Annotated in this window: 50 protein-coding genes and 2 pseudogenes (2 of these 52 cut by a window edge); 29 read left to right on the forward strand and 23 right to left on the reverse strand. The window is 54.1% G+C overall.

From position 1 onward, the window contains the following. On the reverse strand, window positions 1-404 hold the 5' portion of the coding sequence (locus tag Hhyl2_RS20335; RefSeq protein WP_483552625.1) for a carbohydrate ABC transporter permease. Its footprint begins 523 nt before the window's first position; 404 of the gene's 927 nt are visible here — the first part of the coding sequence; its start codon is at window positions 402-404; its stop codon lies beyond the left edge, outside the window. A 208-nt stretch (window positions 405-612) separates the two neighbouring features. Then, window positions 613-2,076 (reverse strand): type 2 periplasmic-binding domain-containing protein, encoded by a 1,464-nt coding sequence (locus Hhyl2_RS20340; RefSeq protein ID WP_483552626.1) that lies wholly within the window; start codon window positions 2,074-2,076, stop codon window positions 613-615. A 303-nt stretch (window positions 2,077-2,379) separates the two neighbouring features. On the opposite strand from Hhyl2_RS20340, the gene Hhyl2_RS20345 reads away from it, so the two are divergent. From Hhyl2_RS20345 to Hhyl2_RS20355, 3 genes are all read left to right on the forward strand, one after another. Further along, the gene (locus Hhyl2_RS20345; protein ID WP_483552627.1) at window positions 2,380-3,537 is read left to right on the forward strand and encodes a hypothetical protein; all 1,158 of its coding nucleotides are present in this window, start codon (window positions 2,380-2,382) and stop codon (window positions 3,535-3,537) included. 789 nt (window positions 3,538-4,326) lie between these two features. Then, window positions 4,327-5,094 (forward strand): IclR family transcriptional regulator, encoded by a 768-nt coding sequence (locus tag Hhyl2_RS20350; protein WP_483552628.1) that lies wholly within the window; start codon window positions 4,327-4,329, stop codon window positions 5,092-5,094. 145 nt (window positions 5,095-5,239) lie between these two features. Then, complete coding sequence (locus Hhyl2_RS20355; protein WP_483552629.1) at window positions 5,240-6,400, forward strand: mandelate racemase/muconate lactonizing enzyme family protein; 1,161 nt, start codon at window positions 5,240-5,242, stop codon at window positions 6,398-6,400. A gap of 94 nt (window positions 6,401-6,494) precedes the next feature. Here the strand turns inward: Hhyl2_RS20355 and Hhyl2_RS20360 are convergent, their stop codons facing one another. Next, window positions 6,495-7,280 (reverse strand): SDR family NAD(P)-dependent oxidoreductase, encoded by a 786-nt coding sequence (locus tag Hhyl2_RS20360; protein ID WP_483552630.1) that lies wholly within the window; start codon window positions 7,278-7,280, stop codon window positions 6,495-6,497. 364 nt (window positions 7,281-7,644) lie between these two features. On the opposite strand from Hhyl2_RS20360, the gene Hhyl2_RS20365 reads away from it, so the two are divergent. The 3 genes and pseudogenes from Hhyl2_RS20365 (at window position 7,645) to Hhyl2_RS20375 (ending at window position 10,051) form a co-directional block, all read left to right on the forward strand. Then, window positions 7,645-8,439, forward strand: coding sequence for a creatininase family protein (locus tag Hhyl2_RS20365; RefSeq protein WP_483552631.1), 795 nt, complete (start codon window positions 7,645-7,647; stop codon window positions 8,437-8,439). Window positions 8,440-9,632: 1,193 nt separating this feature from the next. After that, window positions 9,633-9,746: pseudogene (locus Hhyl2_RS20370) on the forward strand (DUF955 domain-containing protein); the annotation flags it as partial. A gap of 26 nt (window positions 9,747-9,772) precedes the next feature. Then, window positions 9,773-10,051, forward strand: a complete 279-nt coding sequence (locus Hhyl2_RS20375; protein ID WP_483552632.1) for a hypothetical protein — start codon at window positions 9,773-9,775, stop codon at window positions 10,049-10,051. Between the two features lie 518 nt (window positions 10,052-10,569). Here the strand turns inward: Hhyl2_RS20375 and Hhyl2_RS20380 are convergent. Then, window positions 10,570-10,882 (reverse strand): annotated as a pseudogene (locus Hhyl2_RS20380) (hypothetical protein); the annotation flags it as partial. A gap of 1,329 nt (window positions 10,883-12,211) precedes the next feature. On the opposite strand from Hhyl2_RS20380, the gene Hhyl2_RS20385 reads away from it, so the two are divergent. After that, window positions 12,212-13,588: a Cdc6/Cdc18 family protein gene (locus tag Hhyl2_RS20385; RefSeq protein WP_483552633.1), complete on the forward strand. Its 1,377-nt coding sequence runs from the start codon at window positions 12,212-12,214 to the stop codon at window positions 13,586-13,588. 331 nt (window positions 13,589-13,919) lie between these two features. Here Hhyl2_RS20385 and Hhyl2_RS20390 read toward each other — a convergent pair whose 3' ends face one another. After that, window positions 13,920-14,558: a DUF7718 family protein gene (locus tag Hhyl2_RS20390; protein ID WP_483552634.1), complete on the reverse strand. Its 639-nt coding sequence runs from the start codon at window positions 14,556-14,558 to the stop codon at window positions 13,920-13,922. Between the two features lie 302 nt (window positions 14,559-14,860). On the opposite strand from Hhyl2_RS20390, the gene Hhyl2_RS20395 reads away from it, so the two are divergent. From Hhyl2_RS20395 to Hhyl2_RS20410, 4 genes are all read left to right on the forward strand, one after another. Continuing rightward, window positions 14,861-15,787 (forward strand): helix-turn-helix transcriptional regulator, encoded by a 927-nt coding sequence (locus Hhyl2_RS20395; protein WP_483552635.1) that lies wholly within the window; start codon window positions 14,861-14,863, stop codon window positions 15,785-15,787. Next, window positions 15,784-16,587, forward strand: a complete 804-nt coding sequence (locus Hhyl2_RS20400) for a DUF6036 family nucleotidyltransferase (protein WP_483552636.1) — start codon at window positions 15,784-15,786, stop codon at window positions 16,585-16,587. Before Hhyl2_RS20395 ends, Hhyl2_RS20400 begins: the two co-directional genes overlap by 4 nt. A 622-nt stretch (window positions 16,588-17,209) precedes the next feature. Further along, window positions 17,210-18,457 carry an AAA family ATPase gene (locus Hhyl2_RS20405; protein WP_483552637.1) on the forward strand — a complete coding sequence of 416 codons (1,248 nt, stop codon included), beginning with the start codon at window positions 17,210-17,212 and terminating at the stop codon, window positions 18,455-18,457. After that, complete coding sequence (locus Hhyl2_RS20410) at window positions 18,454-20,229, forward strand: McrC family protein (RefSeq protein ID WP_483552638.1); 1,776 nt, start codon at window positions 18,454-18,456, stop codon at window positions 20,227-20,229. Before Hhyl2_RS20405 ends, Hhyl2_RS20410 begins: the two co-directional genes overlap by 4 nt. Window positions 20,230-20,234: 5 nt before the next feature. On the opposite strand, the gene Hhyl2_RS20415 is transcribed toward Hhyl2_RS20410, so the two are convergent. Both Hhyl2_RS20415 and Hhyl2_RS20420 read right to left on the reverse strand, forming a co-directional pair. Then, window positions 20,235-20,621, reverse strand: coding sequence for a DUF8076 family protein (locus tag Hhyl2_RS20415; RefSeq protein ID WP_483552639.1), 387 nt, complete (start codon window positions 20,619-20,621; stop codon window positions 20,235-20,237). 2 nt (window positions 20,622-20,623) lie between these two features. Beyond that, window positions 20,624-23,887: a DUF499 domain-containing protein gene (locus Hhyl2_RS20420; RefSeq protein ID WP_483552640.1), complete on the reverse strand. Its 3,264-nt coding sequence runs from the start codon at window positions 23,885-23,887 to the stop codon at window positions 20,624-20,626. A 222-nt stretch (window positions 23,888-24,109) separates the two neighbouring features. Between Hhyl2_RS20420 and Hhyl2_RS20425 the strand changes: the two genes are divergently transcribed. Together Hhyl2_RS20425 and Hhyl2_RS20430 are read left to right on the forward strand one after the other, a co-directional pair. Continuing rightward, window positions 24,110-25,039, forward strand: coding sequence for a hypothetical protein (locus tag Hhyl2_RS20425; protein WP_483552641.1), 930 nt, complete (start codon window positions 24,110-24,112; stop codon window positions 25,037-25,039). After that, complete coding sequence (locus tag Hhyl2_RS20430; RefSeq protein WP_483552642.1) at window positions 25,040-25,702, forward strand: hypothetical protein; 663 nt, start codon at window positions 25,040-25,042, stop codon at window positions 25,700-25,702. Window positions 25,703-25,772: 70 nt separating this feature from the next. On the opposite strand, the gene Hhyl2_RS20435 is transcribed toward Hhyl2_RS20430, so the two are convergent. Next, a complete protein-coding gene (locus Hhyl2_RS20435; protein WP_483552643.1) occupies window positions 25,773-27,086 on the reverse strand; it encodes a hypothetical protein in 1,314 nt (437 codons plus the stop codon). Window positions 27,087-27,170: 84 nt separating this feature from the next. Here Hhyl2_RS20435 and Hhyl2_RS20440 point away from each other — a divergent pair, with 84 nt between their 5' ends. The 3 genes from Hhyl2_RS20440 to Hhyl2_RS20450 all read left to right on the forward strand — a co-directional run bounded on the left by Hhyl2_RS20440 (window position 27,171) and on the right by Hhyl2_RS20450 (window position 33,717). Continuing rightward, on the forward strand, window positions 27,171-29,825 hold the full coding sequence (locus tag Hhyl2_RS20440) for a DUF1156 domain-containing protein (RefSeq protein WP_483552644.1): 2,655 nt from the start codon (window positions 27,171-27,173) through the stop codon (window positions 29,823-29,825). Between the two features lie 104 nt (window positions 29,826-29,929). After that, a complete protein-coding gene (locus Hhyl2_RS20445) occupies window positions 29,930-31,006 on the forward strand; it encodes an AlbA family DNA-binding domain-containing protein (RefSeq protein ID WP_483552645.1) in 1,077 nt (358 codons plus the stop codon). A 140-nt stretch (window positions 31,007-31,146) separates the two neighbouring features. After that, window positions 31,147-33,717, forward strand: a complete 2,571-nt coding sequence (locus Hhyl2_RS20450) for a TrlF family AAA-like ATPase (RefSeq protein WP_483552646.1) — start codon at window positions 31,147-31,149, stop codon at window positions 33,715-33,717. Between the two features lie 70 nt (window positions 33,718-33,787). On the opposite strand, the gene Hhyl2_RS20455 is transcribed toward Hhyl2_RS20450, so the two are convergent. The 3 genes from Hhyl2_RS20455 to Hhyl2_RS20465 form a co-directional block, all read right to left on the reverse strand. After that, complete coding sequence (locus Hhyl2_RS20455; RefSeq protein ID WP_483552647.1) at window positions 33,788-34,696, reverse strand: hypothetical protein; 909 nt, start codon at window positions 34,694-34,696, stop codon at window positions 33,788-33,790. Between the two features lie 61 nt (window positions 34,697-34,757). Next, window positions 34,758-35,420: a hypothetical protein gene (locus Hhyl2_RS20460; protein WP_483552648.1), complete on the reverse strand. Its 663-nt coding sequence runs from the start codon at window positions 35,418-35,420 to the stop codon at window positions 34,758-34,760. A 4-nt stretch (window positions 35,421-35,424) separates the two neighbouring features. Next, entirely contained in the window at window positions 35,425-35,796 is a 372-nt protein-coding gene (locus Hhyl2_RS20465) for a hypothetical protein (protein ID WP_483552649.1), read from the reverse strand. A 340-nt stretch (window positions 35,797-36,136) separates the two neighbouring features. On the opposite strand from Hhyl2_RS20465, the gene Hhyl2_RS20470 reads away from it, so the two are divergent. Both Hhyl2_RS20470 and Hhyl2_RS20475 read left to right on the forward strand, forming a co-directional pair. Beyond that, window positions 36,137-37,897, forward strand: coding sequence for a DEAD/DEAH box helicase (locus Hhyl2_RS20470; RefSeq protein ID WP_483552650.1), 1,761 nt, complete (start codon window positions 36,137-36,139; stop codon window positions 37,895-37,897). Beyond that, window positions 37,890-39,050: a hypothetical protein gene (locus Hhyl2_RS20475; protein ID WP_483552651.1), complete on the forward strand. Its 1,161-nt coding sequence runs from the start codon at window positions 37,890-37,892 to the stop codon at window positions 39,048-39,050. Before Hhyl2_RS20470 ends, Hhyl2_RS20475 begins: the two co-directional genes overlap by 8 nt. A 4-nt stretch (window positions 39,051-39,054) precedes the next feature. On the opposite strand, the gene Hhyl2_RS20480 is transcribed toward Hhyl2_RS20475, so the two are convergent. Then, window positions 39,055-39,486, reverse strand: coding sequence for a hypothetical protein (locus Hhyl2_RS20480; protein ID WP_483552652.1), 432 nt, complete (start codon window positions 39,484-39,486; stop codon window positions 39,055-39,057). An 884-nt stretch (window positions 39,487-40,370) separates the two neighbouring features. On the opposite strand from Hhyl2_RS20480, the gene Hhyl2_RS20485 reads away from it, so the two are divergent. Both Hhyl2_RS20485 and Hhyl2_RS20490 read left to right on the forward strand, forming a co-directional pair. Continuing rightward, window positions 40,371-40,562: a hypothetical protein gene (locus tag Hhyl2_RS20485; RefSeq protein WP_483552653.1), complete on the forward strand. Its 192-nt coding sequence runs from the start codon at window positions 40,371-40,373 to the stop codon at window positions 40,560-40,562. 237 nt (window positions 40,563-40,799) lie between these two features. Beyond that, entirely contained in the window at window positions 40,800-41,888 is a 1,089-nt protein-coding gene (locus Hhyl2_RS20490; RefSeq protein ID WP_483552654.1) for a DUF4268 domain-containing protein, read from the forward strand. A 171-nt stretch (window positions 41,889-42,059) separates the two neighbouring features. Here Hhyl2_RS20490 and Hhyl2_RS20495 read toward each other — a convergent pair whose 3' ends face one another. From Hhyl2_RS20495 to Hhyl2_RS20520, 6 genes are all read right to left on the reverse strand, one after another. Continuing rightward, window positions 42,060-42,779, reverse strand: coding sequence for a hypothetical protein (locus tag Hhyl2_RS20495; RefSeq protein WP_483552655.1), 720 nt, complete (start codon window positions 42,777-42,779; stop codon window positions 42,060-42,062). Further along, a complete protein-coding gene (locus tag Hhyl2_RS20500; protein WP_483552656.1) occupies window positions 42,776-43,063 on the reverse strand; it encodes a hypothetical protein in 288 nt (95 codons plus the stop codon). Before Hhyl2_RS20500 ends, Hhyl2_RS20495 begins: the two co-directional genes overlap by 4 nt. Before the next feature lie 88 nt (window positions 43,064-43,151). Then, window positions 43,152-44,561 (reverse strand): ThiF family adenylyltransferase, encoded by a 1,410-nt coding sequence (locus Hhyl2_RS20505; RefSeq protein ID WP_483552657.1) that lies wholly within the window; start codon window positions 44,559-44,561, stop codon window positions 43,152-43,154. Beyond that, entirely contained in the window at window positions 44,558-45,148 is a 591-nt protein-coding gene (locus Hhyl2_RS20510; protein ID WP_483552658.1) for a Mov34/MPN/PAD-1 family protein, read from the reverse strand. Before Hhyl2_RS20510 ends, Hhyl2_RS20505 begins: the two co-directional genes overlap by 4 nt. Then, a complete protein-coding gene (locus tag Hhyl2_RS20515) occupies window positions 45,145-45,636 on the reverse strand; it encodes a hypothetical protein (RefSeq protein ID WP_483552659.1) in 492 nt (163 codons plus the stop codon). Before Hhyl2_RS20515 ends, Hhyl2_RS20510 begins: the two co-directional genes overlap by 4 nt. A gap of 2 nt (window positions 45,637-45,638) precedes the next feature. Then, window positions 45,639-45,911, reverse strand: a complete 273-nt coding sequence (locus tag Hhyl2_RS20520; RefSeq protein WP_483552660.1) for a hypothetical protein — start codon at window positions 45,909-45,911, stop codon at window positions 45,639-45,641. Between the two features lie 112 nt (window positions 45,912-46,023). Here Hhyl2_RS20520 and Hhyl2_RS20525 point away from each other — a divergent pair, with 112 nt between their 5' ends. Both Hhyl2_RS20525 and Hhyl2_RS20530 read left to right on the forward strand, forming a co-directional pair. Beyond that, window positions 46,024-46,764 (forward strand): TrmB family transcriptional regulator, encoded by a 741-nt coding sequence (locus tag Hhyl2_RS20525; RefSeq protein WP_483552661.1) that lies wholly within the window; start codon window positions 46,024-46,026, stop codon window positions 46,762-46,764. Further along, entirely contained in the window at window positions 46,754-47,203 is a 450-nt protein-coding gene (locus Hhyl2_RS20530; protein ID WP_483552662.1) for a type II toxin-antitoxin system antitoxin SocA domain-containing protein, read from the forward strand. The genes Hhyl2_RS20525 and Hhyl2_RS20530 overlap by 11 nt, the downstream gene beginning before the upstream one ends. Window positions 47,204-47,476: 273 nt before the next feature. On the opposite strand, the gene Hhyl2_RS20535 is transcribed toward Hhyl2_RS20530, so the two are convergent. From Hhyl2_RS20535 to Hhyl2_RS20545, 3 genes are all read right to left on the reverse strand, one after another. After that, window positions 47,477-48,577, reverse strand: coding sequence for a DsbA family protein (locus tag Hhyl2_RS20535; protein WP_483552663.1), 1,101 nt, complete (start codon window positions 48,575-48,577; stop codon window positions 47,477-47,479). Between the two features lie 3 nt (window positions 48,578-48,580). Further along, window positions 48,581-49,465 (reverse strand): hypothetical protein, encoded by an 885-nt coding sequence (locus Hhyl2_RS20540; protein WP_483552664.1) that lies wholly within the window; start codon window positions 49,463-49,465, stop codon window positions 48,581-48,583. A gap of 284 nt (window positions 49,466-49,749) precedes the next feature. After that, window positions 49,750-50,184, reverse strand: coding sequence for a TRAM domain-containing protein (locus tag Hhyl2_RS20545; RefSeq protein ID WP_483552665.1), 435 nt, complete (start codon window positions 50,182-50,184; stop codon window positions 49,750-49,752). Window positions 50,185-50,974: 790 nt separating this feature from the next. Between Hhyl2_RS20545 and Hhyl2_RS20550 the strand changes: the two genes are divergently transcribed. Next, window positions 50,975-51,190, forward strand: coding sequence for a helix-turn-helix transcriptional regulator (locus tag Hhyl2_RS20550; RefSeq protein WP_483552713.1), 216 nt, complete (start codon window positions 50,975-50,977; stop codon window positions 51,188-51,190). 887 nt (window positions 51,191-52,077) lie between these two features. Here Hhyl2_RS20550 and Hhyl2_RS20555 read toward each other — a convergent pair. Both Hhyl2_RS20555 and Hhyl2_RS20560 read right to left on the reverse strand, forming a co-directional pair. Beyond that, the gene (locus tag Hhyl2_RS20555) at window positions 52,078-52,485 is read right to left on the reverse strand and encodes an HVO_A0114 family putative DNA-binding protein (RefSeq protein ID WP_483552666.1); all 408 of its coding nucleotides are present in this window, start codon (window positions 52,483-52,485) and stop codon (window positions 52,078-52,080) included. A 20-nt stretch (window positions 52,486-52,505) separates the two neighbouring features. Continuing rightward, window positions 52,506-52,802, reverse strand: coding sequence for a toxin-antitoxin system TumE family protein (locus tag Hhyl2_RS20560; protein WP_483552667.1), 297 nt, complete (start codon window positions 52,800-52,802; stop codon window positions 52,506-52,508). Between the two features lie 231 nt (window positions 52,803-53,033). On the opposite strand from Hhyl2_RS20560, the gene Hhyl2_RS20565 reads away from it, so the two are divergent. From Hhyl2_RS20565 to Hhyl2_RS20590, 6 genes are all read left to right on the forward strand, one after another. Further along, a complete protein-coding gene (locus Hhyl2_RS20565) occupies window positions 53,034-54,026 on the forward strand; it encodes a DUF7983 family protein (RefSeq protein ID WP_483552668.1) in 993 nt (330 codons plus the stop codon). A gap of 493 nt (window positions 54,027-54,519) precedes the next feature. Beyond that, window positions 54,520-54,672 carry a DUF7837 family putative zinc-binding protein gene (locus Hhyl2_RS20570; protein ID WP_483552669.1) on the forward strand — a complete coding sequence of 51 codons (153 nt, stop codon included), beginning with the start codon at window positions 54,520-54,522 and terminating at the stop codon, window positions 54,670-54,672. A 453-nt stretch (window positions 54,673-55,125) separates the two neighbouring features. After that, window positions 55,126-55,293, forward strand: coding sequence for a DUF7692 domain-containing protein (locus tag Hhyl2_RS20575; protein ID WP_483552670.1), 168 nt, complete (start codon window positions 55,126-55,128; stop codon window positions 55,291-55,293). 646 nt (window positions 55,294-55,939) lie between these two features. Continuing rightward, complete coding sequence (locus tag Hhyl2_RS20580) at window positions 55,940-56,308, forward strand: hypothetical protein (protein WP_483552671.1); 369 nt, start codon at window positions 55,940-55,942, stop codon at window positions 56,306-56,308. Beyond that, a complete protein-coding gene (locus tag Hhyl2_RS20585) occupies window positions 56,305-57,366 on the forward strand; it encodes a tyrosine-type recombinase/integrase (RefSeq protein WP_483552672.1) in 1,062 nt (353 codons plus the stop codon). Before Hhyl2_RS20580 ends, Hhyl2_RS20585 begins: the two co-directional genes overlap by 4 nt. 80 nt (window positions 57,367-57,446) lie before the next feature. Then, window positions 57,447-57,671, forward strand: partial view of a hypothetical protein gene (locus Hhyl2_RS20590; protein WP_483552673.1) — the 5' portion only. Its footprint extends 78 nt past the window's final position; 225 of the gene's 303 nt are visible here — the first part of the coding sequence; it begins with the start codon at window positions 57,447-57,449; the stop codon falls past the right edge of the window.

A 57,671-nucleotide genomic window follows, 5' to 3' on the forward strand; every position in this document is an offset into this window, starting at 1 on the left:
TAATACAGGATTGTTCCCGAAGCGACTGGTGGAATAACGAACGGGAGCAAGAACGTAGTGCTGATGACGTTCTTAAACCTGGTCGTGTGGTACACAGCCAGGGCAGCCCCAACGCCGATAATTAGCTGGGGAATTACCATGAGCGCCATCAAGATCGTCATCCGCATCGACGCGACGAACCCATCGGACGTGATGAAATTGACGTAGTTTTCGAGGCCAACCCAGTCTCCCTGTCCAGCTTGCAAGGGCCACTCGAAGAAGCTGATGTATATCCCCCGGAAAATCGGGAGCCAGAGCATTACACCAATGACCAAGAGTGCGGGCAGGATGAACAGGTACACAGAGTATTTTTCCGGGACAAACCCACGGACTCTTGTCAACACTGTTTGCTGTTTTGTGCTCATATCGTTAATGGACGATAGGGTCTATTAAGCCTAACGGCTTTGCTGTTTCGTCTCGTGACCAACACCATACAGGTGTCGCCAGTACGAGAATCGTGTGATCAACCGAAAAAACGGGCAGTTGGTAATCAGGAAAACGCGACTCGGTGAGATTTTCGACAGGGGATCGGTGCACCCGTTTCCACAACTCTGCAGATTCTATATTGGGGCTCTAATTGAGACCCATGTCCGATCGAGCGGTTTCTTCCCATCCCTGCATTGCTTCCTCAAGGGTCAGGTCGCCGGTAAGGTACTGGGGGAGGTACTGGCCGGCACCGGACAGTGTGGGAACAATGTCTCCGACTTCGGGGCTCCCGTAACCGAGAGACCAAGCTCCACCATTGTCCATCTGTGTACGACACGTCTCGAACCAGTGATGCTGGTCTTCCCACTTGACATTCTCTTGAGCAGCGTCCCACGCGTCACGCTTGCTCGGAATGAAGCCAGACTCCTGTGCCATAATCTCGTGGAAACCATCACTCAGGACATAGTTAGCGAGGAAGTAGATTGCTGCTTCCTGACGCCGCTTTTCTTGGCTGTTGCCCTCCTCAACCGGGAGAACGTTGTAGAACCACGGCGTCTGGTTGCTCTTCTTTTCGCCCCACATCGGGTACCACCGCATTGTCCCGTCCTGTAGCACAGCGGGGTTGGACTGGGCGACACTCTTGTGATGTTTGGGCTCCGGATTCACCTGACCGTAGCGATCCGTTGTTGCGATTTGCCCAGAGACAGCCGACCCGCCGAGTGAGGCAGTGTCCGGTGCAATCACGCCTTCATCAAGCAGTCGCTTGAACCGCTGCATAGTCTCGGCGTACGCATCGTTGCCGACGTTCAGTTCACTGTAGTCTTCGTTCATCAGCGAAGTCTCAGTCTTATCGCCAGTCTGCGGGAGCTGACTCCAGACAAAGCCTAGCACGTCACCCCCCGAACCAGGCACTTGGAATCCGTACTCTGCGTCGGAATTGTTCTGGAGTTTCCGCGAGAATTCGATTGCTTCTTCGAACGACTGCGGTGGGAAATCGTCTTCCAGACCGGCTTGCTTGACGAAATCGTATCGCGCCAGCACCGGACTTCTCGGACTGTTGAAAACCGGGAAGTGGGGCACATCGATGTCGGGAAGACCCCGGCCCAGATACCGCATGCCGTCGAACTGCCACTCTAAGTCGCCGATAGTGTCGTCATCGAAGAGATCTGAATGATCCTTCATCATGTCGTCGGCGGTGTAGTAGTACTGGTGGTCCAAGATGAGGCCGAATGCAGGAGTCCACGAGTGAATGTGTGGGCCCTCACCGTTTCTGATCTGCTGTGGCCATCCGTCGGTGACGCCACCGTCGAACGTGAGGTTGACAGTTGCTCCAGTATCGCTTTCGAATTCGGCAACGAGATCCTCGATAAACGCTTTCTGCCCTGTATTAACCCCGAACCAGTCCCACATCTCGAACGTCACACCGTCGAATCGAGCACCATCACCATTCTCACCAGTTATCGTGGAATCATCACCCGAATCGGTTGACCCGCCACTTCCGGACGAACTGCTGTTATTCGAACAGCCAGCAAGTAGTGTTCCCGCCCCGATACCGGCCATGGTCATGAATCGACGCCTCGACTGTTGAGAGGCGGTCTTCTGGTCAGACATGAATACAAATGTACGATTGTAGCTATAGTATAAATAATTAACTATATATTTAGGTTTGCTACGTATTGGAAATTATATTAGTTCAGCACGGAACCCAATTCTATCTACTGCTGGAGGGGAACCCCTCTGTTTACTGGGCCTGTCGGATACGAGCATCTGCACCTTTGATACACGCACCTGATCTTGAGAGCAATGTTTGCAAAAAGGGAGAGAAACGAAGTCTACAGTGGGGCCAAGAAAAAGATACTCAGACAGACCCAGCGCACGGATACATTTATACGACTACACAAACGACGAATAGCTATGGACTTCGCAATGTGGGCGTATCCGTGGGACATCCTGGATGAAGGCATTCCGAACGCAGTCGAACGACTCACCAATGCAGGAATCGATGAGATCAATCTTGCAACCAATTATCATGCGGTCCACTCGTTCTCACCCACTAATTCAGAACGACGCTCGTACTTTGCACAGGCCAGTTCGTACTTTCAGCCGTCACCGGAGGCATACGAGGACCTGATGCCAGTGACAGCGAAACAAATGGACAACAACGACTGGGTGGATGAAATCGTGCACGCGTTAGCAGATACCCCCATCACTACGAATGCATGGGTTGTCGGCTGTCACAACTCCCGCCTCGGCCTTAGACATCCGGAGCTATCACTCACGTCTCCATATGATGATGACCTTCCGTTCGGGCTCTGTCCCTCCCAACCGGCCGTACAGGCATATTTGAAAGGACTGTTGCGAGACCTTTCATCCCGACCGGGCTTCGATCGAATCGAGCTTGAGACATTCGATTACTTTTTCGGCAGTGGACTGAGCTGGCACCACGACAAGGTCTTTGTCGATCTCGGGAAACTTGGAACATTCCTGCTTGGTCTTTGCTTCTGCGACGAATGTCGATCTACTGCATCCGACAAGGGTGTCGACGTTGACCGTGTCCAACAAATCTGCACTAAGACGATAGATGGGATCTGTAACGGTAGCCTGCCGTCATCAGTTGATCCATTAAAATGGGTACAATCGCATCCGGACGTCGCTGCCTACGTCGCTATCCGTGAGCAAACACTCGTGGATCTTTACGCTGACTTCCAGGAGATTGTCGATGTGGACTTAGGGTATACAATCGGTATACTCGATATCGGAGACGAATGGCTATTCGGGGCCGACCTCACGGAACTTGGTGATCACGTCGATTATTTCACGGCTCTAGCCTACCAATCGACGGGACCGGCAGCTGCGGAAACGATTCAGACCGCAGACTCGTTGACGCAAACGACCCCAGTCCATGCAGGAATACAGCCCGGGCCACCGATTGTGAAAGAAGCCCAGACGGTTTCATCGCTTGTTGACGAAGTGGTGCAGACGGGAACAGACCGGATATCTTTCTACAATTACGGTCCGTTGCCGGACCGATGCTTCGATTGGATTGCCGAGGCGACCGCATCGTATCGTTGACGGCCGAAATATCGACGAGCATCAGAGTCACTTTTGAGCATTACAGACGCTAGATTTTAGTAACTATTGTGCTCATTGATACATTCAGTCTACAACGATCGATTGTTCCAATATAATTGAAGAAATTTCGTCGTGGGCCGCTTCTAAGAAGGAATGCCGGGAAACTCTCCAATAATAGTGGAAGTGCAGTGTTAACTTGTACCAATAGCATGATGAATTGTGTGGTATTCGGATTGTAATTTATTTATATTATTATCCACAGCAAACGGTGTGCCGACATACGAATAATAAGTGTACTACTGTTATTCCATATAACTACATGCAGTTGACATTATCTCGTGTGTCTGATTCCGCCTGGGTGCGTCAGTGCTGTCTAAAATATCAACAATTCTTTGCCAGTGTCACCACCCTCCGGAATCTGTCGTCAATACCTATTCAAGAGATTCAACGCTAGATATCAAATCATATGTACACTTGTTATTTTGAGGGAGAGGTGTTCTTCATAATACGGCTGGCTTCATCTGGTCACCTACAGCGAGGGAGTCTTTTCGTGTTACTGGGGGAAAAATGAAAACCAATGACTTCCCCACTGGATCTGGCAGGTCGACAGTAGATGGGGTCAACAGGTTGGTTCTCGAAATTGTGGAGTTTGTACGTCAGTCATCCAAAAATATTGTACTATCTATTGAACTTCCATTATTACTGAATTTTCAAACTCAATTTTATCATGGGTGGACTCTTTCCCTGCTTATGGGAAGAATTATGTTATTCAAAATATGATATTCTGGCATGACACAGGAATCCGGTTCTGTATCGGGAATCAAATCGATCGTTCGAGCGAGTCGGATCATCCAGATGTTACAGGAACACGATAGCCTGACGCTAACCGAACTAGCTGACGAAATGGAAATCCCAACGAGTACAGCCCACGTTTATTTGCAAACCCTTCAGCAAGAAGGCTTCGTAGTCTGTGAGGACCACGAGTACCGGAACGGTTTGCAGTTTCTCGAATACGGCAGCTATGTCCGTCGAAAGTACGAGATTTACACCGCTGCCAAACAGGTGTTGAGAGAACTTGCTATGGAGACCGGCGAGCGGGCCGGACTCGGTGTCGAGGAAAACGGCAAGCGTGTTCTCCTTTGCATTGAGGACGGCACGTCAGCAGTGAGTGACAATACCCCAATCGGGCAATTCACCGATATGCACTGGACAGCGCTTGGCAAATGTATTCTGGCACATCTGCCACCCGCAAGAAGAGATGAAATAATCGCTGCGAGTGACCTTCCCCGTGCAACGGATCAGACAATCACCGATCCTGAGGAACTTCGACAGGAGCTCGCGAACGTCCGTGAACAAGGCTATGCGATTGAAGATGAAGAACATCGCGATGGAATCAGGAGCGTCTGCGTGCCAATCCTAACACCTGATGATGAAGTCCTTGGTTCAATCGGTCTGACTGGCCCAATTAATCGGTTTGATGAAATAACTGTCGGAGAGTACGTCCAACTTCTCACTGACCGAGCGAACGTTGTGAAGCTTAAAACGGTCTACTACTGATCGATTAATGAGCTTTCATCCACGACGGTTAGACTACTTTATTTTATTTTCTATGTTTGGGGCTGGTCAGAGGTGAATTAGAGCTGTGTGGGTAGAGGCGATTATCACAATAACAGTTTAATAGGATGCTTCTCAAACTGGATGTGTGCAAATCACTGAGATAGAAGCGATACCGGTAACAATACCGCTAAAACCACTCGAAGAAGGTGGAATCGCACCATATCGGACGAACCATGGAGAGTTGTATGAGATGGATCGGATCCTTGTTCGGGTCGATACTGACGAAGGATATGTTGGCTGGGGAGAGGTGCGCGCGTTCCTCTCACCCGAAGCGACCGTTTCGGTCATCGAAGACGGGGTCGCACCGCTCGTTATCGGCCAATCTCCGTTCGAACTCGAGAAACTTCGCCGTCAGGTTTTTATTGAGTACACTAACTCGAACATGTTCTTTGCCCCAGTCGAGGTCGCCTGTTGGGACATCGTCGGGAAAGTACTCGAACGGCCGATCTACGAGATTCTCGGGGGGTGGACGGCAGAACACCAGACAACGATGAAACATCGCGAACACGTCGAGCAGGAATCCGGCCCGGGTGAGGTCGAGTTTGCATATGCGCTCGGAATCCTCTCGCCGGAGAAGTCCCGGAAGTATGCGCGACGTGCTCTTGACCAAGGTTACTCAGTCCTCAAAACAAAGGGTGGCCGTGATTGGCGATCCGACGTAGAGCGTATTAAAGCGATGCACGACGAGGTTGACGGCGAATTGCAGTTCAGACTCGATCCAAATCAAGGTTGGACTGTGGAAGACACCGTCCGTGTCGCTGGGTTGCTCGAAGATAGCGGTATCTATCTACAATATTTGGAACAGCCAATCCGGGTTGATAATCACGGGTCCCTAGCCTCATTACGCTCTCGCACAAAACAGCCTATAGCAGCCAACGAGGATACCTACATCCCACGGAACATGCAGCGGATGATTGAAGCGAACGCGATCGATGTCGGTGTCATTGATATCACCCCCGCTGGGGGACTTTCTGGTGTCCGCGAAGTCGCTAGCATTGCGGAAGACGGCGGTCTGTCTCTCGCACATCACTGTGCGTTTGACCTCGGCATCCGAACAGCGGCCATCCTACACGCTGTGTATGGGACACCGGCAATCAACCTCCCCAGTGACACCGCGTACTATGGCTGGGCAGATGATGTCATCGAAACCCCCTTTGAAATCAAGGATGGGAGAATGACAGTACCAAATGAACCGGGTCTTGGCATCACTGTAGATCACGACGCCGTCGATCGATATCGACAGTGAGCTGGCGAATTGCACCTAGCGGTATCAATAGAGAAGACAACAAATCGTTCCGGAAGAAAAATCCATTACCCGTTGTTCGACTCTTAGCGCGTGTCTACACTCGATGGGCTGCCCAACCCCCGTCGACGTAGATATCGGCACCGTGGATGTAACTCGCGTCGTCGCTAGCCAGGAACGTGACGACATCGGCTACTTCTTCTGGCTCACCGAGCTCGGGAAGCAGTGTCTGCTCACGACTGATCTGAATACTCTCCTCGTCTTGGTAATCCTGAATTGGGGTCTTAATATAACCAGGAGAAATACAATTGACATTCACGTCGTCTGAGCCCAGTTCGACCGCGAGATCTCTCGTGAGATTTACTTGTCCTGCTTTCGCCGCAGAATACGCTGGGCCTGATCCACCTTCCGTTGCGTTAACCGATGCAATATTTATGATGTGGCCAGACGATGTCTTGAGATGCGGGATAGCAAACTTGCAACAGTAAAATGTCCCATCAAGGTCGACACCGATCATGGTTTGCCAGTCTTCGATGCTCGTTGACTGAGAGTCGCCAACGACTGAGATACCAGCATTGTTTACGAGGACATCAATGGTACCGAACGCGTCAACAGCTTCGTCAACCATGTCCGCAACCTGTTCTGGATCCGAGACATCTGTGGAGACGAATATTGCATCTCCAATCGTCTCTTCGCTGATTAATTGCTCTGTCGGGACTGAGAGATTCGTATCGTAGTAGTCACCAGTATTCGGTTCGTTACTCCGAGAAGCGCAGACGACGTTCGCACCTTCTGCACCGAACTGCTGAGCGATTCGACGACCAATACCACTCGAAGCACCTGTGACGACAACTGTACGATCTTGATGGCGGGTTTGACTCATTGTCCTCGTTCCGTAAACACCGTGGCAACAATTTAAATATTCGTCTTGTGCAGTAGGAGTGATTTCAGCCTTGGCGTGAGGGAATTAGTCGAGTAGGGGTAAGTTGGTGTCTCAACAATGCTCGGCCGGCTAATAGAGAAAGCAAGCGAGATTGGGGAACCAATCACTCAACAAAGCCTTGTTCAGTCTACTCAAGTACCAAACCCGACGCTTCTGGTACCGTGTCCATATCGTGGCCCCACTAGCTTGACTAGGTTTTGGGTAAGAGCCTTCGTCATCATGAATGATGCTACTTTCTAATCATAGCACAGTTCTTCACAACCACTTACAAAATCTTTATAATGCTGTATGTTCGATCAGCTATATGTTCACATCAATCGGTTCGGAAAGGCATTCGTTTGCCCGACTCCCTGCGCCTAAAATAAAGGAAATCGCAGATAACGACGGTTCTGTTCTTCTCATTCCGGTCGGCAGTATCGAACAACATGGGAATCACCTTCCCGTCGCTACAGATACCATATTAGTCTCGCATATTGTTGATGGTGGTATTAGGGAACTCGATGATTTGCCGGTTCTCTCAACCCCGCCTGTATGGTGCGGATATTCTCCTCACCACCTCTCGCTAGGCGGGACTGTCTCGGGGGAATTCAAAACACTCAGGTTATACTTAACGGAAATTGCAACGACAGGCCTCGAAAATGGATTTGATGCAGTCATCTTCGTGAATGGTCACGGTGGAAACAAAGCGCTGATCGAGACTGTGGTCAGCGAAGTTGGTGCAGATCATCCTGAGACAGAGGTTCTCGGAGTTACATATTTCGAACTCGATGTTGATTTGATCGACGACATTCGCGACAGTGAGACTGGTGGAATGGCTCACGGCGGCGAATTCGAAACATCGCTCCTCCTATATCTTGACGACGAGCTTGTAGATGAAGACCGCCCGGCGGCGTATTTTGACGAGTACTACGATCTAGGTGGCGGAGACCTCATCCAAGGCGGACCCCTTGCAGTGTACCGGTCCTTCGAGGAGTACTCCGGAAGTGGAGCGATCGGTGATCCGTCACTAGCCTCTTCTGAGAAAGGTGAGCGACTATACGAAGGACTGACCAACGCGCTCTCGGCCTGTATCCGCGAAATATGCGAATTCCAGACATAGAGCCCGAAATATAAATAGATCTAAATATCCATCTGCTCCTCTCTATTAATTTAAATTAATTTAATATTAGTTTCTTTCTCGCTGTTGATAAAGGAGTTGCCAGATTGCTTTCTCAGCGTCACTTTCTCCTGTGACTTCTCTGGCTCTATCGAGCAGTTCCGGTGGCAGCGTATTATCTGACATCATACTTCGTATCTAATACCGTTCTAATAAACGATATGGATTTCAGATCCGAATTCAAAATTGCCTGAACAGAACCCATCGTGAGTACTCCACGAAGTCAGAGAATAAATCAATCTGGGGGAATCGACTACCATAGTCTATCTGAACAACTTATATTCTGAGATATATGGCACTACCTGAACTATTTCATTTGTAGAATTCGTAGAATTTGGTTCTATATACGCGTATCGGCGATCTGGAATTGTGAATAACGTACGATCGAGGAATGAGCTGACGACTTTCAGTCCCTTCTGTATGTTTCAGCCACTAATAACAGTATATTTCAAAAATTCTTTCTATTCTGTTTGATATGGCTGCTCGAGCCGAAGCTGTTGGGTCCAATAATTTTTCATATAGCTCATGTATCTGCCCAACCAATACGTTTCATCCTCATTGTCGGTTAAGATGTGATTCTCGATTCCAGTCTCACCACTGTGCGGTTCGATCAAGTGCTGTTACTAACATCAAATTCATTTCGCAAAAAGGGATTTCGATCAACCACGTCGAAGCGAATATTACCGTTCTTTGTCTGATGACGGTTCCAAACCAGTGGCTTCACCGACATCTTCTGGTCCCTGGAGACAGTCGTCAACTGATTCTCCTCGCCGTATTCGCCGGCTGAGATAGGAAATCGAGTACATCTCGAAAAGTCGCCATCGGTTCGTTCTGGGTCCGCCGTTTCTCAGGTGCGAAAGTGGACTGTCAGAGCTCACCGGTCTGGAATTCGAACCGATCTCCGTCGTCTTCACTGTCGGTGATCGAGACGGATCAGCCGTGTGCCTAGGTTATTTGTTCGACGATCGCCAGTCCAACCGATCCCATCCTCCGCTGTCGTGAATCCCCGATCCAGTATCCGGTCACGCTGATCTGGAGGGGATGATGGGTCCGTCATCTGCGACTTAGAAACCGTTGGTGAAGTCTAGGTGACTGAATCCGACGTGGGCGTCCGCTCCCACGTGTTCGACCGCTAGGAAGGTGAGTTGGCGATCTGGATCCGGACACCAATTATCACCAACAAGTTTCCTGAGTGTAGAAACTCGCCGTCCTACCAAGAGAACACGGATTGCGAGTACGACGAGACCGACTCCTTGCTCGTGGGAGATCCAGCATGATGACCTACCTCGAACTTACGGGCTTCCAGCAGGATCTCCTGACGGCCATCATCGCCGTCGAGGACGAACCCTACAACCCCGGAATTAAAGACTCCCTCGATGAACACTATCTGAAGCCAATCAACTACAGCCGGCTCTACCAGAGCCTCGACGAGTTCGTCGAGACCGACCTCATCATCCGGGAGTCCCTTGAACGAGCGCACGGACGCCTATCGACTCGCCGACGCTGGAACACAACTCCTCCAGTCCCACGCCGAAATGCTCGTGAGGGTCTGTGACACCGGCCAAGTCGTCACTGACGGTGGTGATCGACAATAAGCCAGCGTAGTTGGTACTCGACAGAACAGAATCCGGATCCAGCGTCTGAATGTTGTCAGAGGCAAACTGCCACCGAACTGATGGCTGCCTGGGTCCCTACGTGTACCCACGTCCAGATCTAGCATAACTGTAGCTGTGAGAAGCGGTGTCGTATATTTCTCTGCGCCAATCTTGCCGGACAAAGCGAACCAAGTTACTCTGGCAGCTGTCCATACGCTGTCGGGCATAAATGTAATTGTTACATCACGACACCAACACGGCACACGGTACCATTGGGTTCCGCTACACTTGCAAGCCAAACTGGGGCCCTGCTCGAGTGTGGCGAGCACTCGCGGGGAACAGAGCGAGGATTTCCAAGGCCACGGAGGAGTCTTCATACCAGTTGTTGGTAATATGATCTACTTTATTCAGTCAGACCGACCGGGACACTGCGGAATCCTTGCCGGTCATCGTTCCTTTGTCAGTGCTCCGACTTCGACTATTCTATCTGTTTCTTGATATTCTTTTCATCTGGAGTGACGGGCTTCACTCGAAGCTCTCCAAAGCCGTACTTCGAGTGGTTCCCAACCCGGGTGAGCCCGGAGATCGCGGTCTCCACTGGACGGGGCATCGTAGCCAACGACCACCCCGTAATCGACGGTCTCCAGTTCGTATACGTCGCCGCCCTCGATGACCTTCTCCAGGCGGTGACGTAGTTGCGCTTCGTTGTCTACGCTCCACCACCACGGTACGTCCACCTTGTTCGCCTTCGGGTACTCCGACCGGAGGACGAACGGCGTCACGAGTTCGAGGAATATGACGATGTTCCTAGTGTGGCTTACGTCACGGTGAAAGAAATGAACCCGGGCATTCGTCTTTAGCTAAGACAGATGGTAATCTTCGCGGGAGAAATAATTACTGAAAGTATTTAGAAGAAAAATCCATCTGGTGAGACGCTGTTATTCGTGAAATCAGGCGATATACAATGCTGAAATGTGTTGATTTCGGCGCACGGGTGGAGTGTGCGGACGAAATTCAACTCGAAATTACTGCTGCCAGCTATTACTATGAGTATTAATTAAAGACGAATGATGAAATCAGGTTATCACTACTACTATTTTCAATGGAGAGGGAAATTCCTGGGAGAATGAATACGACGCCCCAGTTAATCCGAATTAGCGTTGTCTCGGCCACAATAAAAGACAATCGACCCCCTGTCATCGATGTGGAAACCGAAACATGGCACTGGAATAGTTCTGTAGTGCTTCTGAGTTAGTATAGATGGGGTATGAGTTTATCTGGATAGTCTGGTAATTGAGGGGGCACACCACCATGTCCGCAATTTATCTAACATCATAGCAACCAATCCTTGCCCCACACCACCATGTCCGCAATTTATCTAACACCATAGCAACCAATCCTTGCCCCACACCACCATGTCCGCAATTTATCTAACACCATAGCAACCAATCCTTACCCCACATACCACCATGTCTGCAATTGTGGGAAGCTATCAGGAGTGGAGAAAGTAGGATGAACCTCACACCACTATGTCTGCAACTCCTGTTAACAGATAGAGACTCTCTGAAGCATCCACACACTACCACGTCCGCAATTTCTAGAGATGTATGATCTACGAAGGACTGCATAGGACATAGAAAACCTTGTTTTAGAAGGTCTTGAAGCGATTACGAACAAGAAAATGGGTATAAAAAAGGGCCCTGTGACCCCCACACCACCATGTCCGCAATTACTTCTTGGATAGAAGGCTCAGAGCAAACCTATGAGCAAACAAAGTATATAAACAACAAATTATACTACTCATAAGATAGCAAGAACTAGCAGAACAGGTGGTTTACTCTTTTACTTACCTTACCTAGTAGAAAGATATATAAATATAATATAACACCGTAGCAAGATCCGTAATAAGAGATGTTTGCTGCTATATCTTGTGTGAAATTCGGCGGTTTAGAGCTTTTCATCTTAATCTTTAGCTAACCACCCTCCCAGGTTGTTCGTCAATAATTGCAGACATGGTGGTGTGGGTGGGGCTATCTTTAACTATACTGACACCTCTTTTCGGACAATCCCGACATTACAGACAAGGGGGTTTATAACCTCTCGGTTATATTCCTAACATAATGCCATCACGCTACGCTTCTGCCTCGGAAATCTTTGAGCGTGAAGAGGTTCTGCGTGAGGACTTCCGTCCGAAAGAGCTTCCCGAACGAGAATCTGAACTCGACAGCCTCCATATGGCTCTGTCTCCCGCTGCTCGAGGCCTAGGTGCAAATAACGCCTTCTTGTATGGTAAAGCAGGTCAAGGGAAGACTGCAGCAGCCAAAAAAGAGCTTTCTGAACTCGAATATCACGCTAAAAAAGAGTCTGACCGTCTTGACCTGACTACGCTTTATATATCTTGTGAAAGTCATGATCTCTCGACTAGTTTTCGAGCTGCTTCTCGGATATACATGGAACTCACAGGCAACGATCGTCCCACTGGCTACTCTACAGACGCTGTCATGGACATGATGTTCGAGGCGATGAACGAAGTTGGTGGGACCATTATCATTGTCCTTGACGAAATTGACACACTCGGTGATGATGACCGTCTTCTCTATAGTCTCCCCAGAGCTCGTGCCCAGAATTATGTCAGTGACCACGTCTATCCGAGCATTCTTGGGATCAGCAACGATTTACAATGGCGCGACAATCTCAGTTCGAAGGTCAAAAGCTCACTTTACGACGATCAAATCCTTTTCTCACCGTATGACGCCAATCAGTTGCAACAAATCCTTCGACGTCGTGCTGCCAAAGCATTCCAAAAGACTGAATTGATTCCTGTTGGTGAGGCTGAGTCGAATCCCGATGCTACGGAAATCCTTGAGAATGGGAGTTCCGGGGTGGTTCAGGGGGACGTCGTGGAAATCGACAGTTCAGGTCAGGAGTATATTTTCAAGAGCGAAGTCCTCACGAGTGATGTTATTCCTCTAGTTTCTGCGTTCTCTGCTCAAGACAAAGGTGACGCTCGGCAGGCAATCAAATACCTCCGAAAGGCGGGGGAAATCGCTGATGCGAACGGCGCCGTGAGAGTGGACGAAGAGACCGTTCGTAAGGCCCAGTCCCAGGTTGAGAAGGAAACAGTTTCAGAAGCAATGAGAGAGATGACGACACAGGCTCATCTTGCTCTTTCTGCGATCACTGTGCTAGAGAAAGCTGGTGAAACGCCTGTTCGAACGAAGCCCGTGTACGGAGTCTACCAGACTATCGCAGACAAAGTCGCTGCCGACAAACTCGTACAGCGGCGTATGCGTGACCACCTGATGGAACTCGATATGCAAGGTATCATAGACGCGCACAAGAAAGCAGCTGGGTCTGTCGGTGGGCCTGCCTGGCATTTTGAACTGCAAGTAGCGACCGAGGTCGTCATCGAGGTTCTTGAAGAAATATCGCGACTGAATGACATCAACTTCGATTCTATCCGGACCAGTCCTGACTCCCGTCTCGGTGACTATTGACTGTGCTCTGATTTAATTGATAAACTACTGAAACTGGTGAGTACAGACATCACCGACGATTCTGGTGGGAGTGAAGCGGCTGTACAGCCACTGTTTGGCTCTTGTGCTCACTTGAACACAGCGTAAGTAACCTTAAATAATCCAATTGGTTTTCCTATACATAATTCCTAAGAGATTGATCTGGTTCTGAGAATCGCAGTCACAGGATCGAAGACTGTCTCTCCTTTTGTTGTGAATTCTTTCTGATAAGAAATCGTATGCTGAACTACGAGGGCACAGCAATGCTTCTTCTCGTGCGGGACAAGAGTGGTGTCAGCAGCGGCAGAAAGGATTACTCGGATACGACTTCCGCGTCTTCAAGCGGCTCGATCTCGATAGCCTCGGCTCCGCGTTCGATTTCTTCCGGCGTGGTCCCCGTCGCCTCGGCGAGCACTTCGCTCAGATCGTCGTGAGACAGGGGTTCGAGATCATTCGTCTCGGAGTCGGTCGCCATGGTAGCTCTACTAGAGCGTCTAGTCTCGAGACCGATAACGTTAGGTACTGGGGTCGAGCCCCCATCTAGCCACGGTCGAGGCGCTGCTGGCGAGGTGTCTCCGTTGTAGACCTCGATGAAGTACTGTGCCTCGTCGGCAAGGTACTCCACATACCGGCGGATGACGGCTCCACGGTTTAGGAGGAGTCGTCCGTGGCGAGGGTGGATTTTCGTCATGCTTCCGCCTGGCTGTTGGACGTCGATGTGGAGCCCCTCCCGATAGATATCTTGCCCGTCCGCCGACGTTTCGTTGTGATCGAATCGAGCGATGACTGTCCAGTGGGGCGTATCCGGGAGGTTGATGTAGTGGAGCTGAACCAGAAACCGCGGGATGTGGTTCCCCTGCTGATCGAACCCGACTGTGATGCGACAGTCGCTTCGCCCGGCGCTGACCGTCTTCGATGTAACATAGTTTGACGGCTCCGGTAACCGGCTCATCTACGGATTCGACCACTCCTGCGAGCGGTTTTAGCCTGTTGTCTCCCGGCCCGCCTGTCGTCCACCGACAGCCGAGCGTTGTGGTCAGCCACCTCGTCCTCCTCGATAATAAAATTAGGATGCCGCCTGTTGCCTGTCGCTAGTCCCTCATCGTTCGAACGCAGGGATGAGGTTACAGATTAACCAACACGCATTTGTCTACTGTGCTGTTGTTGGTTAAGTCGATAGAGACAGTTTCGCGATTGCTGGCTGTAACACTACTCGAAATATTTTTATATATTAGTTTCGTTTTATGTTACATCATGCTCCGGCGCATCGAACTCGAGGTCCTCGCCACGATCGACCGCGGCGACACGATTTCCGAGCTCGCGACGAAGCTCGACCACAGCGAGAGCTACCTCTCTCGTGCCGTCGGCGACCTCGTCGAGAAGGGGCTCGTTTACACGGAACGCGACGGGCGGCGAAAAAGAGTCGTCCCGTCAGATGCTCGCGCCGTCGAACTCTATCAGGACCTCGTCCGCCAGCACTCCCATATCGACTTCCCCGAACTACTGACCGGCAAGACACTCGAGGTGCTGTACTACCTCGACCAGCCGCGAACTGTCTCCGAGATCGCCGACCGGAGCGACAACTACCGTAACACGGTCAACCGGGTTCTCAAGCAGTTTCGCGACCGTGGTCTCGTCGGGACGGACGACGGTCACTACGAGTTCAACGCCGACTTCGACCGCCTCCACGAGTTCGCCCGTGAACTCGCACACCATCTGCATCGCCAGCGCCTCGAAGCCGTTGCCCCGAAAGGCACGATTCTTTGGGAGGACTACGACGAGTTCCTCGCCAAGGCCGGGACGGAGATCGACGGGGAGGCATTCCACGAAACCGGCCTCGCTCGGTTCGCGGCCTTCGACCTCCAGTTTCTGCTCACCGGCCACCGCTACTACGTCTACTCCGAGGAGCTCGACGCAGTCTCGTCGGCGGAGCTCTGCTGTCACACGCTGCTGATCGACGACGGCACTCGCCACCGCTCGTACTGTCTTCTCCTGCTCAGCCACGTCGATGTCGACGAAGAGGACGTCCGAGAGCAGGCAGTGAAGTATGGCCTCGAAGACGAAATCGATGCCTTGCTCCGCTACCTCAAGACGCACGGCGAGGTCGACGACGACCGGCTCCCGGACTGGGACGAGTTCCAGGAGCTAGCGGCTGACTATGAGGTGGAACTACCACAATGAGACCAACATTCGGCCGCGAGTACATCGAGAACGAATTCCAGCGAATCGGGGACGGGCTATCTGACCCGCTCACGGTCTACCTGATCGGTGGTGGCTCGATGTCGCTGCGCGACCTCAAGGGGGCGACGAAAGACATCGACCTGATCGTCCCGGATGGCGACGCGTACGGTCAGCTGTGGGCCGTCCTGATGGACCTCGGATATAGGGAAGTCCAGTCACTAAATCCAGATTACCGAGCGCTGGGGGCGACGAGTTGTGTCGAGAACGACGATGGCTGTCGCCTCGATATCTTCAACCAGCAAGTCGCGAACAAGCTCGTGCTCACCGACGGGATGCAAGAGCGCAGCGAGTCGTTCCTCGACATATCTCGACCGACGGTCCAGCTAATCAGCAACGAGGATATCTTCCTGTTCAAACTGATCGCCGGCCGTGACGACGACATCGAGGACATGAATATGCTCGTGCAGGCCGGCCTCGATTACGATGTCGTCCGAGATGAACTCGAAGCCCAGGTCGAACGCCTGGGTGACGATCAGTTCGCCACGTTCGCAAACGAGGCCCTGATCGAACTTGAGGAGCGATACGGAGTGACCACGCCAATCGAGGGCCGCGTTCAGGAGCTAACGAATAGGTACTACCGTGGGCTCGAAGTCCTCCAGGCACTCGACGAGCCGATGACCGTCGACGAACTGGCTGCCGAACTGGAGCTGGATACCGATGAAGTTCACGACCGGATCGCAGATCTCTCAACATTTGACCGGGTCCGTCGGGATGGCGACACAGTCCGTCCTGTGGAGTAGCTCAATTGCCCTCTACCGGGAGAGAAGGCGACCGTCTGGTCGGGGAACCGGGGCCCTGTTTTACTCGGGATCGACGCGGAGATAGCTGTCTTCCATCACAAATCCAGCGGGTGGGCGCCCTGTCCATCGGCCAGCCCGTCTCGCAGCATCAATTCCGGGCTGGATCCGCCCGAGCTCCTTTAGCTGTCGAGACACGGGCGGAGATGCCGATTTCGGCCATACTTCCTGCGGTGCCGGTCCAGTGTGTAAGTTATCCACCTTTTGAGAGGACCGTAGGAAGGACTAGCTTCTTGTTCTCAATCAGATGCGATGCATCTTGGAGAACACTGGCATCGCAAGTCACTACCCATAATATAATGTTTGCTGACACTAAGGAATGTAGCAACCGGGTTCAAGACAAAAGGAGGTCCCTATGAAGATTAGTTGTAGTATTCATTCTGGCCTGTCATACGCACCTCACCAAATTCCCTAACATATTCTGTCGTGGAACTGCCGTCGAATTCGCGTTCATACTACTCGCGACGTGGTCGAACCGGAAATGCGCACCAGATAGGTCGTCGGTTTCTATTTCGATGACCGAGGGCACGTTTTTAACACGCGAGTAAGAACAGTAGGCCAACAAATGAGTAGTTCATCGGAGGACAGCTATTCGCTCGAAGACGTTCAGGGTGATCTTGACGTACTTCGAGCCGTCGACGACAAGGTAGTCGAGGCGATTGAAGGGGCCGAAACTGCGGAAGTTTTGGAGTATCTCGTTCGTGAACAGCAGTTGGATCTCCACCACGAGGGCGATCAGGGTGTCGGTCGAATTCGGCGAGCAGTTCTCGAGTCGCCGAAGGCGTCGCAGGATCTGAAGCGAACCGTCATCACCCGGGGCGACGACACACCCGAAACTATACTCGTTCCCGATGACGTCGAACGAAACGCGAGGACGGCTCTGCGTACCGGAAAGCCAGTGGTTCTCTACGGCCCGACCGGCACCGGAAAGACGACGTTCGCAAAACAGCTTGCACTCCGACACTGTGTGGGCTACTCGCTACACACCGCGACGCCCTCGTGGACGGCCAAAGACATCATCGGCGGAATCGGCCCGAACCTCACCGGTTCCTCGGGGTATCGCTCGCTGAATTACGAGACCGAACTTGGCGCCGTCTCCGAGGGTGTCAGGCGAGCCCGTGATTTCAACATCCCGTATGCGGTCATCCTCGACGAGATTACGCGTGCCGACATCTCCCAGATCTTCGGCCCGCTCTACACGGCCATCGAGAACCGCAATCAGACGCTCATCGAGACCGACGACGGCGAGACCATCGAGTTGGACGAGGATGTGAGCATCATCTGTACGATGAATATGTCCGACCGGACGGTCAACGAGCTGGACAACGCCATTACGCGTCGGTTCGCAATGGTCGAACTCGACGAGTATGAAGACGAAGACCGCCGGTCGCTGTTCGAGGGGTGGCTTGACGACAACCTCGGGGACATCCCACTCGTCGAAAACGACGAGCTTCTCGAGCTTTTCGAGGCGGACTACGACGGGATCAACCACGGCTCGGAGAAAGCGTCCCGTGGGCCGATCATGCGGTTCGGCCCCATGCACTACCGTGACGTGACAATCTTCCTGCGCGAGGCCCTCCGAGACGAGGAGTTGTACATGGAGGCCCCGGAGAAGGCGGTTGGACAGGCGTTCCGGACGTTCATCGTCCCCCGTCTGTTGAACTCGGCGGCCTTCCCGCAAATCGAGCAGATCGAGGAGCACTACCGGGCGCTCGACAACGACTTCGAAATGTACGACCTCACGCCTGCGGCCGACCTCGCTAGCCGCGAGCTGGAGGCCGAACGTCGCCAGATGGGCTCCTACGAGCAATGAGCGTCTCCGACCCCGACGCATCGTACACCTACAAGCCGGGCACGTTCAGTGTACCCGAGCGGGGTGAAATACGCATCGAGGGCTGCCCTCCATCTATCGACGACCAACTTCGTCGAGCGTCATTTGAACAGGAGGCGACCAATGTCTTCGTCAAGACGCAGGAGTCGCTCGATGACCGGAACAAGGAGTACCGTGTCGTCCGCGTCCGACTCGACGGGCCGGTAATGCACGTGACTGCGCGGGACAATGTGGGCATAGTGAGCCTCACTCCTCGGTCGAAGCTTCGGATCGAGCCGAAGATCGACTGGGACTACATCTTCGATATGTTGCTGGCCGTCCACGGACGGAAGCGTTCGGTGGAGTATCACGGTATCCCCCTCGACCAGTTCCGAACCGAGGACGTCGATCTGGAGGACGTCTTTCTCATTCTGGCAATCAACTACCTCAACGGAGTCGAAGACATTCACCGGCGCGGGTTCGTGCGGCAGCTCGAAACGCGTCGCGCTGACCTCGAACAACCGAGGGGTGTCATCGACATCGAGCAGTCGCTGGTAAATCAGGCGGAGGGACGCGCCCAGCAGCACTGTCTGCTGAACGAGGTGAACTACGACAATCCCGCCAACTCACTGCTCCACTATGCCGGCACGCACCTCTTGCGAATGTTCCGGCAGTACGAGGACAAGTACGACCATCAGGCGTACTATCACATCTTCTCGCAGGTTCATCAGGAGGTGCGCCATCTAGAGCAACTCGACGTGACCAGCAGCCGTCGGCGAATCCCCGAGTACCGGCGGTTCTCGCTGTACGACCTCCCGAAGCAGCGCCATTACTACCGACAGGCAATCGAAGTCGCAAAGGCTGTCGTTGCCTCCTCCCTCGGGACGCCGGCGATGGAAGGCGATCGCGAGCTGGTCGTGGACTACGTGCTGAACATGGAGTCTCTGTTCGAGCAGTACTCGCAGGTCGCCGTCGAGGACGAGCTAGAGGCGATCAAGGGATACGATCATCTCGACCAGACCGCGAACGTCTCCGCCGTTCGCTCACCGACGCTCCAGCCTTTCGAGAACGAGTCGCAGGTGTTTCACCAGCCGGATCACGCCGTCGAAGAGGGTGACGAGACCATAGCTGTCCTCGACTCGAAATACTACGCCGAAGGCAAGAACCCCGTGAAGAGCGGCGGATCGCGTTCGCGACTGTTCAGCTACGCGTACCTGCTGGAGACGCCGCGGATGGGCTTTCTGACTCCTCTCGGTGAGCCGCGGACGCGTACCGTCGCGCAGACCGGAGCTGAGTTGCAAGTCGTATCTCCCGAGAGCGAGGGGTTCTCGTTGGAGGAATACCACGACGGCGTCCGCCAGTACCTTCACGGGAGTCTGGCTGACGTGTACCCCGCTCTCGACGTGTTCCGGGCCGTCAACGAGCACGCACTCTGTCTCGATCAGCACGACGCATCCGCGCTGAGCCGGCTCACCGAACGCGGTGGGCCGTTCGACTTCAGCAACGTCCACGAGTTTTCGCTACGCGTAGTGAATGCTGCCGCAGATACGCTGTCGATCCAATACCCTTCGCGCTCGGATCTCGAACAGGATGGCAAGTGGACTCGCCGCCAGATCGAGACTCACTGTCAGGAGCGTCCGGCCGAATCGACGACGTGTGTTCCAGTCTTTCGGCGTGAGAACCGCGAGGAGCGCATCGACCTGTACTTCGTAACGAGTGACGAAGATGGAACCCCGACAGACGTCTCCTTGGTCGATGATTTCCGCTTGCTGTGACCGGTCTAGAACGGTGCGGTGAGCCAGCCGCTACTTCTCCGGTCGATCTGTGGCCCGAAGACGCGGCTCAGTCGGTAGAGGTCACCACCGGTCTGTAGCTCGTAGTCCCGCTGGCGACGCTGGAACGATCCCTCGATGGCGAACTGGATGGTCGGCAGTGGACTGCGGTTCTCCAGAGAGTTCGCGTGGCGATCCATCAGTCCCGACAGATCACTCACCGCATCACCATCCTCGAAGAGTTCGTCGAGCCCCACGACGCACACTTCATCGGGCACGTCGTTCTCGCGGAGCATCTCCTCGAACTCGTCGACGGGCACCCGGTGATCGAAGAGGTCGTACTCGCCCTTGACGACGATGTTGTACTCGCCGGGGAGTTTGCCGTGTTCCACCATTGTTACTCGAAGTTGATCTCGACGGAGATGCTCGATGCCTCGTCCGGCATTCGCTCGAACAGGTCTCGTACCTTCGTGAAGTCCTCACCGGACTCGAGCGTCAGTTTCGTCATCGTCTCCTTGATTTTTGCAGAGCCCTGTAACGGCCCGGGGATGCCCATTCGGTTATTCAATTTGAACCTGACCTCCCCATACGTGACCTCACCGGAGTCTTCATCTCGGCGCCACTTCCGGCGCAGCTCCGCGACGTCGTCGCCGTTGAACACGAATCGCCAGCCGCCACTCGGGATGCGGAACTGGTAGCCCGGTGACCAGCGGGTCGGGTCGCCGGAACCGTCGCTGGCGATGACGTACTCTGGCTCTGCCTCTCGCCCGAGGTGTTGGAGAAGGAACGTCTGGACAGCGTCCTCCGAGACTGTTCCGTCGAACCGTTCGGCCACGCTTCCCACCGTGAACTCGTCTCCTCCGTCGAGGCCCTCGATATAGTCCAAAATCCCCTCGCCGACATCGTCCGGCACGACGGGGACGAGGGTGACGTCCGTCGGGTCGCGGTCGCCGAGCGACTCGTCGTACTCGCGGTTGACGTCGACGAGGTAGTCGTCCACGAGGAAGTCCGTCACCGCCTCGCGGAACGCTCGTTCGGTCTCGCCTCCGGGAAGATAGACCGTCTCGTTCCGTCGAATCTCTTCGAGGATACGGTGGGTGTTCGCCCGGCCACTGCCCTCCAAGGCCTCGCTGATACGCTCGCGCACCTCGGGGGTACCGATACGCTCGGCCTCCGAGATGTCGCGGATCGTCGCGTCGGACTGGGCCTTCGTGACTATCTCGGTGCCACTGTAGAGGACGTACTGGCCGTCCTGTGCGAGGCGACCCGCGGCCGTCATCACCGTATCATGGCCGTCGCCCTCAAGCCAGATCTCCGTGTCTTCGAGGAGTTCGAGTTCGAAGTTCCCGATGTCGACCGCCTTGGTGCCGCTACCGAACCGCTGGCGGAGTTCCTGCTCGACGTCTTCCGATGTCCACCGTTGGACATCGTCCTCGTGTAGGAGCATCGTGTCCTGTGATGGCTCTTCGGGGAGCGATTCCGAGAACCCGTTTGACCCGTGCGTGATGACCGGCTTGTCCGCGAGGGCCTTTCCGGCCGCTTTTGCAACGTCTCGCGGGCTTCCGGGGATCGGGTACGTTGGCTGGCGGAGGAACTGTTCGTAGACGTCCTCGATGCTGGCTTCGCCCCGACGGTCGAGCAGATCCTCGACGATGCCCCAGACGTGTTGCTGGAGGTCGAGGCCCTCGGCGGCGACGCTATTGGCGATGTCGCCGGCGTTCAACGGTTCGCCATCGGAGACGAACACGTCGAGATCCATCTCGGCGGCGAAGTCGAACTCGGTGAGGAGGTTGTCACCGTCGAGTATCTCGCCATAGGCGAGTTCCACACGATCACGGAGTTCCCGCTGTTCGTCTTCGCGTTGGCGCCGTACCGAGGCACGAATCTCGTCGTCGAGCGATTCGTCGTCGAGGACGCGTTCGGCTCCTTCGATGTACCGGGCCTTCTCGATGAAGCCCGTGCCGGACTCGATCGTCTTGTCACCGCTCGGCTGGACGAAGACGAGCGTGTTCCGCCACTCGCGGCCGGGGCTCCCGTCGGCGTTCTTGATGACGGTCTCGACGTCTTCCTGTGTCCACTCGTCAGCCTTGACGACGACTTTGACATCACGGCTGTCGGGTACCTGCTTGAGGTCACCGTCGGTGAACCCGACCGGGTAGGCCTCCTTCCCGAACACTTGCTCCACGGTGTCGGCGATCTGCCCGAGTGCCACCTTCTCGTCGACGTCGTCCGCCTTGTTCTGGATGAGCGCGTTGGGGTTCTGCCGGTCGCGGATCGCGTACTTCCCGTTGAGCTTGTGGAGGTACCACGCGACGCCGTAGAGCTGTTCGAGGTTCAGAACGATGTCCGAGACGAGGTCGCCCGTCTGGAACGTGCCCATCACGATCTCGGCCTTCCCAGCACCCTCTCCCTCGTCCGGCTTGAGGCTGTAGAGGAGAATCGTGTTCAGGATTCTGCGGCCGTACGGAATCTTGTCGGGGTCGACACGGTTGCGAATGTCATCGACACAGACTCCCGGTCGGTCGATGTTGATCCGGGTCAGCTCGTCGTCGAACAGGACGGCGTCGATGTCGCCGTGTGTGACGAGATCGGTCTCTTCGATGAGTTGCGTCGCTTCCTCGTCGTCGGGATCTGCTTCAGGGTCGGCCGCGGTCGTCAGAATCTTCGAGAAGAGGTAGATCATCCCCCGGGTGTTCTGGTTGCCCTCGTCGGCGTAGTACCGCGTCTCGAGGGCGTTCAGGAGGACGGGATGGAACGGATACGTGTCCCGCATCTTCTGTGCGAGATCGCTCGGGATGTCTGAGTCCGGGACGTGGTCGTTGTCGGCGTACGCGTCGACGTATCCTGTGACGATCTCGCTGACCGCCTCCTCGTCGATGTCGTCGATGAGCCTGTGGCGGATGACCTCCTGCTTGGAGACCTTGCTGCTCATGTTGACCTCGGAGGCGTTCTCGCGGTCGAGGATGTTGTGAACCTCCGAGCCCTTCCGGAGGACGGTGACGATGGCGAAGACGTCGCTGTCGTCGAGGTCGGCGGTTTCGAGGAGGGCCTGCAGGAAGCCGCGATTGCGCTTCTTGCGGTCGCCGCTGAGCGGCTCGAACCAGTCTTCGAGTTCGTCCATCAGGTAGGCGACCGTGCGCCCGTCGACCGCCTCCTGAATCGTCTCCATGTCGGGGTAAGGGTTGAGGTCGCTGTCAGAGGGTTCGTAGCCGAGGACGTCGAAGAAGGGCTCCCAGAGGTAGTCCGGCTGGCGCTGCTGGAGCGAGACGGTGACAGCCTCGGAGTTTTCCTCGGTTGGCAGGGCGCCGGCGAACCCGTCGACGTGATGGTCGCCGAAGTCGCCGGCGGCCTCGGGGTCGGCGAAACAGTGGTACATCGCCACCATCTGGTGGGACTTCCCGCTCCCGTACGGCCCGTAGAGGATGTGGGTGCCGTAGTTGGCGTCACCGCGGAGGGTGTCCCGGAGGTCGACGAACCCCTCGCGCAGCCCTTGGGTCATCAGCGTCCGGTCGAAGAAGGTCGACGCGTCGGCCTCGAACTCGTCGTCCTCGTCGACGTTGTAGAGTTTGACTTGGCCGTCGATCTCGCCTTCCTCGCGGAGTTCCCGGCTTATCGTAACCGTGTCCGCGATCGTTCTTGAAAGAGATTCGGTGCTGGCCATCTGATGTCATAGACACCGTATGTTATTTGCATAAGTACTGTGGTCAGCAATCTTCGAACGTTCGGCTGTTTCGTGCGACAGCAGGAGGAATCTTACCGAAACTGGTCTCGCTGCTCGGATAGGAATAAAACGAGGGCATCGACCACGTCCGCTGGCAGTTCTCCAGCGGAGGTAGTAAGAGGCAAAAGTTAACAACGTATCAGTCTGACATTCAGAGAAGCAATGCCCCAAGAGGACTCGGAGTTCGGCGAGCCAGAGTTCTTGGGGTGGCTCCTGCTGAAGCGATTGAAGGAGCAGAGCGACGATCAGATTTCCCGGTCCAAGTTCCTGAAACTCTGTTGCATCACCGACCGCCATCTCGCCAAATCTCAAGAGTACGAAGTTGGGCTCTCCCGGTACTGGTACATGTATGGAGAGTTGGCGAACGAACACGAGTTCTCGGGGCGATTCTACAACGCGCCGCTGGCCATCGGATGGGACGGGCAGCAGTACATTCCCAAGGAATTGCCAATCGAGGCGTTCGAGGTGTCGGAGGCTGGTCTCGAAGTGATCCCCGATGCGGTCGACTGGACGGTACGCGAGTTCGGTCGAAAGAATGTCGAGGAGATCAAGCAGCATCAGTACGAGGAATACGCCGAGAACGAGTTCATCCGCCAGTACAGCGAACTCCGGTGGCTCCTGAGTACGATCGATCTTGGCAGGCAAGAGCGGCTGCAGAACTATGGAAGCGGTGGGGAGTCGAACGAGGAGTACCTCAAGCGGCAGCTCGACGAGATGATGGCGGCGTATCCTGGTGACGAAGAGCGCTACGACGAGATGAAATCGCTCTACTTCCGGTGGGACGATACCGTACGGCTCATGGTCGACCAGTCCACAGAGTACAGCCGAATCGCGGAGTTCCTCGACGATTTTATCCAGTTACTCAGCAAGGAAGTACTTCGGTTCGTCTATAACCAGAACATTTCCGACGAACGGCTGATGCACTGGGAAGAAGACGCCGCCGAAGAGCGGGAGGAGTTCACGGCGACTCTCAGAGACGTGCGCTCCGAACTCCTCCAAAGGCGCTCCCGAAGCACAGAAATTGACCGCGTCTCCGATGCATACTCCCAAACCGTCAACGAGCAAATTGAACGACTCCTCAGTCAGGAATAGATGTCGGACGCGTCGTTCCTCGACACGGGCGTCGTGCTCGGGTACTGTTTTCGTGACGACTCCCACCACCACCGTTGTCGACAGTATCTCGACGACCACGACTTCGAGCTGTTCGTCTCCGAGACCGTCGTTTCGGAGTACCTGAATCGAGAACCGAGTCTCGCGGAAGAGATCGCAGACGGAATCTTCGACCACATCGGCCGGCTTCAGGATTCGGAGTTCGAGGGACAGCTGGACTCGATGGACACGTCCCGAATACGCCAAGACCTGATTTCGGGCTATAACGAAGCCGGGACGACGCTGCACGCGTTCTACACCGATGAGGTGCCGAACTTCATCCAGTTCGACGAGTTGACCGAGCGACTCCGCGATCTTGCGCGGGACATCGAACAGATAGCGATCGAGAATCGCCAATCGTTCATGGAGCAGGTAGACGTCTGGGAGCGAGAGAGCGAGTATGCCGACATCGCCGACGGGCTTTCAGACATCCCGTGGGACGACCGCCGCATCTGTCTCGACGCGCACGACGTCGCAGAAGTAACCGAATACGTGACCGAACTGGCGACGACGAACCCGACCGATCTGGTTGACAACGGGTATCGGACGCTGATTCTGGAACAGACGTCGCTCGAAGACGTGGTGTCGCTCGCAAATCGGTCGTGAGGTCTAACCAGGTCGTCTGTTCCCTCGGAAGAGATATTCACTGCCCGAAGGAGGTGGTTGCGTTGTTCTGCTAATTCTCTTCAGCCATCTCTTCGAACCAGTCAATTAGTCGTAACTCACGATTTCGGTCTTTCCGTAAGTTCTCAATCTGATCCTCGTCAACTACGAACTGTTCCAATGCGAATTTCATTTCCTCATAGCCCCAATCGTCTCGTTTGTCTATGTAGAGGCTGATGAGTGATTCGTGGAGGCTCTTGACGAGGTTTCGATCAGCGACAGTCAGTCTCAAGCCCGCACCCTCATGGACGTATGAATTCCGCTTGTTCTGGGCCCTATTTCGCCTAATTCGGCCAAGTTCCGAGTCCGTCCATCCCAACATCGCTGCTGCCCGGTTAACTACCTCAGACATCGTTTCCCCTTCCTCAACGAGTGTGAGGATCTCGATCCCCCTCCAAAACTCAAAGAAAGACTCACGTTCCGAAGGTTCTGTCATTGCTGCTTGAAACGCACGTAGAGAGTTCAGTAGTCGACCATCTAGCGACTGTTCCTCCTCAAAAGTAGGCATCTCTTCGAAGAGAGATTCGAACATATCTTCATACAAGCTATGTGGGCTATCCGCCTCCCGAAGAGTGGCATCTACACTCCAATAGTGCCTTACGAATTCGTCCTCTTTATGCAACAGATAGATGAATGGTTCTCGAAGTTCTCCCCACCGGTCGGGCCACGGCCCCGGATTCTGTGAGTAGGTCTGTATTCGATTGAATGTTGCAGAGTAGTTCATCATTCCCAGAAGGATTTCTAACTGCTCGACTATGTGGTCAACGGCGTACTGTTCATCTCTTGCCCTGTACGACGCAAACCAATATGTGAACAACGGATTATCCAGCTCGTTGGGGCTTCTGTCCACGAAGTTCATCAGCTTTCTCTGCCGGCGGTAGTTGTCATGATCTTCATCGTAGTCGGGGACAAATCGGTCTTCCCAATCGCTGCGTGGGAGACGTTCAAAAACGACATCACCGGCCTGTGGTGCTTCAGGCAGCAATTCAGACGAGCGACGATGGAAATTGAGTGGGAATGCAATGACGTATTCGGTCAAATCCCGTCCATACAGTCGCTCTTTAAACTCTGTCAGCCTTTCTTCTACCTGCTGGGAAGGGTTATCCGTCCCCTTGACTTCCAACAAGAGCTTGTTCAGCTCACTTTCCAGAACTCCATACGAAATCCGCAGCGAGTCAGGGTCAAGGCTGAGGTTCTCGACGACAATCGGTGAGAGACGGTCATGCTTTCTTGTCGATTCTGATCCAGAGTACGTCCAGTCACCATCATCGTTTTCCTCTATTGCATCTACGAGTACCTCGATACAGTATGCAGTATCGGCATCCATAGTAGCTTCTTGTAACCCACACAAATAGCCTTCATCCGAGCGGAAAGCTATACAACCCTCCCGAGAACACGTAGGAGACAATCAATGTCTCAGGAAATCGGTGAATCCAAAGAGGGGGAGCGGAAGACGCTGCCTATTGAGAAGGGATTTCCCATAGAGCGCGTGAACGAGATTGCGGCGAAGGAAGGGCGAGCGAAGCAGTGGTACCGGCCGATCTACACGATGCACAAATGGTGGGCTAGGCGCCTGGGGTGTGTTTTTCGTGCCATCTCTCTATACACGCTGCTTGACGACTCAGAGCAAATTGAAGTTCATGAACCCGGTGAGAACGGCTCGCTTGCAGACTACACAACAGACGACATCGGCATCCAAAAGTTGATAGATGAGGTTGATTTGACCGACCCGGGTTCCCTCTGGAATCTATATTCTAAGGATGTCCGTGTGAAGGACAAAAAGGTGCTAGACCCCTTCATGGGGGGAGGAACATCTATCGGAGAAGCCTCGCGATTTGGAGCAAAAACCGTCGGTAATGACCTGAATCCCGTAGCTTGGTTCGTTACGAAGAAACAGATGGAGGCCAGCGAGGTCGATGTCGAAGATCTAGAGGATGCGTACGAGACACTACGAGAGAACGTCGCCGAGGATGTCCTGCAATACTATCGGACGAAGTGTCCAAACGGGGATCACGATGCCGACATAATGTACGTCCTCTGGGTGAAGGAAGTCGATTGTGTTTCCTGTGGCCATTCTGTCCCCCTCTTCCGAGATTATCGGGTTGGGAAAGGTCGGTACGATCACGACGATAAATACACGGTTCTCGATCCCACCGATGGGTCGGTTATTCGTGTGGACGACTGGCAGTCGGAGCAGGTTTCACCGACCACGGGCGAGACCTTCGATCCTTCAGAAGGGAACGTGGGGAGCGGCGATTATTCTTGTCCGGAGTGTGGCCAGCAATACGGAATCGCGGATGCTGTCCAAGAGCAGGATGGGTTCGATCTTCGGCCCTACGCCATCGAGTACTACTGTGAACACTGCGATGAGAGCGGATACTCCAAGGATGAAGTAAAGGACTACAAGGCGCCGTCGGATGATGATCTGGAGCTATTTGAGGAGGCATCTGAAGAATGGCAGAACTCTCCAGAGTTACACGAGTACGTCCCTAACGTAGACATTCCGTTAGGGATTATGACCGACAGCTCTGCATTCGAGGGGGGAATCGGTGGGGGCCACAATCTTCTCGACCACGGGTTCGATCAGTGGTCAGATCTATTCAACGACCGCCAGCTGCTCACACTAAGTAAAATCCTTCAGGGGATCGAGAATATTGAGAATCAGAGAGAACGAGAGTATCTCCTCCTGAACCTCACGAATACCCTCTGTACAAACACTCTCATGACTGGTTATGACTATTCTTATAATAAAATCCAACATGTCTTCAAATCCAACTCATTTGATGTTCCCCATGAACCAGCAGAGGGGAATCCATGGGGTGCAGAATACGGAAGAGGCACATTCCAGTCGATGTGGGAGATGACAAAGCGCGGCGTTGAGTATGCAAAAGCTCCGACGGAGCGATATATCGAGGATGGGAAAAAAGTAGAGTCTCCGGAGTTCACTCAATCGATCGGGGGGGACTTCGAGCTTCACTGTTCGGACGCCCGGACGCTTGAAATGGAAGACGAGTTCGATGTTGTCCTTACTGATCCACCCTACTATGACAACATCATCTACTCTGAGATCTCCGATTTCTTCTACGTCTGGCAGCGGATTCTCTTGGCCGACGAATACGATCAGTTCCAGCCAACTGAGACACCACGTGCCGAAAGTATCGTAGCGAACCCAGCCCAGAATAAGGGTGCTGAGGAATTCGAATCGGAGCTGGGGGAGGCTTTCAGTAACATCCACCGGATGCTAAAACAAGATGGTGCCGTCGTATTCACGTATCATCATGCAGGGGTCGAATCATGGGGTGAGCTTCTACAGGCACTTTGCCAGCAGGACTTCGAAGTAACGGCTACCTACCCAATCAACGCTGACGAGAACAAATTCATCGGAGGAGAAGCAGTTACATTTGACATTGTAATAGTCGCGCGTCCCGCAACGAACAGAGAAGCAATCTCGTGGAACAGCCTCCGCCGCAACATCTACCGAACCGCTCAAAAGACCCGACAGCGCCTCGAAGAGAACCGTGACCTCTCTCGCGGCGACATCGGCGTGGTCGAGATGGGTCGATGTTTCCACGAGTATTCGAAGCATCACGGCAAGGTCGAACGCGCTGGCGATACGATGACTGCGAAGGAAGTCGTCGACGAAATCTACGGTGTCATCCAACACGGTAGCGACATCGGCGAAATTGATGTTTTCCTTGATCTTTTGGAGACGCCGGGCGCGTCCTATGACGACCTCAACAAGCTCAGTCGTGGTACGAACGCCACACCCGAGCGCATGGAAGACATGCGCTTGTACCGAATGGATGACGGCTTCAAACTCGGTACGTGGGACGACGAGAAACGCATCGCCTACATCCAGTCACGCGTCGACAACGACGAGGAACTCACCAACCTCGACAAAGCCCAGTTCCTCCGCTACCGCTGGGAACACGGCAAGTCAGTTTCCGAATATCTCAGCGAGTGGGAGATCACCGACGACCTCCGCGAGCTGTGCGAAGGGCTGGCTGACGCAACTGGCGACGACACCTACCGGAACATCCTCGAATCCCGCCTGAGCGACTACTGAGCGTCTAATTCTCTTCGGACTGAAATTGGTCAATGTCAGCCACCGCAAGAAGTGGGAACGATTACGTAGCAAGCGACGGTGTCTCGGGATAACCAGTAGATATGATGAAACTAGAACGATATTTCAGGTTCAAGATTTATAGAGGCGGAGAGAAAGATGAGGAAATCACAACCAGAGTTGAAGTTGGCCATACCGACACAGAGTTGTTCCTTCTTGCGGAAGCGAAGAATCGGAAGGATACCCTATACGAAGGGTTCCAGACACAGTCCGACAAGGTACTCAATTTCGGAACAGAGAACGCAGAGGCATTCATCCCACTCATAAACAACCTCTCACAAGCAATGTCAACCCCATCAGGTACGAGAGTTACAGGTGTGATTCCGGATGTGTCTGGAGACTTCAAAGACCGGGTGGACGATGAGCCAGAACGCCAGTTTGACACCCTCCAGCATGAGATCGATGATCGGGCACTTCACCTTCATCCCTACGATGATGGTGATTTCGTTGGGCATCTTTATGTCCCGATTCGTCCAGAAATGCGAGATGGGGAATTGACTGATGAAAACCAGTTGGAAGAATTGAAAGGCCTGATTGAGTCCGTACAGTCATCGTTCAACTCTTCAGATAGCGATGAAGCGGCGGTTGAGGAAAAAGAGACAGCCGAAGAGACGGCCAATGTTGGTGAACTTCGAGAGAGAGAGCTGATGGAGCTTCTGGAGTTGGGCGAGTCGGAACGAGTGGAATTCAAGGAAACATTCCTGTACCACGTTCATAAACAGGAAGCAGACAAAGAACTCAAAGAAGAAGTAGCAAAGGAGGTCTGTTCATTTGCCAATTCGAAGGGTGGGGTGGTGATTATCGGTATCGAAGATAGCGAAAAGGAGGTGACGGGTCTGAGCCGAGATTATGACCTTATGAAGAAAGGGAAAGACGACTTCGAAGTGCAGTTGCATACTGAGATTGCAGGTAAACTCGGAAACACGGTCGATGCCTCATGTGTCGAGTTGGAATTCAGAACTCAAGACGAGAAGGAAGTCTGTCTCGTTTGGGTGACTGCTAGTCCTGATCCCGTGTATTTTGAGGACGATAACGACAAAACGTTCTATGTCCGAAGCGGATCATCCAAGCGGCCCCTATCTGTCGATGAGGCTGTCGACTATATCAGCAAACACTGGGAGTGAGGTCGACAATCCGTTGTAAATTGGAATCCACTACCCAGACTCTGTTCTCGTTGCTTCGACTTTAAGTCGTCGAGGGGAGTTCGAGCTACCACATTATAGAGAGGTTAAATTGATTACTCAGGTAGGTATTGTCTGGCGATATGGAAGAAATTGAGAGAGGAACGCAGGGAGCCAGATATTATAAAGCTGATTTGCACGTACACACACCGGGGTCACACGATTACGAAGCGGATTTGTCGCCCGGCGAGCTGATTGATGAATTCATCGAAGAAGGGCTTGAGTTGGTAGCCGTCACCGATCACGACTGCGATGGGATATACGAAGAGCTTCGCGAGGCAGCAGAAGAGAGGCCCATCGAAATATTGCCAGGGGTTGAGATTACGACCCCACAGGGGGGAGAGAACCAGATTCATATGACGGCGATATTCCCCCCAGAAGAGCATGATGCCGTCAACCACGTACTGAGCCGCGTAGGAATCAATCCCGAACGCGCTGGAGAGGAACAGGCCGACTCAAGAATCAACGAAATCTGTAGAATCGTTCTGGAAAATAAAGGTCTACCAATCTTGGCGCATATCGACGAGGCAGCAGGAGCGCATGAGGAGACCGGGCCAGGTCGAATACGCGAGGAAATCTTCGACATTGAGCAAGTGGCTGCGATCGAAGTAGTTGATCCCGATATTCGAGCTGAGTATCCCGAATTCCCCGCTGTCAAGTGTTCAGATGCGCACCACCCGGATCAGCTCGGGCGTGGCTATACCTACCTGAAAATGACTGAACCCTCCTTTTCTGGATTGCGTACCGCCCTCTCCGATCCTGATTTGCGAATCGAGTTTGATGCCCCCGAACACGACCACCCATGCGTGGATGGAATCCGTGTCAACGGTGAGTTCCTCAATGGTCGGGAAGTGCAATTCAACCGGAAACTCAATTGTCTGATAGGCGGGAAGGGGACGGGTAAATCAACGGTAATCGAGCATCTTCGGTACGCGTTCGACATAGAACCCCGGACGGAACGAATCAAAAACGACTACACCGAATTGATCCGGGAGACTCTCGGGCCAGATGGCGAGATCGAAGTTCACGTCACGACCGTCGATGGCCAGCGATATTCGATTACTCGCCAGTACGACGAACCACCCCGAATACTGAGAGAGAACGGTGATGGAGACGACGAAGAGGTCGAGATGGACATTGAAACGTTCCGAGACGAGTTTTTCGACCTCGAGATCCACAGCCAGCGAGAACTCTTGGAGCTAGCGCGTGACGACCGAGATCAACTGGAACTCATAGACTCGTATCTCGACTTTGAAGACAAAAAGCGTGAACGGGAGCGAATCAAGGGAGACCTCCGCGACAACGCACAGAATCTCAGAAGCGCACGAGAAGAACGAGAGCGGCTAAGTAGCGAACTAACCGACTACGAAGCTGTCCAAGAGAATATCGCCCTGATGGAAGACCAGGGTGTAGACGAACACCTCGAAGGTGAAGAGCAGTGGGAGCAGGAAGAGAGACGATTCGACCGATATGTCTCGCAGGTTCAAAACGCGATTAGTTCGGCAGAAGACACCACCATCTTCGACGAGACGCCGACCGAAGAAGAAATCGAAGAATCGCCGAACGCTGAACTGGTGGAATCAGCTCGCTCAGAGGTCTTAGAAGCTGTTAGTGATGTCGAGGAGCTACAAGAGGAGATAGTTGAACGAATTCAAGATGCAGAGGAACTGGTCGCCGATAAGCAGGACGAGTGGCAAGAACGCTACGACGAACGAAGGGAGGCATATGAAGAGTTAGCATCCGAGATCGAGGAAGAGACAGGAGTTGACGTTCAGGAGTACTTCGATCTGAAAGAGGAGGAATCACGCCTCGAAGGCGTTCAATCTGATTTGGAAGAAAAGCGCGAAGAGATTGAAGACTTGGAAGTGGAACGCCAGGAGCTTCTGAGTGAACTGCGAGACATCCGCAGAGGTATTACCGATATACGTCGCCGAGGAATCAATTCGATCGACTCAGAATTAACAGATGACGTGCGGGTTCAGCTTGAGCCAAACTCAAACAGGCAGGAGTACATTGATTGGTTCAACAGGGCACTGCGGGGCTCCCGCGTTCGTACCCAAGACAAAGAGGCGATTGCTGAAGAGTACGAACCGGAGAGATTGGCACAGATCATCGAGGAGAAAGACACGGAACAGCTCATCGATGATGTGAATATCACTGACACAGCCGCTGAGAATCTGGTTAATCACGAAGAGTTGCGAGCCAGAGTCCACGAGCTACAGACACTGGAGATTCACGATCGTCCGATTATCGAGATTCGGGACGAGGGCGAGTGGAAGCCGCTTTCCAGAATGTCGGACGGACAGCAATGTACGGCACTCTTGTCGATAGCGATGCTCGAGCGGGATCGACCGCTAATCGTTGATCAACCGGAGGATATGCTGGACAACGAGTTCATCTATGACGTCGTCGTGGACATCATCAAGAACGTCAAGATGTCCAGGCAGATAGTCGCGGCCACACATAACGCGAATATCCCCATCCTCGGGGATGCTGAACAAATCCTGGTCATGTGGTCGAATGGCCGTGAAGGGTTCTTCCAAGACCGAGGGTCGATTGATGTACCCGATGTTCAAGCCAGGGCTCAACAGATTTTGGAAGGTGGAGAAGAAGCATTCAACCGCCGAACCAGAAAGTACGGTGTTCTCGAGTGAGGCGGGATACACTGCAATCTCGGAGTACGCAGGTGTAGTGTAGACTACTGTCTCCCTTCGTTTGGCAGAATTACCAGGTCGTCATTTGTTCCATCATCTGACGCGTGCGGTCAATCTCTTCGAGAGTATCGATGACATCATCCAGCATGACAATCTCTACACCGGCACGCGATTGGTCGACAGGGTTTCGTGAGAAATAGAAGGCCTGCGTTTGATCGTCGGCTTCACTCTCCAGATCGTCCAAGGCAGAGTTCGAGACGCCCTTAATATTCTTTACTTCGCCCAGAACTCTCTCATCCCCAATACCTCCTATCAAATCGAAACTCTGATTGAACCCTGACGAGCCACCAGGCTGGATGAGAGGATAGTACTCGTACGCTTCTCTGAGGTACTCTTCGCATAGCCTCTCGGTTTGGTCGGGTGAGTAAGAGGTCGGGTCATCAGCGGGCAAGCTCTCACGGTGTACAAGAGACCGGATCTGATCATCCACCACATACCACGAGGAGAACGTCGTAGATGGAGGTTCGTAGGCGCTAAGCAGATACTCCGCTCCTTGTAATTCTCGCACCTCCTCCTGCAATCGTACGCCCTTGTAGATGTACTCTATCCCAGGATCATCTTCCAGTTCTCTCTTGGCTTCCACTGGGTCAGTATATTCCTCAGTGCGCACCCCTGTTTCATCAACCCCGATTACAAACGGCCGAGACCCTGGTGGCACGATGCCTAATTTACGGCCTCTATCATAATCGTCATTATCCGCGTCTAGTTGAACAAGGCAAATTCCGCCTTCCTCAGCGAATTCAACCATATCCTCAAGGTCTGCTGCGCCATCCTCGTAATCATCCTCAGAGAAGCTTGCTACGTTCTCGTAGTGGCAGAGAATATATCCATCTTGATAGAACTCAGAGAGAGTGTCGTCAGATGGTTTCCCTGGAGCGAGGCGATGAAAATACACAGCCAACTCATCAGACGAATTCATGACATGACTCTCTCAGCCGACTTACTAATGCTTACTCCCCGACAGAATCGAGGCCTCGGAATCACTCTTCAGCAGCAGCGTTGATTGCTTTCTCAACTTGTTCTTCAACGGAGTGACGTTCTAATGACTCGACTAACTGCAGCTCTTTCCTGATATAATGAGCGCGGTACGACTCCCGTTCCTCGTGTCGGCTGGGGAGTTTCCGAACGACGTCGTGGAAGTTCACGTCGACGACTTCCAGGATTTCAGGAGACTTCTCGGGTCTTGCTTCGATATTCCACCGCACTCCATCGGTAGTAATCCCGACCGTGGCTTCCCCCAAGTCGCTCTTCAGGTAGTCCTCCATCTGCTCTTTTCCGTATTCGAATTTGTTCGGAGTCTTCACCTCGCCGATGACGGCACAGTCCAGGCCGCAGTCAAAGTTCTTGATCGCAAAGTCCGGACGCGTCTTGTCCCACTTCGGGTAGCCATATGGCTGTGCCCAGAACTCGTAGTCGAGGAGTTCCAGCGTCGGCCAGATGAGATACTGTTCGACGAACCGCTCTGGGTGCTGTCGGAGCTTCTTTCCCTTCAGGTATTTTCCTTCTCTAGCGACGTTAGAGAGATGTACCGGGACATCGCGGCGAGAGAACTCGTCGGCGAAGTTCTCGTAGACACGAAGGAGTTGCTCCGCAAGCCCGGAGTGATCGGTGATGCTGGTCGAGGTAGTCTTTTCAGAGGTCATCGGTTCAGAAGTCGTCCCTGTGCTTCTCGTGGAACTCTTCGATCGAGTTGCAGTCGTGGTCGTCGCGACGCGTAATCCAGCCGCCGAACCGGTATCGTCGCCAGCACTTCTCGCCATCGATGAAGACGGGATTATCGCCAACGTCGGGGTCGAGTCGTATCGCGCTTGTCCCGTCTTCCTTCTCGACAATGGAATCCCGGTCGAGATACTCGTTCCCGTGTTTGGGGCGAGCAGCCTCCTCTGTCACCGCGCGTTCGTCGCATGCGTCGCAGACGAGATTCGCGTAGTTCGACGCAAAGTCGATGTCATAGCTCTCGAACGGTTCACCACAGATGGCGCACACTTCCTGTGGTTCTCCCGGTGGATATTCGACCATAATCGAATCAGTAGATTCTGTAGCCGCAGTTCGGACAGTCGTACCCGGCTGCTTGATCGTGCGTACTCACCTTCCGTTGCTTACCGAACTCAGGACACCGAGTTTCGATATTCTCGACAATGTGGGCTTGTGAGAGACTCACAGTTCGAAGCCGTCCATCTCGCCCGATCTATCGAGATCGTCTACGGGAGTGCTGTCTCTAGTCATGAAGTCAAACAACTGACCCACTGACAAAATAATTTGGCAGTAACGAGAACAACTCCAGTCATTCCACCCATCGCAGTGGAGGGATTTCGGCGGGGAAAACACAGAAACACCTCCGATGAGATGATGGAAGTAGATGTCGAAAGAACATCTCGTGGAGGTCGAGTTCCGCCACGAGGACGAGGATTCGGTACTTGCTGGCGCTGGGGAGTCCTCGTCGCTTGTTGAACATCTCCTTTCCGTTCAGGCGAATCGCCTTCAAGCCGGTCAGCCAGACTCCGAACTCCGCTCGCTCTCCCACCTCGACGAGGAGAACGTCAAGCTCCTCGAACACCAGGTAGACGCCGCCCACCGCGCCCTCTTCGAGATGGACGGCAAGGCCCTCCTCGCCGATGAAGTCGGCCTCGGGAAGACCATCGAGGTCGGCATGATCCTCAAGGAGATGCACTACCGTGGCACCGACGACGCGGTGCTGATCCTCACGCCGGCGCAACTCGCCCAGCAGTGGCAGGCCGAGATGATAGAGAAGTTCGGCCTCGACTTCACCTGCAACTACGACGACGACTTCGCCGGGTTCGACGCCCATGACCACGTCATCGCCAGCATCGACACGGCCAAGAGCGACCGCCACCGCTCAACCGTCCTCGCCCGCGATTGGGACGTCCTCGTGTTGGACGAAGCCCACTACGTGAAGAACGAGGACACCGACCGGTACGAACTCCTCGAGAAGCTCTCCTACGACTACGCGTTCTTCCTCACCGCGACGCCCATCCAGAACGACGTCACCGATCTCTACAACATCATCTCGCTGCTTCGCCCGGGTCTGTTCGGGACGCGTGAGGCGTTCCACCACTACTTCGTCAACAAGTCACAGGAGACGCTGGTCAACCGCAACGAACTCCAGAACCGGCTGCGCGAGGTGATGATCCGCAACCGCCGCGAGGAGACGGACATCGACTTCACACCGCGCAACGTCACGACGCGTACGTTCGAGCCCTCGCCGGCGGAGAAAGATCTCTACCAGTCCGTGACCGACTACGTCCGGACAGCCTACGGAGAGGATCAGGGCCAGAAGCTCGTCCTGATGACCCTCCAGAAAGAGGTCGTCAGCAGTCCCGAGGCACTCAAGCAGACCGTCGAGCGACAACTCGACATCGAAGACGGGAAGATCGTTCCCCATGCCGACCAGCTCGAGCGAATTCTCGATTGCGTCGACGCGGTGGAGACCCCGACCAAACTGGAGAGCGTCCAGCGAATCACCAGCGAGGCACGGGAACGCGTGGACAAGGGACGAGTGATCGTGTTCACCCAGTTCCGAGCGACCCAACAGAAGCTGATCGAGACGCTCGCCGACGAGGGATATACGACTCACCCCTTCCACGGCGGCCACACCAGCGACGAGAAAGAGGAGATCGTCGAACGGTTCGAGGAGGAAGGGGGTGTTCTCGTCTCGACGGACGCGATGAACGAGGGGCGCAACCTCCAGTTCTGCAACGTGATGGTCAACTACGACCTCCCGTGGAACCCGATGAAGGTCGAGCAGCGCATCGGCCGCATCCATCGTATCGGTCAAGACCGGGAGGTCTACGTGTTCAACATCGCGCTCGAGGACACCATCGAGGAGTACGTACTAGAGCGACTCTACCACAAGATCGACCTGTTCCAGCAGTCCGTCGGCGAGCTGAGCGAGATCCTGACCCGGCTGGAGGAGACGGGACGCAACTTCGAGGACGAGGTATTCGAACGGCTGGTCTCGGCGGATTCCGAGGTCGAGATGGAGAACGACTTCGACGCGATGGCGATCGACCTGCAGGAACAGCGTGACCTCGCGGACAAACTCGAGGACTTCAACGCCGGCGTCTTCGAGGGCTTCGACTTGGGGGCCAGCGATGACTGACGCCGCGATTCCCGTGACCGGTCGGGCTGTCGAGCGGTTCGTCGAGGCCTATCTGACGTCTCTTGGAGCGGAAATCGAAAAGAACGGACGGCAGTGGTCGGTCGTGCTCCCCGACGATGCGGACACCGACCTAGAGCTGGACGGTACCGTGCTGGAGATCGCCGAGGATCCGGCGGATGTCGAAGAGGGAGCCATTGCGATCGCTCCGGAGAGTCCATTCGTAGAACGCGTACTGGACGAAGCCGCCGACAGAACTCCCGTCGGGTCGGTATCGCTCACGAGCGAGGGGATGGACATTCGCCACCCACCGTGGATTACGGACGGCCCCACTGATGTCGAGGAGGCAACGTTCACGCCGTACTACGACCGGCGGGCCGTATGTGCGATCTTCAACGTCGGTATCGAGACCGTCAGCGAGTATCAACGAGAGGAGCTTCGAGCTGTGGCCATCGATCTCAACGATGAAGAAGAACGTCCGCGTCTGGCAGAGTCCTATTTGGATCTCGTCAACGACGACCAGCGGGAACTCGATGAAGGGAATCGCATCGACGGAGCACGGCTACGAGATGCCCTCGATAGCGCACACACGGCCGTCGAAAGCGACGTGTCGTCGGTTGTTCGAGAAACGCGTGAGCGGGCCACTCGCTCGGCAGGTGTCGAACTCGACGAATACCGGCAGTTCGTCCGCCAGCGACGTGACGAATTGAGCGATGAGATCGACAACCTCTCCGATCGAATCGAAGAGGTGAACGAGACGATCGAGACGGCGTCGGAACAGCAGGAGCGTGTCGAGGGTCTTCGCAAGCGGAAAGAACTCCAATCGGAACTGGATGACCTACGTTCCGAACACGACGAACTATCCTCCCAGATCGAGGCTGGATTTCCAGAGAAGCGGCGCGAGATACGAGAGCGACACGCGCTTACCGTTCGGATACGGGCGGTAGCAGCAACCGCCATCTCGTATGAACGGGGAGATCTCGAACTTACGCTCCAGTCGAACTCGAGGGGCCTTTCGCGAACCTATGGCTATGCGGTCGGGGTTGGTGTGATGGAAGACGCGGATTGCGAACGGTGTGGAGAGCCGCTAACAGCCGAGAATACGCTCACAATCACTGGGAGTCGAACTATTGGAGCAAGTTGCTGTGGAGAGTGACCGGCTAGTTCCCGATCCGATAGAGCAGTAAATCCGAATTGTCGGCGAGAATGTCGCCCACCAGAGCATCTGTTGTCGAGCCCGCAGTCGAGACGCCGAAGCTACAGATGCCAGCGGGAGCCTTGTATCCGATGTCGGCCAGCGTTTCGCGTAATTCGGGATCCAGTTCTGCCGTTCCGATGTCGATAACCGGGACACCAGCATCCCGGAACGCGTTCAACGCTGCGGTAGTCCGCGAGAGAACGATCCCACCGGACTGGAGGAACGAGACTTCCTGACCGAGGATTCGCAGTAGCCGCTCTTTTCGAGCGGAGTCGCGGATCGCATTTTCCCACTGAAGCTCGACGGATAGTTCGTTGGAGGAAAACGTCGTTGACCTCGTTCTTGTCGAGAAGATCAACCACGTCATCTGGAAAGGCGGCTTCGGCCTGCCCACGGTAGAAGTCCCACACGTCCGTTTTTTGGACGGTGGACTGTTGCTGTCCCGAGATCGTCTCACGGAATGCTGCTGGCACGTACAGATCGCCGAGACGTGGCTTGGTTGGCGTTCCCCCGAGTGTAGCCTGTGTCTGTGATGCGAAGACTTTAGAGTTAGCCAGCTGGTCGAGGGTGCGGCTGGCGACGAGTAGAGACGGATCTAGCAAAACGTCAATCGGCGGTTGGAATTTTTGCTCGAGTTCCGTTCGAAGCTGGTCGTTGCCGGTACTCATCGGTATGCGCTACTCGGTGACTCCTGTTAAACTACAATGATAACTGACGTTCCCCGAGGTGCGTCGGGTTTACACTCAAGACCCGAGTCGCGAGTTCAGGCCATGTAATGGACAAACGGATGTAGAGAACGGTTTGGACGGGTTCCAGCTCCGGTTCGAGGATGGGGACTCGTCGAAGAACGGGCGGACGGGTGATATACCACTGATCCGGTCGTCCCGGGGAATGAGACCGGGTACGCCGTCGAGATGAAGGCGGAGGAGCTGGAGGAGAATGGCGAAATCCGGGAAGTCTTGGAGCGTCGTGGTCGCGTCCTCAACTTCGGGTGAGGGCATGAGTCGAGGACTATGCCGGTCAGCTGTCGGCAACGGACGGGGCAGTCAAAATCCAAGCCGAGCCGCCGAACGAACTGGCCCAAATTGACGCTACCTCTTCGCCGACCAGACCCCGTTAATCAAGGAACCTGCCGCGGTTGTCGAGGACAAGTGAATTTTCGATGTTGGGGCGAATCTCTTCGGCGGCCTCGGCGACGCGATTTTCCTCCATGCGCTCGTCTACTTCATTCCTCAGGACTTGGAACTAGATGAGGACAAGCTTGAGTAGAGCCTGAACGTGGAGGGCGCTGCTGCCGATCCACTGTCGGTCGAGCACTCTGGCGGCGTGAAACGATGGACGCCTGACCGCGTTATCGAAGCCAGAGACAGAATAGGTGGCGAAACGCTGGAAACGCACTACTGCGAGAGCAAGACTTATGACGCGTCGTTCGAACGCTCGCAGGTCGAGACGTGGATTACTGGCCCGTGAGGAGCGTGTGGTGAAAAGCCGCGTGGACATCGAGGATCTCCCTGATTAGTACTCTCGTCGAATTCACGAAGTCGAACAACCAGAGTGAAAGGGCGAAGCAAAAGCGATTCCCCGAAGGTCGTGAACTCTGGGAACTTGGGAACCACACCGCGCCCCTTCCTCTTTGTTTCCGATGAAAACGGGTCAAACTGCCCTGGGTGGGTAAGAACCTTTGCGAGACCGGTCACATTGACGGCTATGTCACTGATCGGCTTTCGAAGGGAAGATGATGAAATCGAGTACCTCGAGGAGGTCGAGTACAGCGAGGAGCATCTTGAAGACGATCTCCACGAGGTGATTCACAGCGACCCGCGGCTGGTGATGGGCACGCTCACAACACGAGAGAACGTCGTCCTCGGGAGCAAAGTCCAATTACCGACCGGGAAGGAGCCCGACCTGCTCGTGTGCGACAAGCGGGGGACACTCACGACGATCGAGTTCAAGCGCGACCGGTCGCCACGCTCGGCTGTCACCCAGCTGTTCGACTACGCGTCCTCGCTGGCCCGGCTGGATCAGGACGAGTTCTTCGATCTCACCACGTTCGAGTCTCTGGAAGAACTCTACGAGGCGTTCGACCACGAGGAGGACTCAGAGTTCGACATCGACGACTTCGAGCGTGAGTTCGCCGAGGGAGTGGAGTCGCCCCAGCTCATGCTGGTCGCGTACACGATCACCGACGATGTCCGGCGGATGACGCGCTGGCTGCGGGATACCCACGACCTGAAAATCAATTGCGTCGAGTTCGACTATTACGAGCGGGACGACGCCGAAATGTTCGTGCCGACGATCATCGGCGCCGACGAGACGCAGGAAATCAAAGAGCGGGAGGCGTCACCGAAGCAGAAGAAGTACCGGCGATTCTTCGGCGAGGTTCTCGAACGCTTCAAGGAGGAACTCCCCGGTGTCACGAGCAGGAGTGCCAGCAGCGACAGCTGGCTCACGATTCCTGCCGGCCACTCGGACGTCGAGTTCGTCTGGCATTTCAAGGGAGATCCCGGCGACAAGGAGTTCCACGTCGTGATGAACTTCCAGTTCGACGACTCTGCGCGGAACGAGGAGCTACTCGATACAATGCTGGCGGCGATCGAAGACCGCTCGCTGGACGTGCCCGAAGAAATCCACTCCGAGGAGTACGGAAGCAGCGGGTACACGCGGCTCTATGTCAAACGCGAGGTCGGTCGACTGGACGACGCGCTGGAGGACGAGGAACTCAAAGAGTGGGCTGTCGACCGGCTGGCGGAATTCCACGAACAACTGACACCAGTCTTGGACGAAAAACTGCGATAGGCGCATTGAGAAGGGTGTCCCCTACCAGTACTCTATACATCGGAACTGAGGGGTGTGTGGGTGAGTGAGAAATCACTCTCTGAGACGAGGTAATCAAACCAGCTGGTCAGACACGCGGGGAGGTTTGGAAATCCCGAATTTCAGGCCAAAAGTAGCATCCATCGGAACAATTCAAGAATCACCAAATACAGAACGAACAGCACACTGACAGCTGTGAAGGCTGGCGTTGCAATTTCTTTGGCGTGCTCCCACGAGTAGATGTCGTAGGCGGGCGTCCGTTTTTCTGGAGTAATTTCTGGGGGGGAGTCTCTCAGCCACGCTATCCAAATGGTCTCCCCCGACGACTGCGACTACTCGGTCAGTCTCCTCAACAGCTTCGGCGACCTTGTTGGCGATGATCTGGTCACGATTCAGTTCGTCTGTAGATCGGTTCATACCGTGCCGCCGAAGTACGAAGACGGGGAGGATCGCCGCCCCGAGAAGCATCAGGGCGCCACCGAGCGTATCTCCTGTGATAAGGCCATAGAAAACGCTACTAACGAAGATACCATAGAAAAGGATAGCGGCGACCACTTCTACGATTGGGTTCGCATTTTCGACGAGCTCGGCATCCGATTCGCGAGTGGCGATCAATTCCGCGTCTTGGGCTTCCGCTAAATCCGCCAGAATTCGATGGTCAGTATAGAGCGTATCAAAGAGGACGTGCCCGACAATCGACATGGCAGTCGCGTACCAGCTCCGGAGGAGTCCATAGTCCGCGTCTTCACGTTGCCCTTCGAGTACGAGTGCATCCACCCCTCCCACAAGAAGCTCGCGCTCCTCTGCGAGGTCGCTCTCGCTAGTATGAATCTCACCCTTCAATACCACTCGGGTCTGTTCTGATTCTGTCATAAATCGCGCACCACCATCGCGACGAAAAACTTCGCACCCATCAAAACGGCAGCCCCCAGCACGATTGCACCAACCATTTTGAGGTCATTGACGGTCAGGGGAGGGAAGATTCGAATGGACACGTAAGAGATGGCAGCCTTCGTAACCTGTCCTTGTAGCAGGAAGTAATCGAACACGAGGAGTGCGGCGATCGGCTCGCCGTATTTGTACGCGTTCAGACCGTTCGTGAACGGAGTCTTGATCGTGTAGACAATTGCACCGATGAGTTTACTTATGACTCCCATCGCGTATCAGCACCTCCTGTTTTTCTCCTCTGTCGTGCACTAGATCCAGAAGTCCAAGCACCGTCGTACCGAATGACACGATGAGTTCTCACGGGTCTCCCCCCACGAGATGTGCAAACTGAGTCCCTGCCACGGTGTTACGATGCACCTCTGGATACTCCTCCGGACAGAAAGGGCATTCATCCCTGTTGGGGGAATACTGCGTTACCGCGCCGACGCCGCCCAAATCAGTCAATGTTCGGACGAGAGAAATGGGCTTGACAAATGGGTAGCCGTCGTACGTGAGCTTGGCGAGTTCGGCGGTCACGAAGCACCCTGCCAAAAACGACGCAAAGGGGAAGGCGGCGTCCGGCCCGTCATCATCCGTCTCGTCCCCTGTAGGAACCTTCCCCCCGGCACAGACCGCATCCGGGTCAGCCCTGTTGGGTGGGAAATGGCATAGGAGACACGGCTCTTCCAGTGGGATATTCCGCCGTACGAACACGTCTGACTGGCCGGTGGAGGCGTGTACCATCAGGGGTGGGCGATTGTGCTGGATACTGCGGCGGACATTCCGCTCGTTCGCCAGTGGGAGGACGACGTCCGCAGCCTCGGGGCCCGTCGCGGTGAACGCGTCGTAGTCATCCTCAAAGGGCCGGACATCTATGTGGTCGGCGAGGAACTCGGCAGCAGCTTCTGCTTTCGAGGCTCCCTCGATAGCATGGCTGGCGGTGAACAATGGCGACCGATTGAGGTTCACCAGTTTCACCGGATCGAAATCGACCAACTGGAGGGTGCCTTCGATCGGAAGTCGCCTGAGGAAGTACGCGGCCGCGGAACCAACGGAACCCACGCCGACCATCCGCAACGTGCCGAGGTTGATCGACGGGGGGAGATCCGGAGTGGTTGGCTCGGCGGACACCTCGTGCGCCTCGTGGTGGAACGCGTCGTAGGTTACCGCGTCGGTGAAGGCTGACTCTGACGCCCCAACGGCAGTCTTGAACGCCTCTGCGCCACCGAGACACGCGGCCACGGCGGGCCCAATGGGGTTCTCGTCTCTGCTGGCGACGGGCTCCACGGTGCCATCCCGCACGACGCGGGCGAGCCAGCCCCCACCGTCGATCCGGATCGTCGACGTTGTGCCCGATCCGAGATTTGGGTTGCCGACGGTGACGATGCAGTCGTATGATGAGGGATCTGGGGAACGTGTACGACTGAAGCGGCCATGAGGATCGGCGTCTCGCATTTGCTGGATGGACTGCTCGGCCAGCGTCGGTGCAATGGGTGCCACTTCGTCGTCGGACGGGACAGAGGGAAAGGTCACGTCGACATTCCGGGCGAACCGACTGAGGAGATTTAGGGTCGTCCGGGCGGCGACTCGGCCGGCGTACGTCGACAACACATCGCGCTCGCCTGCGACGAGGATCTGGGCATCCCGGTAGTCTGTCGAATTACTGACTTGGTTCGTCCGGTCGTCACGAGCGGCGTAGAACTCGTTCGGTGATGGCAGTGTTGTCATCTCTCTTTAATATCGATGTAGGATGGTGCCGAGGGGAGTGTCTCGACCTGCTGCTCAACCATCGAGTCGTCTAATTCCACGAAATCACCGTCGTGATACACGTGGAAACCACAGTCCGTGTAGGGGCGGACGCCGTCCACGGCGTAGTTTGGAACAACGACGGAGAAGTACCCCTCATGTGGGAGCTGGGCAGCCTCGCTGTCCAAATCGGAGTGACTCGTTCGCTCACCGGGATGACTGTGGACGGTGGCCACCAGTTCGAGATTATGGTCGTGGATGGCGTCTATCACCGCCGCGTTGGCCACTGGGGAGATGTCGTACGATCCGGGAGTCGTGGTGGCCTCCGGGACGACGACCGTCAGTGCGGCCCTCGCAGACTCATCCGGGAGAGACTTCCCGGCCCAGTAGACGACGCCTTCGTGATCTTCACGCGGGGGCGAGTGGCTACGAAGGCCACGTCGCGTTTCCCTGCAAACCTCCTCGGTGACGAGAAGCCCCGGTGGCTTCCAGTCATTTTCTGGAGCACCGCCGCTCTGGGGCGTGAAGATGCGCCGGGCAGTCGAGCGGATAGAAGCGATGAGACTCATTTTTCGCCGTCCCACCGTCCCTGATAACGTTCTGGGTCGCTAATGCGGTGGTAGATGTCCAAGAGGATGTCGCCGAGCGTGGTCAGGTTGCCAGCATCAGATTGCCAGTCGCCAATCGTCCAGTCGCTGTGAGGAGTGGCATCGTCGTCGTAAATACGCCGGTTGAACTGGTGGCAAAGAACTGGGTCGTCTTTTCCGTCTCCGAATGCGATGAGGCTCTTGCCCTTGCCTCTGTCGTTGAAGTACGCCTCATAGTGGCCCGCTTCTCCTGTCTCAGGATGCACCATCTCGACGTATGGAGGCTTCTCGTCGTAACCCTCACAATCGAGCCGGACGACATACTCCTCTCCGTCCACGGGGCTCTGCATACGTACCTCAACGGTGAGTGCATCGAGGTCTGCTTCCACTTCCCAACCATTCGTGGGAGCCAGTTCTTGCACGTTCTCAAGTTGGCGTTTGACCAGAGCCCGGGTGACATCCGCCTGCACGTCTACACGCCCTGCTCCTCGTTGACGAGGTTGACTGTGTCGCCGTCGAGGTCGTACCGGGCAAGGGGCTTGTTGCGGTCGAGTTCGCCCTCGTCCGGATGGACGAACGTGGGATCGTCGGGGTCGTACCCGTACGCGTCGGCGACCTCTTCGGCGGCTTCACCTACCTTGGTGCCCTTCTGGAAGGTGAATTCTTCTGCGTCGCCACGTCCCGACTTGACGGTGAACGTGACGGTCGATTCGCCTGCATCTGCGTCAGCTTCTTTCTCGCTCACGGGTGGAAATAGGAGGGGAGAAATAATGAAGATTTTTGGACAACTACGATTAGTACCAAAGTAATTAATACTCTAATGTAGTAACTTACTACGACTATTGAGTAGTAGTACCATGAACGGGGCCGAGGAAGTCCTCCGAGAGATCGGTTGGGGCAAGAACGAGGCGGCGTGTTACTGTGCGCTCGTCGAGTATGGCGAACTCAAGGCCAGCGACATCAGCACCATCGTCGACATACCCTCTTCGAAGGTGTACTCGGAGATGCAGAAGCTGGTCAATCGGGGATACGTGAGAGAACGTGGCGATCCGAAGCGATACGCCGCACAGAACCCGCGGTACGTCATCCGTGAGGAACGGGCGGAGTTCAACGATCAGCTCGGTGAAGTCGAACAGGAGTTGCAGGAGGCGTGGGAAATTCAGGAGGACTCTTCCCCACCCTCGGAAAGCCACGCGTGGGTTCTGTCCGGACGGCAGGGGATGAACAGTCAACTTGCTCGTCTGATCGATCTCGCTGAGGAGCATCTCGTTGGATTCGACAACCGTCTCCCCCTGACCACGCCAGAGACGCTTGACGAACTCGTGGAAACGGCTGAGGATGGCCTCGAAGTGCGTCTCGTAGGGCGATCGAATGCCACAGATCGCCTGAGTCGTCTGGCGAGTGCTGGTGCTGATGTCCGAGTCGTGAATGAGGCGCAAAAGACCTCCTTCTACGTGGCTGATGGTGAGTATCTACTGCTCCACGCAAATAGCGGTAAGTCAACGGTGGTCTTCAAAGACGATTTCATCGGGAGCGTTATGACGGAGGAGTTTGAAGATATGTACAACAGCGGAAACGAGATTGACAATGAGGCGTAGACAACTCCTTCCTCTCGTCCTTCTAGGGGCAGAGGATGAGGAACCTGTGGAAGGTCGTACGCGCCTGCAGAAGCTAATGTTCCTCATCCAGAAACGAATGGAGGAGCAAGGCGATCCACTCGATTGGGGCTATCCTTTCCAAGCATACGATTACGGCCCCTTCGCGAAGGAGTTGTACGACGATCTGGATCAGCTACGCCGTCGTGGCTTCGTCGAAGAGCGAGAACAGCATCTCGACGATGATGTCATTCAATATGACTACGTCCTGACGCCGGAGGGGCGAAAGTTTGTACGGGAAGAACTGGAAGAACGGCGTCCGGATGGACTTGCAGAGACGGCCGGGGCAATCAAGGGCGATTTCAATGACGTCCCGCTCCAGAAGCTAATTGACTACGTCTACACCGAGTATCCCGAATACGCCGAAAACAGCGTTCTGTGAAGACACTGGTTTCGGATTCTGGCTAGCCCTGAAGAAAGCTGGCGACTAGTCAGCCGACTGCGCCGAGTATGAGCACGACGAACACAAAACGATTATTCCGCTGAGTGGAACTGACGGTGTTCAGTTAGTAGTCACAACAGACCGGGACGAATAGTTGTAGTAGCCCTCACAGCCAGTTTGTTTTCAAAAAACCCTGAGTAGCAAAGCCCTCCGTCGTAGTCGAGGACAACAGAGTAAGTCGCATTCTGGCCGTGATTATCGCAGAAATTGTGATTAAAACCAGAAGTCTTCGCCGCCGAGCTTAAACAATGAAACACTGTCCAGATTCTGCAGACGCTGCTCAGCTTCCTCACGCCGTAGTCCGTAAACCTCCATGACCTCGGGCGTAGCCACAGCTCCGTGCTGGTCCACGAACCCCTGCAGCTCCTGAGGCCCTCCCTCGGGAATACCCTGGAACCTGAACTCTGTGCTGAAGTCAGAATACCGGACACGGCCGTTCCACGAAGCCGGTCGAACATCCAGTTGCATGAACGTGGACGGAAGCTCACCACGGTCGCCGGTCTCCAGTTCAACCTCCTCCAGATCTTCGTTGAATTGCTCCGGATTCAGGTCGAGGTCTTCCGCCAGTTCGGCCAAGACTTCCTTGTCGTTGATGTCGCGGCCAGCTGCAACACCGCGCTGCCACATCGCTCGGAGATAACTCGTGCCCCGGCCTTGCTGGATAGCTGCCTCGAACGCCTTGTTGACCAGTTCTGTCGACTCAGGCGGGTCGTTGTCCCAGAACGACGGATCAACCGGCATACCCATGTCCTCACTGCATTCCATCCACTTCTGTTTCACCTGCTCCGGGTCCTCAAACTTCCGGACAGGTGCCGGTTTGTAGAAGAACTCAATCTCTTCACCGTAGCACTCCTCGATTCGTTTCATCACCGGCTGGACACACCAAGACATCGCACTCAACGGGTCAACCTCCTGAATCAAGAGATGCACCTCCTCGTCATTGTCTTCTTGATCATTGCCGTCTCCAGTGTCGGCGGGTTCCTCAACATCTGTTGACTCCGGCTGATCCCCGTCCCCCAGCTCTTCACCTTCTTCGGCTTCGCCACTGTCATCGTCGGGGTCGTCACCTTCTGGAGGCTCGGCCACTACACCGCCACCGCCGCTCCCATCACCGCTCGAACCACCCGGACCTGCAGGAGTGCCTCCACCGGCACTGCTCCCGGAAGCACTTCCAGAGTCGTCGTTTCCGTTGTCGCCGGTGTAATCATCTAGGCTCGGCTGCGAGTGATCGTCGTTCGTCTCCTCATCCTGCGAATCATCATCGCCTGACGAACCTGCACCGCCACCGCTGTACGTTCCCATGAAGATAACCATTGTTCAGTTGTCCTCCTTTTGACCGTAGAACTCATCCACAGGCCGCTGCTCCTGCCCATTGTTGGCCGAGAGCTTGGCTTCCCGGCCGCTCTGGAATTCTGGCCATAAATCCTGCGAAAGCCTGTCCCCGTCCGAACAAACATCTGTCCACTGCCGAAGCCCGGTTGCTCCACGAACACGCGGAGGAAAATCCAATAAGTCGTCCTCCGCAAGCCGTCCAATCAGAAATACATCCTTGACGTCTAGGGCGGCGATACAGTTCCTGACGTGGCGTCTGAGTACGTTAATCGCATTCCCGGCGTCACCGCCTGTGTACTGGACAGCATAGAACGCGAACTCCTCGTAGTCGAAGTCGTCGTACAGCTCCCGGTACTTAACGAAGTGCTCGTACTTCCAGCCCTTGTTCGTCGGGATCAGTCGGACATCGAAGTCCTTCTTGATGATCTCTTGCTGTAGATCCCTGATGTGGCCAGTGTATGCCTTGATAGCATTATCCTGAATCTCGTCACCCAACCAGTCGTAGCTGTAGACCACATCCGGGACGTAGATAGCTGGTTGAACCACTTCCAGCAAGTCGACGATGTCCTGGAAAGTGCGTTCGTTAACATCGTCATCGTACTCCGTGCCGAGGATTACTGGGATATGGAACGGCTCCAACACTCGGGTCAGCTCACCGTCTTCCTCGATGATCTCCTCGGCGTCTGAAAAATTAATCACTACGTAGTCGACTTCCCGATTGCGGTCAAGCCACTCTTCGTACTCCTCGTTGGGAAGCTCTACACGTGGATGAACGCCTCTGATCGGTTCGTATATTCGTTGGGCGTTGAATGCCTCATGAAGTGTTTGCTGTCCTCTACCGAGTTCTCTGGATTCAGCTTGTGAACTCAAACTTGTACTCCTTGTCTCCGGTTAGTCTTTCAGCGGGGAGACATTCTAACATACAATTTCTTATCACTTTATATTATCGGCGTAAAACGTCTAGGCAGGCCTAGATACGCCCGATTTCAACGGAAAGGTGGACAGGAAAATAATGGTCCAAACGCTAGATGGGCCCAGTTTTACTGACTGCATTATTTGTATCCATCACGCGCTGACTGATGGGGAGGATCAAGAGGTTAGAAGAATTAGAACGTACTGACGCTGGTGATTTAGATAGATTCGTTCAGAGAAGACTAAGAAGCTCGCCGCTCATCCTCCTCGTAGTCATTCAGCCGCTCGACCACTTCTGCAAAGGCGACGGTTTCACTCACGTCAGTAACCTCGATAGTGACCCGTTCACCCTCCTCAGTGTTAGGAACAATGACCACGAAGCCCCGTTCGACACGGGTAATACCGTCGCCTTGGTCACCAATATCCGTAATTTTGACAATATGTTGTTCCCCTTCCTCAACCGGTGGCTCTGGTGGGCCACGTTCACGGGTTGGTTTGGCCTCAGTATCGCTAACTCTGTCATCTGACGGCGATGGCAGAAGCCCCACTCGATATGCTTCCCCTTGTTGAATGTCTCCAAGCCGAACCTCGTGCTCGGGGATTTCGACAACGTAGGATCCGTTTTGCTCTTGGACTGTTGCAGAGAACAGGCAGTGAAGGTGATCTGAGATCTCCATCTGTAGACCGTACTCCAACTACTGGAGAAAGACACTTGACTCTGCTGTCTACGACCCTTCTGGTGAAATAACGTTCTCGGACACCGGACACTCGGCACATATGTCTCCGGTGCCGTAATCTTGCTCGTATTCAACCAAAATTCAGGCAGTAGAGATGCGCTCGCTGCAGTCTACGAGTCACTCCACAATAGAGTGATCTCAGCGGGATTTTCATGAAGCCAGCTTCTAGTTAATCCCACTTCGTTCCGCAATTTCTGCGGCTTCAGCCTCTTCCACTCGCTGTACTTTCACTTCGTGGATCTTGGTACACTGGGTCCCGGGGCATCCAGTGACTGAATCAGTTCTCAGGCTGTCTTCCTCTTCGTCATAAATCCAAGGGAGTTTCGAACCACAGTTTGGACACTCATATTGAAAAATTATAGGCATCAATTTATACCCCGCATACAGTCATCGGTCTCACGAGTCACCCGCCCAGGATTCGAACCTGGAACACAATCCCCTTCACGGCCCGCCTGACGGCCGGACCCCGACCGTCGCCGTTGGTGAGCAGAAGTTTCATGTGCCCACTCCAGTGGCGGGTATGCTCCGACGCGGAGTCGAACCGCGCTGCTCCAGACGGAGTTGGCTTCGGACATACAGTCGAATATCATGATATTCATAGCTCTGGGTGCGGGCCACTTATAGATTGTGCAGTATGCACATGTATATTGCCCATCTATATTAGGGTTCTAATTTGCGTATGGGTGGTTACTTTGCGTATCAATTGTGCACACTCAAGATGCACAAGCCGATGGAACAGAGCGATCTACGTCCGGCAGACGAAGCCATTCTTGATGTTTTAAAAGAAGGTCGTGCAACCAAGGGGCTGATTGTCGATGAAACCGGATATAGCCGCAATACCATATACAATCGTCTTGAGGTTCTCCAGGCTGCGGGCTACGTTAAACTAGCCCATGAGCCTACTAGATTGTTCGAACTTGTCTCAGACCCTCGAGACAGCAACTGAACCACTTATTCACGATACAAATACAGGTTAGAAGTGGATTCTAGCCAAGCTATAGCGTTAAGTTTAGTGTGAGTTGTGATCGACAGTGAAGGCTTCGAGGATCTGAACCCGAACGCCAGCGTCGACGAATAGAGACACCCCGTTTTCTATCTGTAATCTTTGTTCCCGATCAGTCGCTCTGACCTCCGAAGATACGTGCTAGGCAAATCGAATCGTCTGATAGCCGGCCGGTGGATGGGGGACCACCGGCCTACCCCGAAGGGGTGCCCGGTCACTGGGATGGTGTGCGTGGTTTGTGAGTGATGCCCGTCGGGGAGTGACGTAAGACCAGTAAGTCGACGTGGGCCAGTGAGTGACCAGGTATCTATGTGGTATGTAATTAAGTATAAAACAGTTGTCTCCGGCAAGCGGCAACTCCGATCGACAGCGCCGTTTCCTTAACCAACACTCGGCGCAGATGGATCGTCTATGTTGGTTAACCAACAGCGCCGTATCAAATCCCGTCGGTGAAACTGGCGAGTGTCGTCTGTTACTCCTGTCGAAAAGCCACCGTTGCGAGCCTATCGTATCGCAGTTCGGCGGTTTTGGATAGGCCTTGTGTTACAGATCGAATGTGGTATTTGTGCCGCTGGTGCTGAACGCCGGCGACCAAACGAACGACTTGCAACTCTGGATGCGCCATACGAATCGATTAATGCCCGCGTTAGAAACCTGCCGTGTCCTCAAAATCCTCGACGAGTTTGGCTATGTACAGTTCCTGTCACGATGGATGGACCCAGCGCTTAGACAGGGCCAGGTTTCGGTGGCTGCTCGTGGACGATGTTGTGGCACTCGATCAGACGGTAGGGCGTGCACTCGTTCGAGGAGCAGTGCAACGCCCAGCAGGTTCAGGGTGCAGCTTCGATGTCATTGCCCGAATCGAGGCCACGGAGGCCAACGTCGCCCGAGAATTCGAATTCGTCGTACCAGACGATGGGGCGTTTGGCACGGCCGTTGTCTTCCAGTTCGAGCAGGCCGTAGTCGGCGAGCTCGTGGACGTTCTCGGTGACCTCCGGCGGGTGTCGATCGACGAGGCGAGCCAGTTCGCGGATGCTCTCGGGTTCGTGTTCGACGATCGCCTCCAGGAGCGTCAGGTTCGTCGGTCGGAAAATCCGGCCGAACGTCGCCAGGCTCTCGATACTGAGCCGGGACGGATGTGGGTCGACGTCCTCGCCGGCGTCGAGCGCGCCGAGTCGGTCGTCGAGGTCAGTCCGGTCAGGACGCGTGCCGATCGTGATGTGGAGCGTGCGAGTCATGTGTTGTGTTCCTGTGGTGGTTACCATTCGTGGCGTTTCTCGGCCGGGAGTGCGGCCCGCCAGGCCCGATACAGTGGTTGGAGGCCCTCGAACTCGAGTTCGAATACCTGGCCAGCGATATGCAGCTCGTGTGGCCCGTGGTGGTTGTCGAAGCGGATGATGGGGTCGTCTGCGCCAGCCACGCCGTAGTGGAAGGCGTATTTGATGCCCTCCGGATACTGCTCCGAGGCCGGCACATCCAGGATGCGTATCCGAACGACGGTGCCGTCGTCGTAGGCCTGGATCTCGTCTTCAACCACCTCGACGTCATCGCCCATCGATGTCTGTTAGTCTGTTCCCTAACAGTAAGAGTGTTAGGGTGTGGGCTAACATCCAATCAGATATCAACTTATCCAATAAGCCAGCACACCTTTTGGTTCACTCAACCATCGTTTCGCCAGCCAGATTGTGAGTGGAAACCCTGTTACTATCTGTCGGGATTACAGCGGAAACAGTGGTGTGATCCTGTTGGTCAGTAGCCCTTTGATGCCGGCGCGGGTAGGGCGGATATGTCGTTCAGTGTCAGTTGGCACACGTTGTTGGAGGCGGCCGATGATCTCCCAGCGGATGCAGTACTGGTGACGCCACGCTCAGAAGCGGCATTCCGCATTACCGACACGCAGGAACATCGGATCATCATCGACTACGTCGAGAAAGACGAGACACGGCCACTCCAGCGCGAGCAATTCGAGACGCTGTTTCGCCGGGTTAGCGATGAGCCCACCCAATCGTTCGACCTTGACCGATTGCCTCCTGATGCTGAACCGTTTGCTGCAGTCTGGTCGCTGCACCCGCGTATGGAAGTGGATGACGACGCCGGCGTTATCCGCCAGACCGACCTCGAAACCACGACACAGGTGGCTACAACCGGCGGCGACGATGAGGACATCGAGCGCGAGGAGCCAGAACTCCAAGTCTACAGTGATGCGCTACTACTCACTGACGCGTTGGAGCGCCACGATATGACCGACCCAGCCACTATCGAGACGGATGCACTGGTTGATCTCTATACGATGCTATCGGATGTCCAGCGCAGTGCTGACGACCTTCGGAAACAGATTGCAGACGTGCTGTTGAGTCGATTGCATCACGACCAGCCGGTCAGTGGACAGTTCGGTTCCGTCCAGCGGACCGCCCGACGCCAACGCTCGCTCAAAGACGAGGAAACGGTCGTGAATGCATTGGAGGCCGCTGGCGTTGACCGAGAACGCGTCACCAGCCTCGACCGTGACAAAGTCGATGACGCCTTAGAGGTAACCGAACTCGCAGAATCGGACCTCTACGAGCTCGACACGACGGAGTATGTCCGGAAAGCCGATGTCGACGAGGCGACCAAGGAAACCCAACTCCAGGGACTGAAAGACCGTCTCGCAGCCAGTGATGCTGCGGATGAGGATGTTGAACAGTTACAGGACGAAATCACAGAGCTCGAAGATCGGATTGAAGAACTCACGTCATTCAAATCTGGGACGTCCTATCACACCTTCTCAACTGGTGGATAGCTCTCTCTGGACCAGGTTTTCCTTCTCCAGACGACTCAATTTGGGGGCTCGTATCCCGTTATGACCCTCAATTTGACTAGCCCTTGTCAGGTACCCCGTGCAAGACTTAGAGCGTAAGTCAACAGTCGGTGGCCGTTGGTTCCACACCGAGCCGGATGAATCAGTCGCTCAGTGCGCCTGATTACTCCTTGATATCATACCGACAAGTCTCGGTAGCCCCACACTCGGGACACTGATCTGTCTCGGAATCGACCGTGGTGCCGCACTGTCGGCACTCGATTACCACTACTGTCCTGTCACCGGGCAGTAGACGAACGAAGGCCCCACGGATACCCATATCTCGGGCTACCGCTGGCAGGTGTAAAACAATGAGGGACTATCCTCAGGTAATACAAACTGTGTCCACACGGAGCTACTCCGCCGAAGATTTACCTGTGAGAGTGGCGAATTTCCCGTTGGAAGGGTTGTCACACGCTCCCCTTCCCCCTTTGATATGAACAGTGACGCCTCGAAGCTTGGTCGGTGTCCGGAGTGTGGCGAGCGGATTTCCGAAGCGTGGCTGTTAATCAAGTACAAGACGAGCGACGGTAAGACGCGTATTTGGGCCGAGTGTCCCGCCTGCGAGACGGTCGTGAATCCAGAGTGACGAACGACTTGTTCTACCCGTGTATCGACACTCACGCTCTGTTGGATGCCTGTATTAACCAATCCAACCACCTTTTCGAAGGACAACTCTATGCGAGATTCGCGCGTTGCATCTTGCACAGCTCTCTGAACACATCTCCGAACTGGTAGGATTCTCCCGGCCACTACGCGAGCAAATCGAACCAGATTTCCCCGAATTACACTCGAAACGCGGTGTGTCCTCAGTGACGAAGGGGACCGAAGAATCCCAGCCTTCGCGGTTTCGGCGCGACCGCGCCCGGTTGTGCGTTGACTTGCGGACTCGAAGCAATATGAACACGAACCCCTATATCGGTGTGTTCATATTCAGTTGTCAGTGGTGGTTCTTAACTGGAATTCTTTCTTCTATATGATAGGTATACCGTCCTGAGCAGTGATATGAAGGCTCCAGCTATGCGAGAAACTAGGATTCCCGATGTTGTGTTCACGAATATGCCCGACGAGATTCCGGTTTCGGACAGGCGGCGAAAACGAGTACTGCGATCACGCTGTCGAAGGTAGGAGTGAGTTCTACGGTTGTAATCGGTCTGATGCCATGTCCTACGCCTGTGAACACGTGCCTGCATTCGTGAGCGCCGTCTAGACAGTCCTCAACCGAAGAGATATGATTACAGACCAGAAGCAGCAGACCGGCCAAGAATTTCCGATTCGGGGGCTGCAGTTCCACATCGAAGAAAATATCTCCATCAAGAAGAGTGATACTAAACAATAACCGGCAGGTACCACTGCCGGGAGAGTGGTGTAGATACTGGGATACGTGCTGTCTAAACCGGGAGAAACTGTGCGAATCCTACCCGATACTTCTCGTCGTCATCATCGTCCCCGTCGAGGCAAGCAAAAGCGAGCTTGTCCTCACCACAGTCGTCGCGGTTCAGTCCATCCTGGCCGGGGAGGTCGATGCGTGGGAGGTGAGTATCGAGCGAGGATTTCGTCGTGTCACGTTCGATGACGTCGCCGGGAGACGGACCGGGTTCTCCCTATCCTGACCGGGAGAGTTCGCGGATCTCGATGTCCTCGGAAGTCATATGGTCGGTCGTGTAGTCGAGGAGTGTTTCCGTCGAAACACTTGATTGTTCCACTTCTCCAATCCCTTCGCTGTATTGCGGTTTTGATTTATTGATAGACTTTTTATGATTAAGACATCCCATAGAATACTTATCTGCCATATTGGGTGTGTTGTTTAGACTTTTGTCCCAAGCTATTTACCTTTTTGTCCAGTAGTACCGAGTATGACTGAGAACGACAAAGTAACGATCAAACCTCACCCAGATGAACACGAAATCCAGATCACCTTCACTGGACTAACCCTAGAGCAGATCGAGGATCACCAAGAAAAGTACAACTTCTCGTCCCGAGCTGAAACAATACGTCACTTCATGCAGCTCGGCATGAACAGCATGGTTCAAAATGATCCTAGAAATCAACAAGAAAACGATACGGAGGGTTCTGCTTTACTCTTTCGTGATTTGATTCCAGAAGGCAAAGAAAATGCTATAAATATGAAAGACGAGTTAATGGAGAAAATCGAAAAGGAAATTCCTGACATTATTACAAAAGATCCTAAAATACAACGAGATGGATGGGAGGTCTACAAATGAAGGGAAAGCCAGAATCTCATGTCGAACTTAAAATCCCAAGGGATTATCTCGATGTATTTTTAGATAAACACAATTATGAACCAGAAACAGCGAGAAACTTTGAGAAAGCATGGAACCACTTAGATGATTTCATAGAACTTGAGGGAATTGACTTTGAAGAGGTTAATGAACAAACAGTTCTTGATTTCTGTTCTTATCTAAAAAACCTAGACATTTCTGAAAGATATTCTGAACAGATAATAAGGAATCTATCTAGACTTGTTACATGGCATATTAAGAGAGGCAATGTAGACTATGATCCCTTTTCTATGGCTCTTGATACCGATCCATTTTCTTATGATAACAATACAGTTAAACGAGAAGTGCCTCTAGAAGATCTTCGAGATGGAGTCCAAAGCATAAAATTCCCGACGACGTTGGTGTATGTTCTTTTACTTCTAAAAACAGGCTTGAGAAAGGCTGAAGCTGCTAATCTAGATCACAGTGCAATCCACCTTGACCATCCTATAAAAAAGATCATGCCTACTCCTCGTGAAGAAATTGCAGACAAACCTGACACACTGTATGTTGATTCATCTATTTCTGAAGGAGAAGTACACAACGGTGAACTCAGGAATTGTGGAAACAAACCAGAATCATACCGAGCTATACCTATCGATAATGAACTAAAGCAAACTTTTGTCTGGTATATTGGGATGAGTCCACCATCAGATTCACCAGCAGAACCTCTATTCCGGCAAAATACACAGTCTCTTGGAAAGAGATACTATCACAACAGTTTGTCTAGATTGTTTACTGAATGGTCTCGTTCAAATGGATGGCACCATGAGAACCGATCTGATAACGTTTCTCCTCATTGGTGTAGACACTGGTTCACTACGATCCTCAGAAGACGGATCGATCAAAGTGAGATAAAGATGGGTACTGTAGAAGACTATATACGTGGTTTACGAGGCGACTCCAGTGATGATGTTATCGACATTTACACACATAACTGGGGTGACAATGAATGGATGAGAGATGCCTATCTTGATAACATTCCTAAGTTGTTAATATAGAAATTACGGAATATTACCGTTGTAACTCAGAAATTACGTTCATAATCACTATACGGCAAGAGGTAAATTATAATAGTAATATGACAGAGACTGAACGTATAACTCTCACTATAAGGATTGACCAATTTGAGACTCTAGAAGAAATGGCCGAGTCCGATGATCCTCGTTGGGACTCGAAGTCTGAAGCTGCTCGATTTCTCTTGGATCGAGCTGATGAAGCCGAGGAGATGGAGGTAGAGATTCAACGGCTAAAGAAAGAGAAAGAGGCTTTAGTCGGCCAATACCAGGAGTCTCAAGAATTAGAA

It is taken from the genome of Haloarcula sp. H-hyl2, from assembly GCF_056934385.1.

What these genes read in the sequence shown, in the direction of transcription:
- Hhyl2_RS20340 (WP_483552626.1), bottom strand. Translation starts at nt 2,076, where the DNA reads ATGTCTGACCAGAAGACCGCCTCTCAACAGTCGAGGCGTCGATTCATG.
- Hhyl2_RS20345 (WP_483552627.1), top strand. Translation starts at nt 2,380, where the DNA reads ATGGACTTCGCAATGTGGGCGTATCCGTGGGACATCCTGGATGAAGGC.
- Hhyl2_RS20350 (WP_483552628.1), top strand. Translation starts at nt 4,327, where the DNA reads ATGACACAGGAATCCGGTTCTGTATCGGGAATCAAATCGATCGTTCGA.
- Hhyl2_RS20360 (WP_483552630.1), bottom strand. Translation starts at nt 7,280, where the DNA reads ATGAGTCAAACCCGCCATCAAGATCGTACAGTTGTCGTCACAGGTGCT.
- Hhyl2_RS20365 (WP_483552631.1), top strand. Translation starts at nt 7,645, where the DNA reads ATGTTCACATCAATCGGTTCGGAAAGGCATTCGTTTGCCCGACTCCCT.
- Hhyl2_RS20375 (WP_483552632.1), top strand. Translation starts at nt 9,773, where the DNA reads ATGACCTACCTCGAACTTACGGGCTTCCAGCAGGATCTCCTGACGGCC.
- Hhyl2_RS20385 (WP_483552633.1), top strand. Translation starts at nt 12,212, where the DNA reads ATGCCATCACGCTACGCTTCTGCCTCGGAAATCTTTGAGCGTGAAGAG.
- Hhyl2_RS20390 (WP_483552634.1), bottom strand. Translation starts at nt 14,558, where the DNA reads ATGAGCCGGTTACCGGAGCCGTCAAACTATGTTACATCGAAGACGGTC.
- Hhyl2_RS20395 (WP_483552635.1), top strand. Translation starts at nt 14,861, where the DNA reads ATGCTCCGGCGCATCGAACTCGAGGTCCTCGCCACGATCGACCGCGGC.
- Hhyl2_RS20400 (WP_483552636.1), top strand. Translation starts at nt 15,784, where the DNA reads ATGAGACCAACATTCGGCCGCGAGTACATCGAGAACGAATTCCAGCGA.
- Hhyl2_RS20405 (WP_483552637.1), top strand. Translation starts at nt 17,210, where the DNA reads ATGAGTAGTTCATCGGAGGACAGCTATTCGCTCGAAGACGTTCAGGGT.
- Hhyl2_RS20410 (WP_483552638.1), top strand. Translation starts at nt 18,454, where the DNA reads ATGAGCGTCTCCGACCCCGACGCATCGTACACCTACAAGCCGGGCACG.
- Hhyl2_RS20415 (WP_483552639.1), bottom strand. Translation starts at nt 20,621, where the DNA reads ATGGTGGAACACGGCAAACTCCCCGGCGAGTACAACATCGTCGTCAAG.
- Hhyl2_RS20420 (WP_483552640.1), bottom strand. Translation starts at nt 23,887, where the DNA reads ATGGCCAGCACCGAATCTCTTTCAAGAACGATCGCGGACACGGTTACG.
- Hhyl2_RS20425 (WP_483552641.1), top strand. Translation starts at nt 24,110, where the DNA reads ATGCCCCAAGAGGACTCGGAGTTCGGCGAGCCAGAGTTCTTGGGGTGG.
- Hhyl2_RS20430 (WP_483552642.1), top strand. Translation starts at nt 25,040, where the DNA reads ATGTCGGACGCGTCGTTCCTCGACACGGGCGTCGTGCTCGGGTACTGT.
- Hhyl2_RS20435 (WP_483552643.1), bottom strand. Translation starts at nt 27,086, where the DNA reads ATGGATGCCGATACTGCATACTGTATCGAGGTACTCGTAGATGCAATA.
- Hhyl2_RS20440 (WP_483552644.1), top strand. Translation starts at nt 27,171, where the DNA reads ATGTCTCAGGAAATCGGTGAATCCAAAGAGGGGGAGCGGAAGACGCTG.
- Hhyl2_RS20445 (WP_483552645.1), top strand. Translation starts at nt 29,930, where the DNA reads ATGAAACTAGAACGATATTTCAGGTTCAAGATTTATAGAGGCGGAGAG.
- Hhyl2_RS20450 (WP_483552646.1), top strand. Translation starts at nt 31,147, where the DNA reads ATGGAAGAAATTGAGAGAGGAACGCAGGGAGCCAGATATTATAAAGCT.
- Hhyl2_RS20455 (WP_483552647.1), bottom strand. Translation starts at nt 34,696, where the DNA reads ATGAATTCGTCTGATGAGTTGGCTGTGTATTTTCATCGCCTCGCTCCA.
- Hhyl2_RS20460 (WP_483552648.1), bottom strand. Translation starts at nt 35,420, where the DNA reads ATGACCTCTGAAAAGACTACCTCGACCAGCATCACCGATCACTCCGGG.
- Hhyl2_RS20465 (WP_483552649.1), bottom strand. Translation starts at nt 35,796, where the DNA reads ATGGTCGAATATCCACCGGGAGAACCACAGGAAGTGTGCGCCATCTGT.
- Hhyl2_RS20470 (WP_483552650.1), top strand. Translation starts at nt 36,137, where the DNA reads ATGTCGAAAGAACATCTCGTGGAGGTCGAGTTCCGCCACGAGGACGAG.
- Hhyl2_RS20475 (WP_483552651.1), top strand. Translation starts at nt 37,890, where the DNA reads ATGACTGACGCCGCGATTCCCGTGACCGGTCGGGCTGTCGAGCGGTTC.
- Hhyl2_RS20490 (WP_483552654.1), top strand. Translation starts at nt 40,800, where the DNA reads ATGTCACTGATCGGCTTTCGAAGGGAAGATGATGAAATCGAGTACCTC.
- Hhyl2_RS20495 (WP_483552655.1), bottom strand. Translation starts at nt 42,779, where the DNA reads ATGACAGAATCAGAACAGACCCGAGTGGTATTGAAGGGTGAGATTCAT.
- Hhyl2_RS20500 (WP_483552656.1), bottom strand. Translation starts at nt 43,063, where the DNA reads ATGGGAGTCATAAGTAAACTCATCGGTGCAATTGTCTACACGATCAAG.
- Hhyl2_RS20505 (WP_483552657.1), bottom strand. Translation starts at nt 44,561, where the DNA reads ATGACAACACTGCCATCACCGAACGAGTTCTACGCCGCTCGTGACGAC.
- Hhyl2_RS20510 (WP_483552658.1), bottom strand. Translation starts at nt 45,148, where the DNA reads ATGAGTCTCATCGCTTCTATCCGCTCGACTGCCCGGCGCATCTTCACG.
- Hhyl2_RS20525 (WP_483552661.1), top strand. Translation starts at nt 46,024, where the DNA reads ATGAACGGGGCCGAGGAAGTCCTCCGAGAGATCGGTTGGGGCAAGAAC.
- Hhyl2_RS20530 (WP_483552662.1), top strand. Translation starts at nt 46,754, where the DNA reads ATGAGGCGTAGACAACTCCTTCCTCTCGTCCTTCTAGGGGCAGAGGAT.
- Hhyl2_RS20535 (WP_483552663.1), bottom strand. Translation starts at nt 48,577, where the DNA reads ATGGTTATCTTCATGGGAACGTACAGCGGTGGCGGTGCAGGTTCGTCA.
- Hhyl2_RS20545 (WP_483552665.1), bottom strand. Translation starts at nt 50,184, where the DNA reads ATGGAGATCTCAGATCACCTTCACTGCCTGTTCTCTGCAACAGTCCAA.
- Hhyl2_RS20550 (WP_483552713.1), top strand. Translation starts at nt 50,975, where the DNA reads ATGGAACAGAGCGATCTACGTCCGGCAGACGAAGCCATTCTTGATGTT.
- Hhyl2_RS20555 (WP_483552666.1), bottom strand. Translation starts at nt 52,485, where the DNA reads ATGACTCGCACGCTCCACATCACGATCGGCACGCGTCCTGACCGGACT.
- Hhyl2_RS20560 (WP_483552667.1), bottom strand. Translation starts at nt 52,802, where the DNA reads ATGGGCGATGACGTCGAGGTGGTTGAAGACGAGATCCAGGCCTACGAC.
- Hhyl2_RS20565 (WP_483552668.1), top strand. Translation starts at nt 53,034, where the DNA reads ATGTCGTTCAGTGTCAGTTGGCACACGTTGTTGGAGGCGGCCGATGAT.
- Hhyl2_RS20570 (WP_483552669.1), top strand. Translation starts at nt 54,520, where the DNA reads ATGAACAGTGACGCCTCGAAGCTTGGTCGGTGTCCGGAGTGTGGCGAG.
- Hhyl2_RS20575 (WP_483552670.1), top strand. Translation starts at nt 55,126, where the DNA reads ATGTTGTGTTCACGAATATGCCCGACGAGATTCCGGTTTCGGACAGGC.
- Hhyl2_RS20580 (WP_483552671.1), top strand. Translation starts at nt 55,940, where the DNA reads ATGACTGAGAACGACAAAGTAACGATCAAACCTCACCCAGATGAACAC.
- Hhyl2_RS20585 (WP_483552672.1), top strand. Translation starts at nt 56,305, where the DNA reads ATGAAGGGAAAGCCAGAATCTCATGTCGAACTTAAAATCCCAAGGGAT.